The 56,279-nt window shown below is 73.9% G+C and carries 47 protein-coding genes and 1 pseudogene (1 of these 48 running past the window's edge); 17 read left to right on the top strand and 31 right to left on the bottom strand.

From position 1 onward, the window contains the following. Positions 1–224: 224 nt before the first annotated feature. On the bottom strand, positions 225–974 hold the full coding sequence (locus tag ABZ924_RS09900; RefSeq protein WP_361906451.1) for a bifunctional DNA primase/polymerase: 750 nt from the start codon (positions 972–974) through the stop codon (positions 225–227). Positions 975–1,207: 233 nt separating this feature from the next. After that, the gene (locus ABZ924_RS09905) at positions 1,208–1,825 is read right to left on the bottom strand and encodes a TetR/AcrR family transcriptional regulator (RefSeq protein ID WP_361906453.1); all 618 of its coding nucleotides are present in this window, start codon (positions 1,823–1,825) and stop codon (positions 1,208–1,210) included. Positions 1,826–1,935: 110 nt separating this feature from the next. Here ABZ924_RS09905 and ddaH point away from each other — a divergent pair, with 110 nt between their 5' ends. Next, a complete protein-coding gene (gene ddaH, locus ABZ924_RS09910) occupies positions 1,936–2,766 on the top strand; it encodes a dimethylargininase (RefSeq protein ID WP_361906455.1) in 831 nt (276 codons plus the stop codon). A gap of 5 nt (positions 2,767–2,771) precedes the next feature. On the opposite strand, the gene ABZ924_RS09915 is transcribed toward ddaH, so the two are convergent. Beyond that, a complete protein-coding gene (locus ABZ924_RS09915) occupies positions 2,772–3,785 on the bottom strand; it encodes a small ribosomal subunit Rsm22 family protein (RefSeq protein WP_361906457.1) in 1,014 nt (337 codons plus the stop codon). Between the two features lie 76 nt (positions 3,786–3,861). Next, complete coding sequence (locus ABZ924_RS09920; protein ID WP_361906459.1) at positions 3,862–5,184, bottom strand: multidrug effflux MFS transporter; 1,323 nt, start codon at positions 5,182–5,184, stop codon at positions 3,862–3,864. A gap of 108 nt (positions 5,185–5,292) precedes the next feature. Between ABZ924_RS09920 and ABZ924_RS09925 the strand changes: the two genes are divergently transcribed. From ABZ924_RS09925 to ABZ924_RS09935, 3 genes are all read left to right on the top strand, one after another. Next, complete coding sequence (locus ABZ924_RS09925; RefSeq protein ID WP_361906461.1) at positions 5,293–6,054, top strand: SDR family oxidoreductase; 762 nt, start codon at positions 5,293–5,295, stop codon at positions 6,052–6,054. An 80-nt stretch (positions 6,055–6,134) separates the two neighbouring features. After that, positions 6,135–7,007, top strand: coding sequence for a PhzF family phenazine biosynthesis isomerase (locus tag ABZ924_RS09930; protein WP_361906463.1), 873 nt, complete (start codon positions 6,135–6,137; stop codon positions 7,005–7,007). Continuing rightward, positions 7,004–7,564: a GNAT family N-acetyltransferase gene (locus ABZ924_RS09935; RefSeq protein ID WP_361906465.1), complete on the top strand. Its 561-nt coding sequence runs from the start codon at positions 7,004–7,006 to the stop codon at positions 7,562–7,564. Before ABZ924_RS09930 ends, ABZ924_RS09935 begins: the two co-directional genes overlap by 4 nt. A gap of 461 nt (positions 7,565–8,025) precedes the next feature. On the opposite strand, the gene efeU is transcribed toward ABZ924_RS09935, so the two are convergent. The 6 genes from efeU to ABZ924_RS09965 form a co-directional block, all read right to left on the bottom strand. After that, positions 8,026–8,865 (bottom strand): iron uptake transporter permease EfeU, encoded by an 840-nt coding sequence (efeU, locus tag ABZ924_RS09940; protein WP_361906467.1) that lies wholly within the window; start codon positions 8,863–8,865, stop codon positions 8,026–8,028. A 24-nt stretch (positions 8,866–8,889) separates the two neighbouring features. Continuing rightward, positions 8,890–10,212: an iron uptake transporter deferrochelatase/peroxidase subunit gene (gene efeB, locus ABZ924_RS09945; protein ID WP_361906469.1), complete on the bottom strand. Its 1,323-nt coding sequence runs from the start codon at positions 10,210–10,212 to the stop codon at positions 8,890–8,892. A gap of 43 nt (positions 10,213–10,255) precedes the next feature. Beyond that, positions 10,256–11,401: an iron uptake system protein EfeO gene (gene efeO, locus ABZ924_RS09950; protein WP_361906471.1), complete on the bottom strand. Its 1,146-nt coding sequence runs from the start codon at positions 11,399–11,401 to the stop codon at positions 10,256–10,258. 232 nt (positions 11,402–11,633) lie between these two features. Further along, on the bottom strand, positions 11,634–12,464 hold the full coding sequence (locus ABZ924_RS09955; RefSeq protein ID WP_361906473.1) for a heme ABC transporter ATP-binding protein: 831 nt from the start codon (positions 12,462–12,464) through the stop codon (positions 11,634–11,636). Beyond that, on the bottom strand, positions 12,461–13,684 hold the full coding sequence (locus ABZ924_RS09960) for an iron ABC transporter permease (protein WP_361906475.1): 1,224 nt from the start codon (positions 13,682–13,684) through the stop codon (positions 12,461–12,463). The genes ABZ924_RS09955 and ABZ924_RS09960 overlap by 4 nt, the downstream gene beginning before the upstream one ends. Before the next feature lies 1 nt (position 13,685). Next, positions 13,686–14,720 (bottom strand): ABC transporter substrate-binding protein, encoded by a 1,035-nt coding sequence (locus ABZ924_RS09965; RefSeq protein ID WP_361906477.1) that lies wholly within the window; start codon positions 14,718–14,720, stop codon positions 13,686–13,688. Between the two features lie 180 nt (positions 14,721–14,900). Here ABZ924_RS09965 and ABZ924_RS09970 point away from each other — a divergent pair, with 180 nt between their 5' ends. The 3 genes from ABZ924_RS09970 (at position 14,901) to ABZ924_RS09980 (ending at position 18,634) form a co-directional block, all read left to right on the top strand. Then, positions 14,901–16,382, top strand: a complete 1,482-nt coding sequence (locus tag ABZ924_RS09970) for an HtaA domain-containing protein (protein ID WP_361906479.1) — start codon at positions 14,901–14,903, stop codon at positions 16,380–16,382. Between the two features lie 71 nt (positions 16,383–16,453). After that, positions 16,454–17,929 (top strand): HtaA domain-containing protein, encoded by a 1,476-nt coding sequence (locus ABZ924_RS09975; protein ID WP_361906481.1) that lies wholly within the window; start codon positions 16,454–16,456, stop codon positions 17,927–17,929. 27 nt (positions 17,930–17,956) lie between these two features. Further along, positions 17,957–18,634 carry a PhzF family phenazine biosynthesis protein gene (locus tag ABZ924_RS09980; protein ID WP_361906483.1) on the top strand — a complete coding sequence of 226 codons (678 nt, stop codon included), beginning with the start codon at positions 17,957–17,959 and terminating at the stop codon, positions 18,632–18,634. Here the strand turns inward: ABZ924_RS09980 and ABZ924_RS09985 are convergent. Together ABZ924_RS09985 and map are read right to left on the bottom strand one after the other, a co-directional pair. Next, on the bottom strand, positions 18,624–19,271 hold the full coding sequence (locus ABZ924_RS09985) for a biliverdin-producing heme oxygenase (RefSeq protein WP_361906485.1): 648 nt from the start codon (positions 19,269–19,271) through the stop codon (positions 18,624–18,626). The genes ABZ924_RS09980 and ABZ924_RS09985 overlap by 11 nt on opposite strands. Before the next feature lie 135 nt (positions 19,272–19,406). Continuing rightward, positions 19,407–20,264 (bottom strand): type I methionyl aminopeptidase, encoded by an 858-nt coding sequence (map, locus tag ABZ924_RS09990; RefSeq protein ID WP_361906487.1) that lies wholly within the window; start codon positions 20,262–20,264, stop codon positions 19,407–19,409. 103 nt (positions 20,265–20,367) lie between these two features. Between map and ABZ924_RS09995 the strand changes: the two genes are divergently transcribed. Next, on the top strand, positions 20,368–20,634 hold the full coding sequence (locus tag ABZ924_RS09995; protein ID WP_361906488.1) for a hypothetical protein: 267 nt from the start codon (positions 20,368–20,370) through the stop codon (positions 20,632–20,634). Positions 20,635–20,668: 34 nt separating this feature from the next. Here the strand turns inward: ABZ924_RS09995 and ABZ924_RS10000 are convergent, their stop codons facing one another. Continuing rightward, positions 20,669–21,286 carry a hypothetical protein gene (locus ABZ924_RS10000; RefSeq protein WP_361906490.1) on the bottom strand — a complete coding sequence of 206 codons (618 nt, stop codon included), beginning with the start codon at positions 21,284–21,286 and terminating at the stop codon, positions 20,669–20,671. A 94-nt stretch (positions 21,287–21,380) separates the two neighbouring features. Between ABZ924_RS10000 and npdG the strand changes: the two genes are divergently transcribed. Together npdG and ABZ924_RS10010 are read left to right on the top strand one after the other, a co-directional pair. Further along, positions 21,381–22,085 carry an NADPH-dependent F420 reductase gene (gene npdG / locus ABZ924_RS10005; RefSeq protein WP_361906492.1) on the top strand — a complete coding sequence of 235 codons (705 nt, stop codon included), beginning with the start codon at positions 21,381–21,383 and terminating at the stop codon, positions 22,083–22,085. 85 nt (positions 22,086–22,170) lie between these two features. Then, the gene (locus ABZ924_RS10010) at positions 22,171–22,356 is read left to right on the top strand and encodes a hypothetical protein (protein ID WP_361906494.1); all 186 of its coding nucleotides are present in this window, start codon (positions 22,171–22,173) and stop codon (positions 22,354–22,356) included. Here the strand turns inward: ABZ924_RS10010 and ABZ924_RS10015 are convergent. Both ABZ924_RS10015 and ABZ924_RS10020 read right to left on the bottom strand, forming a co-directional pair. After that, positions 22,353–22,889, bottom strand: a complete 537-nt coding sequence (locus ABZ924_RS10015) for a S1 RNA-binding domain-containing protein (RefSeq protein WP_361906496.1) — start codon at positions 22,887–22,889, stop codon at positions 22,353–22,355. The genes ABZ924_RS10010 and ABZ924_RS10015 overlap by 4 nt on opposite strands. Before the next feature lie 13 nt (positions 22,890–22,902). After that, complete coding sequence (locus ABZ924_RS10020; protein WP_361906498.1) at positions 22,903–23,706, bottom strand: site-2 protease family protein; 804 nt, start codon at positions 23,704–23,706, stop codon at positions 22,903–22,905. 61 nt (positions 23,707–23,767) lie between these two features. Here ABZ924_RS10020 and ABZ924_RS10025 point away from each other — a divergent pair, with 61 nt between their 5' ends. Continuing rightward, complete coding sequence (locus ABZ924_RS10025) at positions 23,768–27,658, top strand: BTAD domain-containing putative transcriptional regulator (protein WP_361906500.1); 3,891 nt, start codon at positions 23,768–23,770, stop codon at positions 27,656–27,658. Between the two features lie 61 nt (positions 27,659–27,719). Here the strand turns inward: ABZ924_RS10025 and ABZ924_RS10030 are convergent, their stop codons facing one another. The 3 genes from ABZ924_RS10030 to panB form a co-directional block, all read right to left on the bottom strand. Further along, positions 27,720–28,589, bottom strand: coding sequence for an ABC transporter permease (locus ABZ924_RS10030; protein WP_361906502.1), 870 nt, complete (start codon positions 28,587–28,589; stop codon positions 27,720–27,722). Then, the gene (locus ABZ924_RS10035; protein WP_361906504.1) at positions 28,586–29,629 is read right to left on the bottom strand and encodes an ATP-binding cassette domain-containing protein; all 1,044 of its coding nucleotides are present in this window, start codon (positions 29,627–29,629) and stop codon (positions 28,586–28,588) included. The genes ABZ924_RS10030 and ABZ924_RS10035 overlap by 4 nt, the downstream gene beginning before the upstream one ends. Positions 29,630–29,883: 254 nt before the next feature. Beyond that, complete coding sequence (gene panB, locus ABZ924_RS10040) at positions 29,884–30,744, bottom strand: 3-methyl-2-oxobutanoate hydroxymethyltransferase (protein ID WP_361906506.1); 861 nt, start codon at positions 30,742–30,744, stop codon at positions 29,884–29,886. A gap of 352 nt (positions 30,745–31,096) precedes the next feature. Here panB and ABZ924_RS10045 point away from each other — a divergent pair, with 352 nt between their 5' ends. Beyond that, the gene (locus ABZ924_RS10045; RefSeq protein WP_361906508.1) at positions 31,097–32,125 is read left to right on the top strand and encodes an endonuclease/exonuclease/phosphatase family protein; all 1,029 of its coding nucleotides are present in this window, start codon (positions 31,097–31,099) and stop codon (positions 32,123–32,125) included. Between the two features lie 81 nt (positions 32,126–32,206). Here ABZ924_RS10045 and ABZ924_RS10050 read toward each other — a convergent pair whose 3' ends face one another. The 3 genes from ABZ924_RS10050 to ABZ924_RS10060 all read right to left on the bottom strand — a co-directional run bounded on the left by ABZ924_RS10050 (position 32,207) and on the right by ABZ924_RS10060 (position 36,766). Continuing rightward, positions 32,207–33,961, bottom strand: coding sequence for an NAD+ synthase (locus ABZ924_RS10050; protein WP_361906510.1), 1,755 nt, complete (start codon positions 33,959–33,961; stop codon positions 32,207–32,209). Between the two features lie 122 nt (positions 33,962–34,083). After that, positions 34,084–35,730 carry a DUF4190 domain-containing protein gene (locus ABZ924_RS10055; protein WP_361906512.1) on the bottom strand — a complete coding sequence of 549 codons (1,647 nt, stop codon included), beginning with the start codon at positions 35,728–35,730 and terminating at the stop codon, positions 34,084–34,086. 157 nt (positions 35,731–35,887) lie between these two features. Next, positions 35,888–36,766: an AraC family transcriptional regulator gene (locus ABZ924_RS10060; RefSeq protein WP_361906514.1), complete on the bottom strand. Its 879-nt coding sequence runs from the start codon at positions 36,764–36,766 to the stop codon at positions 35,888–35,890. Between the two features lie 230 nt (positions 36,767–36,996). Between ABZ924_RS10060 and ABZ924_RS10065 the strand changes: the two genes are divergently transcribed. Together ABZ924_RS10065 and ABZ924_RS10070 are read left to right on the top strand one after the other, a co-directional pair. Then, positions 36,997–37,650 (top strand): DUF998 domain-containing protein, encoded by a 654-nt coding sequence (locus tag ABZ924_RS10065; protein ID WP_361906640.1) that lies wholly within the window; start codon positions 36,997–36,999, stop codon positions 37,648–37,650. Continuing rightward, positions 37,647–38,531, top strand: a complete 885-nt coding sequence (locus ABZ924_RS10070; RefSeq protein ID WP_361906516.1) for an alpha/beta hydrolase — start codon at positions 37,647–37,649, stop codon at positions 38,529–38,531. The genes ABZ924_RS10065 and ABZ924_RS10070 overlap by 4 nt, the downstream gene beginning before the upstream one ends. A gap of 94 nt (positions 38,532–38,625) precedes the next feature. Here the strand turns inward: ABZ924_RS10070 and ABZ924_RS10075 are convergent, their stop codons facing one another. The 4 genes from ABZ924_RS10075 to ABZ924_RS10090 form a co-directional block, all read right to left on the bottom strand. Then, positions 38,626–39,045 (bottom strand): CBS domain-containing protein, encoded by a 420-nt coding sequence (locus ABZ924_RS10075; protein WP_361906517.1) that lies wholly within the window; start codon positions 39,043–39,045, stop codon positions 38,626–38,628. Between the two features lie 120 nt (positions 39,046–39,165). Beyond that, entirely contained in the window at positions 39,166–39,933 is a 768-nt protein-coding gene (locus ABZ924_RS10080; RefSeq protein WP_361906519.1) for a DUF305 domain-containing protein, read from the bottom strand. Further along, positions 39,930–40,595 carry a DUF3105 domain-containing protein gene (locus ABZ924_RS10085; RefSeq protein ID WP_361906521.1) on the bottom strand — a complete coding sequence of 222 codons (666 nt, stop codon included), beginning with the start codon at positions 40,593–40,595 and terminating at the stop codon, positions 39,930–39,932. Before ABZ924_RS10085 ends, ABZ924_RS10080 begins: the two co-directional genes overlap by 4 nt. 86 nt (positions 40,596–40,681) lie before the next feature. Next, a complete protein-coding gene (locus tag ABZ924_RS10090; RefSeq protein ID WP_361906523.1) occupies positions 40,682–41,095 on the bottom strand; it encodes a hypothetical protein in 414 nt (137 codons plus the stop codon). Positions 41,096–41,321: 226 nt separating this feature from the next. Here ABZ924_RS10090 and glnA point away from each other — a divergent pair, with 226 nt between their 5' ends. Beyond that, positions 41,322–42,683: a type I glutamate--ammonia ligase gene (glnA, locus tag ABZ924_RS10095; protein ID WP_361906525.1), complete on the top strand. Its 1,362-nt coding sequence runs from the start codon at positions 41,322–41,324 to the stop codon at positions 42,681–42,683. A 77-nt stretch (positions 42,684–42,760) separates the two neighbouring features. Here glnA and ABZ924_RS10100 read toward each other — a convergent pair. The 5 genes and pseudogenes from ABZ924_RS10100 to ABZ924_RS10120 all read right to left on the bottom strand — a co-directional run. Next, positions 42,761–43,166 (bottom strand): annotated as a pseudogene (locus ABZ924_RS10100) (site-specific integrase); the annotation flags it as partial. Between the two features lie 82 nt (positions 43,167–43,248). Beyond that, entirely contained in the window at positions 43,249–43,467 is a 219-nt protein-coding gene (locus ABZ924_RS10105; RefSeq protein WP_361906527.1) for a helix-turn-helix domain-containing protein, read from the bottom strand. 655 nt (positions 43,468–44,122) lie between these two features. Beyond that, on the bottom strand, positions 44,123–44,773 hold the full coding sequence (locus ABZ924_RS10110) for a hypothetical protein (protein WP_361906528.1): 651 nt from the start codon (positions 44,771–44,773) through the stop codon (positions 44,123–44,125). A 450-nt stretch (positions 44,774–45,223) separates the two neighbouring features. Beyond that, entirely contained in the window at positions 45,224–47,320 is a 2,097-nt protein-coding gene (locus tag ABZ924_RS10115; protein ID WP_361906530.1) for a PIG-L family deacetylase, read from the bottom strand. Positions 47,321–47,577: 257 nt separating this feature from the next. Beyond that, positions 47,578–50,862 carry a PIG-L family deacetylase gene (locus ABZ924_RS10120; protein ID WP_361906531.1) on the bottom strand — a complete coding sequence of 1,095 codons (3,285 nt, stop codon included), beginning with the start codon at positions 50,860–50,862 and terminating at the stop codon, positions 47,578–47,580. A 408-nt stretch (positions 50,863–51,270) separates the two neighbouring features. Between ABZ924_RS10120 and ABZ924_RS10125 the strand changes: the two genes are divergently transcribed. Together ABZ924_RS10125 and ABZ924_RS10130 are read left to right on the top strand one after the other, a co-directional pair. Next, the gene (locus ABZ924_RS10125) at positions 51,271–54,258 is read left to right on the top strand and encodes a bifunctional [glutamine synthetase] adenylyltransferase/[glutamine synthetase]-adenylyl-L-tyrosine phosphorylase (RefSeq protein ID WP_361906533.1); all 2,988 of its coding nucleotides are present in this window, start codon (positions 51,271–51,273) and stop codon (positions 54,256–54,258) included. A gap of 175 nt (positions 54,259–54,433) precedes the next feature. Beyond that, on the top strand, positions 54,434–55,072 hold the full coding sequence (locus ABZ924_RS10130) for a flavin reductase family protein (RefSeq protein WP_361906535.1): 639 nt from the start codon (positions 54,434–54,436) through the stop codon (positions 55,070–55,072). 36 nt (positions 55,073–55,108) lie between these two features. Here ABZ924_RS10130 and ABZ924_RS10135 read toward each other — a convergent pair whose 3' ends face one another. Beyond that, positions 55,109–56,279, bottom strand: partial view of a hypothetical protein gene (locus tag ABZ924_RS10135; protein WP_361906537.1) — the 3' portion only. It continues 38 nt past the right edge of the window; only the last 1,171 of its 1,209 coding nucleotides appear in the window; its start codon lies off the right edge, out of view; the stop codon is at positions 55,109–55,111.

The following is a 56,279-nucleotide window of genomic DNA, read 5'->3' on the forward strand; positions in this document are numbered from 1 at the left end:
CCCCGCGCCTCAAACGCCGGCGGGGCTGATTTCAGCCCGCGCGGCGTTTGAGCGCGCCGGGCGCGGAGCGGCCGGTCTTTCAGCCCCGCCCGGTCCATCCCAGCCCCGCCGGCGTTTGAGGCGCGGGGTCCGGGGCGGCAGGACCCGGTTTCGGGAAGGGGCGGGGAGGGGACAGGCTCCGCGCAGCGGCAGTTCGGCCGGGCACCGGGCGGTCGGGTCCGGGGTCAGTGGCCCAGGGGCCAGGCGACCGGGGCCGGGGTCTGGGGGGATGCGTCCGCGTGGGCGGCGCAGGCGTCCGTCAGGGACTCGAGGAGGGTCAGGGGGTCAGGGAGCGGGTGCTCCATGCCCCGGATCCAGGTGACCGCGTGGTCACCGGGGAGGGCCGCCGGCGGCACCAGGACGTAGCTGCCCCGGCAGTGCCACCGCAGCCCCGGATGCTCGTCCATCGTTTCCGGATGGCAGTCCAGCTCGCACGGCCACCACTCGTCCTCGTCCTCGGGCGTACCCCGCGTCGCCGTGAAGAAGAGCATCCGCGCCTGGTCGCCCGCCCCGCCCGACTCGGCGACCGGGCCGACCTCGACGCCGGCCGCCAGCAGCCGCTCCAGGGCGCGGAGCCCGGCCTCCAGCGGGACGTCGAGCACGTCGTGGACCATGCCGGTCGCGGTGACGAAGTTGGCCTGGGGCTGGCTGCGGGCCCAACGCTCGATCTGCGCGCGGTCGGTGGTCGACTGGGTCTGCCAGGCGAAGGAGAGCGGGTGCCGGGCGGGGGTGGGACAGCCGATGCGGTCGCACGAACACCGGTAGCCGGCGGGGTGGGCGGCGGGGGCGAGCGGGAGGCCCGCGGCGGTCACGGACAGCAGCAGGGCCTCGCGTACCCGCCCGGGGTCCTCGGGCGAGGGTTTCGACCGCCGGCGCAGCCACTGTGAAATCCTGCTCTGCTCGCCGCGTTTGACGCGGCCGGACTCAGACCCCATCTATCCCCTCACAACGACCTCGGCCCCGGCAGACCCTCACATCGTCCCACCATCCTGCGGCCCGGGTGACCGCTCACCCCAACCGGGGGGTGGGGGTGACATGCGTGCGAGGGCCGTTCCGGTGCCGGGTAAATCGCCATCAATGGATGCAAACAGGGGCATTGGGCTGGGGGGTTGTCCCTTCCCACGGGTTCGGTGACCTTCGCCACCCCGCCACCACCGCGCGGCCCGCGTCAGCCCCCGGCGCCCGCCAGCACCCGGTCCACCAGCGCGTCCGCGTACGCGTGGGTCAGTGGGGCCGTGCGCATCAGCCAGCGGTACGTGAGCGGCCCGACCAGCATTTCCACGGTCAGCCGCAGGTCCGCGTCGGGCGGGAGCTGCCCGGCCTCGCGGGCCGCGCGCAACCGGGCCTCGTACAGGGCGAGCTGCGGCCCCAGCAGCTTCTCGGTGAAGCGGGCGCCGAGTTCGGGGTCGGTGGCCCCGGCCGCGGTCAGGGCGCGGGCGGGGGCGGCGTACTTCTCGTCGTTGAACTCGTCCACGGTGGCCCGCAGCACCTGCTTGAGGTCGGCGGCGAGGTCCCCGGTGTCGGGGAAGCCGGACCAGCCGCCCTCCGCCTCCGCGTGCCCGGCGAGGGCGAGCGAGGCGTCGAGGAGCACCGCGGCCTTCGACGGCCACCACCGGTAGATCGTCTGCTTGCCGACCCCGGCGCGGGCGGCGATGGCCTCGATGGTCAGCCTGTTGTAGCCGACCTCGCCGACCAGGGCGAGCGCCGCCTCGAGGATGGCCCGGCGCGAGCGGTCGCTGCGGCGGCTGGCGTCGGGGGCCTTCGCGTCAGGGTTCCTCCTGGTCATTCGGACAAATTACCAATCGCTACGTCTCGTCTTTGAGTCATTCCGTAAACCACCCGGTCAGTTCACTGCGCGGTCCCCTTTGAGGAGAGACGATTCTCTCCACATGTCACGTGAGTCGTGAGGAGCCTTCTTTGCGCAGAGACGCCACACCCCGGCGCTACCTGATGTGCCCACCGGCACACTTCAGGGTCACGTACTCCATCAACCCGTGGATGGACCCCACGAAACCGGTGGACCTGCCCCTCGCACACGCCCAGTGGGATGACCTACGGGACCGCTACCGCTCCCTCGGCCACACCGTCGAGACGCTCGTACCGGACCCCGAGCTGCCGGACATGGTCTTCGCGGCCAACGGCGCCCTCGTGATCGACGGCCGGGTGCTCGGCGCCCGGTTCGCCTATCCGGAGCGGGCCGCCGAGGCGGAGATCCACCTCGAGTGGTTCCGGTCCCACGGCTTCCGGGACGTCCACGAGCCGTCCCATGTCAACGAGGGCGAGGGCGACTTCGCCGTCACGGCCAGCTGGATCCTGGCCGGCCGGGGCTTCCGCTCCAGCCCGCTCTCGCACGACGAGGCCCAGGAGTTCTTCGGCCGCCCGGTCATCGGCCTGGACCTGGTGGACCCGCGGTACTACCACCTGGACACCGCGCTGTGCGTCCTCGACGGCGACGAGGTCATGTACTACCCGCCCGCGTTCTCGCCGGGCAGCCAGGCCGTGCTGCGGCGGCTGTTCCCGGACGCGCTGATCGCCGACGGCGAGGACGCCGCGGCCCTCGGCCTGAACGCGGTCTGCGACGGCCGGCACGTCCTGCTCCCGCAGGCCGCGACCGGGCTGCTCGCCCCGCTGCGCGAGCGGGGCTTCGAGCCGATCCCGATGGACCTGGGCGAGCTGCTCAAGGGCGGCGGCAGCGTGAAGTGCTGCACCCAGGAGCTGCGGATGTAGCGCCGTCAGCCGGCGGTGTCCTCGGCCGGGGGCGGCCACTGCTCGCCCCACTCGGCGTCCCGCGCCGCCTTGTACAGGTCGCCGTGGCGCTTGGTCACGGTCGACCGGGTCAGCCCCTCGCCCTCGGGACCGCACAGGTCCAGCAGGACGAGCCCCTTCCGGATCTGCGGCTTGCGCGTGATCCGGGAGGGGACCGGCTCCACCGGGAAGCGGGTCGCGGCGACGTAGCTGAACTTCTCGTCCTCGTACGGGAGCGAGCCGCCCTTGACCTGCCGGTGCAGCGAGGAGCGGCTGACCCGCGCCGCGAAGTGGCACCAGTCCCGCCCGACCTCGATCGGACAGGTGCCGTCGTGCGGGCAGGGGGCGGCGACGTGCAGCCCGGCCTCGATCAGCTGGTCTCGGGCCTCGCGGATGCGCAGGTAGCCCTCGGGCGTGCCCGGCTCGATCAGCACCACCGCCTGCCCGGCGCGGGCCGCCTCGGCGACCACGGCCCGGCGGGCCTCGGGGGTCAGCTCGCCCAGGACGTACGACACCGTCACGAGGTCGGCCTCCGGCAGGGCGATCCCGGAGCCGATGACGGCCCGCCGCCACTCGGCCGAACGCAGCACCGGCGAGGCGGAGGCCCCGGCCAACTCCCGGCCCAGGGCGAGCGCGGGCTCGGCCCAGTCCAGGACGGTGGTCGTGCGCGGCCCGTCCCAGGTGGCGTCCACCGCCCAGGTCGCCGCGCCCGTGCCGCCGCCGACGTCCACGTGCGAGCCCGGCGTCCACTGCGGGGCGGCCTCGGCGAGGCCGGCCAGGGCGGACCGTACGGCCTCGAAGGTGGCCGGCATCCGGTACGCCGCGTACGCCGCGACGTCGGAGCGGTCGCGCAGGACGGGCGCGTCGGTGGGCGTGCGCCCCCGGTAGTTGGCGATCAGCCGCTCGACGGCGGCTGCGGCCTGCTTCGGCGGGAGCCCGTCGAGCAGCCCGGCCAGCGCGGACCGGAGGGCTTCGGCGGTGGTGGGGGCGGAGACGTTCACCTGCGAAGTTTACGGCGCCGGGGCCGCCCCGCTCACGCCTCGGCCGCCTGGTCCTGGTCCCGTGGCCGGGCCCGGCTCACGCCGCAGCCGGCGCCGCCTCCCGGTCGCGCCACGGGCGGCACATGCCGAGGAAGCAGCCCGACGCCAGCAGCGAGCACGCCAGCTGGACCACGGCCATCGGCACCGCCGTGCCCTCGCCCGCGATCCCGACCAGCGGCGAGGCGACCGCCCCCACCAGGAAGGAGGCGGTCCCGAGCAGCGCGGAGGCCGAGCCGGCCGCGTGCGGGGTGCGCATCAGGGCGAGCGCGTTGGTGTTCGGCAGGACGAAGCCCATCGCCGACATCAGCACGAACAGCCCGGCCGCGACCGGCACCAGGCCCACCTGCCCGAACACCCCGGTCGTCATCAGCAACAGCGCCGTCGAGGACCCCGCGAGGACGGTGAGCCCGCCCGCCAGCACCTTGTCCAGGCTGACGCGGCCGACCAGCAGCTTGCCGTTGACCTGCCCGGCGACGATCAGCCCGACGGAGTTCAGGCCGAACAGCAGGCTGAAGGTCTGCGCGGAGGCCCCGTAGATCTCCTGCACCACGAACGGCGAGGCGGATATGTACGAGAACAGCGTCGCGAAGGCGAACCCGCCGGCCAGGGTGTAGCCGGCGAAGACGCGGTCGCCGAGCAGCCCGCGCACCGTCCGCAGCGCCGCGCCGACCCCGCCGGTCTGCCGCTGTGCGGGCGGCAGCGTCTCGCCGAGGCTGCGCCACACCACCAGGGTGAGGGCGAGGCCCACGGCGGCGAGGACCACGAAGACCCCGCGCCAGTCGGCGAAGCGGAGCACCTGGGCGCCGATGAGCGGCGCGACGATGGGGGCCACGCCGGAGATGAGCATCAGCGTGGAGAAGAAGCGGGCCATCTCCACACCGTCGTAGAGGTCGCGCACGACGGCGCGGGCGATGACGATCCCGGCCGACCCGGCGAGGCCCTGGAGCAGGCGGAAGCCGATGAGCAGCTCGGCGCTCGGGGCGAGGGCGCAGACGGCGGTGGCGAGGACGTAGAGGACCATGCCGGCCAGCAGGGGCCTGCGGCGTCCCCATTTGTCGCTCATCGGGCCGACGACGAGCTGGCCCAGCGCCATGCCGGCGAGGCAGGCGGTGAGGGTGAGTTGGACGGTGGCGGCCGGGCTGTGCAGGGCCGTGGTGACCTCCGGCAGGGCCGGCAGGTACATGTCCATCGACAGCGGAGGGAGGGCGCTGAGCCCGCCGAGGACGACGGTGACGAGCAACCCGGTGCGCCGGGCGGCGGTGGTCTTCGGGGCGGAGGCGGGGGCGGGGGGTCGGGCGGAGAGCGTCTCGGGCGACGGCTGCTCGTGCGCAGAGGCCGTCGCGGGGCCTGTCTCCGACATGCGGAACTCCAGTCTTTTCGTCGTCTTTTCACACCCCTGACCGACCCATGCTCTCAGCAAATGGAACGTCCGTGGACGGATGCGACATGTGACGTACCCTGCGGGCCCATGAGCTCTCGTGGGAAGAAGATCGCCGTCGTCACCGGAGCGGGCTCCGGCATCGGCCGCTCCGTCGCCCTCGCCCTGGCCGGCGCCGGCTGGTCGGTCGCGCTCGCAGGCCGCCGGCCCGAACCGCTGGAGGAGACCGCACGGGCCGCCGGCCCCGACGCGGACGTGCTGTGCGTCCGCGCGGACGTCAGCGACCCGGACGACGTGGCCGCCCTGTTCGCGGCGGTCCGCGCACGGTACGGCCGGCTCGACCTGCTGTTCAACAACGCCGGCACCTTCGGCCCCGGCGGCGTCCCGCTGGAGGACATCACCTACGAGGCCTGGCGCTCGGTGGTCGACGTCAACCTCACCGGGGCCTTCCTGTGCGCCCAGGCGGCCTTCCGGCAGATGAAGGAACAGGACCCGCAGGGCGGCCGGATCATCAACAACGGCTCCATCTCCGCGCACGTGCCCCGCCCGAACTCGATCGCCTACACCGCCACCAAGCACGCGATGACGGGCCTGACCAAGTCGCTGTCGCTGGACGGGCGCCCGTACCGGATCGCCTGCGGGCAGATCGACATCGGCAACGCGGCCACCGAGATGACCGAGCGCATGCAGAGCGGGATCCTCCAGGCCAACGGGCAGCTGGCGGTGGAGCCGGTGATGGACGCCGCCGACGTCGCGCGCACCGTACTGCACATGGCGGAGCTGCCGCTGGAGGCGAACGTGCAGTTCGCGACGGTGATGGCGACGGCAATGCCGTACATCGGGCGCGGCTGAACCGGTTGACCCGCGGACCGGCGGACCGGCCGGCGGGCGGGTCGGGGAATGCGCGGCGGCGGGCGGCAGTTGGCCCGATCATGACGACCGATGCGACCGATGTACTGCGCTACACCGCCTTCTCCGCCGACCCCGCCGGCGGCAACCCCGCCGGGGTCGTGCTCGACGCGAGCGGCCTGGACGACGCCGGCATGCTGGAGATCGCCGCCCGGCTCGGCTACAGCGAGACGGCCTTCCTGACCGGCCCGCCGGCCGGCCTCGGCGGCGAGCCCGGCCGGGCCTTCACCCTGCGGTTCTTCAGCCCGAAGGCGGAGGTGTCCTTCTGCGGGCACGCCACCGTGGCCGCCTCCGTGGCGCTGGCCGAGCGGATCGGTCCGGGCGAGCTCGTCTTCGCGACCCCGGCGGGCACGGTGCCCGTCTCGGTCACCGCGTCCGACGAAGGCCTGCGGGCGGTCCTGACCAGCGTCGAGCCGCACGTCGAGGACGTCGAGGCCGCCGACCTCGCCGAGGCGCTGGTCGCGCTGGACTGGCCGGAGGCCGACCTCGACCCGGCGATCCCGCCCCGGATCGCCTACGCCGGGGCCCGCCACCTCGTGCTCGGCGCCGCCACCCGGGCCCGGCTCGCCGAGCTCGACTACGACTTCGCCCGGCTGGAGGCCCTGATGCGGCGCCTGGACCTGACCACGGTCCAGCTGGTGCACCGCTCCGGCCCGGCCGAATTCCACGTGCGCGACCCGTTCCCGGTCGGCGGCGTCGTCGAGGACCCCGCCACGGGCGCCGCCGCCGCGGCCTTCGGGGCGTACGCGCGCGAGCTCGGCCTGGTCCCGGCGGAGGCGGTGCTCACCCTCCACCAGGGCGAGGACATGGGCCGCCCGGGCGTCCTCACCGTGGAGCTGCGGGACGGGGACCCGCGGGTGCGGGTGGGCGGCGAGGGCGTCCGGATCCCCGGATGACCGTCGTCTCGTACGCGGAGGCCGAGCTGCCGGCGGAGCTCGCCGCCCAGGTCGCCGCGCTGGAGGCGGAGGCCTGGCCGGGCGCCGGTGCCGGGCACGATCCGGCCCTCGCGCCCCGGGCGATGCTGCTACTGGACGGGGCCGGGGTGGTCCTGGCCTCGCTGGCGCTGCTGCACAAGCCGGTCCGACACGCGGGGCGCACGTACCGCGCGGCCGGGCTCAGCGCGGTGGTGGTACGGGAGTCGGCGCGGGGCCGGGGGCACGGCGGCCGACTGGTGGCGGCAGCCCGCGCGGCGCTGGCCGCCGACCCGGCCGTCGACGTGGTCCTGTTCAGCTGCGACCGGCCGCTGGCCGCCTTCTACGAGGCGGCCGGCTTCACGCGGCTGCCCGGCGCCGTGCTGGTCGGCGGCACGCCGGAGGAGCCGCTGGCCACGGATGCGGCCGGCTTCGACAAGGAGGTGCTCGGCGACTTCCCCGGCCTCGGTCCCCAGGCCGCCGCGGCCTTCGCGGGGACCCGCATCGCCCTGTACCCCGGCCTGGTCGACCGCCTCTGGTGACCCCGGCCGAGCGGCGGACGCGGGGGAGGATCCGCTGCGCGGAGCCTCTCTCCCCGCCCCGCCCTTTCGCCGTATCCCGGGACTCCGCCCCGGTCCCGTCCGCCTCAAACGCCGGCGGGGCTGAAACGGTCCGCCTCAAGCGCCGGGGTTGAAAGCGTCCGCCTCAAACGCCGGCGGGGCTTGGTTTGCGGGGGACCTTGCCTTTCCCGGCTTCCGCCGCCGCTCGTGCCGGGGGTCCGGCACATTCAGCCTCGCCCGCGTTTGAGTGGGGGTCCCCCCGGACGGAGTCCGGGGGAGGGTCCGGGCGGAGCCCGGGGCCCGGCGGAGCCGGGTTGCTTCGGGTCCCGCCGCAGTCCGCGCCTTACGCGCCGGCGGGGTGGATGTGCCTGGCGGGGCCGGGACGGCAAAGGGGGCCCGGATCGTGGTGATCCGGGCCCCCTTTGCCGTAGGACGGGGTGCGGCTACGCGTCCGCGGTGGCGGCCGGGGCAGGGGCCCGGCGGCCGGAGCTCTGCTGCTTCAGGAAGAGCACCAGCGTGGGGACCAGGTAGAGGACCCACACGCCGACCTGGAGCCAGGTCGGGTCCGGCTGGAAGTTGAACGTGCCCTTGAGCAGGGTCCCGTACCAGCTGTCCGGCGGGATCGCGGCGCTGACGTCGAAGGCCTTGTTCACCAGGCCGGGCAGGAACTCGGCCTCCTGGAGGTCGTGGACGCCGTACGCGAGGACACCCGCGGCGACGACGACCAGCATGCCGCCGGTCCAGGTGAAGAACTTCGACAGGTTGATCTTCAGCGCGCCGCGGTAGAACAGCCAGCCCAGCACGATCGACGAGCCGATGCCGAGCAGGACGCCCACGAGCGGACCGGCGCCGTTGCCGGCCGCGTGGACCGAGCGCCACACGAACAGCGAGGTCTCCAGGCCCTCCCGGCCGACGGCCAGGAACGCCGTGGTCACCAGTGCGCCGGTGCCCATCGCGAGGGCCGCGTCGAGCTTGTCCTGCAGCTCGGACTTCAGGTGCCGGGCGGTCTTCTTCATCCAGAAGACCATCCACGTCACGAGGCCGACCGAGACGATCGACAGGCTGCCGCCGATCGCCTCCTGCGCCTGGAACGTCAGTTCCGAGGTGCCGAACTCCAGGGCCGCGCCGAAGGCCAGGCTCAGCGCGGCCGCGAGGCCGACCCCGAGCCACAGCGGCCCCAGCTTGTCCTTGTTCCCGGTCTTCACCAGGTAGGCGATGAGGATGCAGACGACCAGACTGGCCTCGAGTCCCTCACGCAGGCCGATCAGATAGTTGCTGAACACGCCGGTTCTCCCCTTCCCCGCGGCCTACGCGAACAGCGTCCGGCCCCACCAGTCGTCCTTGTCGCGGACGCCCGGCGGGACGGCGAAGATCGCCGAACCCACGTGCTGGATGTACTCGTTGAGTCCGTCGGACTTGGCCAGGTTGCGCTGGATCGGGATGAAGCCCTTGCGGACGTCGCGCTGGTAGGCGAGGAAGAACAGGCCCGCGTCGAGGCGGCCCAGCCCGTCCGAGCCGTCCGTGAAGGAGTAGCCGCGGCGCAGGATCGTCGCCCCGTTGTTGGAGTCGGGGTGCGCGAGGCGGACGTGCGCCTCGGGCTTCATCGCCTTCAGGAACGGCTCGTCGCGCTCCTTGGACTTGCCGACCGGCGCACCCTCGCCCTTGTTGCGGCCGAAGATGTCCTCCTGCTCCTGCAGGGGGGTGCGGTCCCAGATCTCGATGTTCATCCGGATGCGGCGCGCCACCAGGTACGAGCCGCCGGTCATCCAGGCGCTGCCGTCGTTCTCGCCGACCCACACGTGCTTGTCGAGGCCGGCCTTGTCGTTCCCGGCGATGTTCCGGGTGCCGTCCTTGAAGCCCATCATGTTGCGCGGCGTCTGCTCGTCCGGGGTGGTCGAGGAGGTCTTGCCGAAGCCGAGCTGCGACCAGCGCACCGCGACCTTGCCGAAGCCGATGCGGGCGAGCTGGCGGATGGCGTGCACCGCGACCTGCGGGTCGTCGGCGCAGGCCTGGACGCACAGGTCGCCGCCGGAGCGGGCCGGGTCGAGGTTGTCGCCGGGGAACAGCTCCAGGTCCACCAGGGCCTCGGGGCGCTTGTCCTCGAGGCCGAAGCGGTCCTTGGCGAACAGGCCGGGGCCGAAGCCGATGGTGAGGGTCAGACGGGACGGCTTGAGGCCGAAGGCCTCGCCGGTGTCGGTGGGCGGGGCCTCCGGGGAGCCCTCGTAGACGTCGCCGACGGGCCGGCCGGCCGTCATCAGGCGGGCCGCCTCGGTCCACTCCTTGAGCATCTTGACCAGCTCGGCGCGGTCCTTCGTCTTCACGTCGAAGGCAGCGAAGTGCAGGCGGTCCTGGACGGCGCTGGCGATACCGGCCTGGTGCTCGCCGTGGAAGGGCACGGCCCCGCCGGCGGAGGCCACCGGTGCGATGTCCGAGCCGGAGCCCAGGGCCGCGGCCGCGCCGCCGGCCGCGGCGGCGCCGAGCGCCAGCCCGGCCCCGCCCCAGCCGAGGAGGGAGCGGCGCGAGGGGCCGCCCGCCGCCTGGCCGGCGTCGCCGCCGGCGGCCTGCCCGGCCTGCTCGGCCTCGTCCGCGGACACCGCGCCCGCCTGCGGAGCCGACACAGATTCAGTCATTCCGGATTCTCCCGCCTGCTTCTCTCTCTACCGGTTACCGGAATTACTTCGCGACCGCGGCGGCCAGCTTCGACAGCGGCTCGCCCAGCGCGCTCACGGCGTCCGAGAGCTCCTTGCGCTCCGGGGCGCCGACCTTGTCGTAGGAGGTGAACTCGTAGGTGTTCTTGTCCGCGCGGTACTTGTCCAGCAGCGTGTTCATCGCGGCGAACTGGGTGTCCAGCTGCTTGGCGAGCTCCGGGTCGTTCTTCGCGGCGACCGGCTTGAGCAGCTCGTACGCCTTCTGCGCGCCCTCGACGTTGGCCTTGAAGTCAACCAGGTCGGTGTGGCTGTAGCGCTCTTCCTCGCCGGTGACCTTGCCGGTGGCGACCTCGTCCAGCAGCTCCTTGGCGCCGTTGGCCATGGAGGTCGGGGTGATCTCGGCGCTGCCGATCTTCTTCTGCCACTCGGTGATGTCGGTCGACAGCTGGTCGGCGAGCTTCTTCTCCTCGTCGCCGATCTTGCCGTCGGCCCACAGGGCCTTCTCCAGGCGGTGCCAGCCGGTCCAGTCCTTCGCCGGGTCCTGGCCGGCCTCCAGGCCGTCCTCGCGCACGTCGATCTTCGGGTCTATGTCGCCGAAGGACTCGGCGACCGGCTCGGTGCGCTCCCAGCCGATGCGGGAGGTGGCGTACGCCTTCTTCGCGGCCTCCAGATCGCCGGCCTTGACGGCGTCCACGAACGCCTTGACGGTGGGGGTGGTCTCGTCGGCCTGGGCCTGCACGTACTTGCGGTACTCGGCGACGGCCGCGTCCAGCTCGGGGCTGCGCTTCTCGGCGGCGGCGCCGGTGGCCTTGACCTTCTGGCGGATGCCGTCGCCCTTCATGCCGGGCTTGCAGGCGATCTCGTACTCGCCGGCCTTGACCTCGGCGGTGATGGTCGCCTTGGTGCCGGGGCCGATGTTCTCGCGCTCGGCGACGATGCGGCCGTCCGGGAAGTAGACGTAGACCTCGGTGACCTTCGAGCCCTTGTTCTCGACGTCCAGGGCGAGCTTGCCGGCGGGGAACTCGGTCTTCGAGACCTCGCACGCGCTGTCGGAGGCGGCCACCTTGATCGCCGCGTCGCCCGCGTCGCTCTTCTCGGCGCAGCCGGTGACGGCGGTGAGCGCAGCCACGGCGGCGGCCGTGGTGAGGGCGGTGAGGCGGGCGGGGCGCATGTGGGCTCCTGGGCTGTCTGGCGTCGGCAGACGGCCGCCCCGATCAGGTGGGACGGCCGGTGAGGCGGACCTAACTTAATCGAGGCTTACCTGACCCCTCCCCGGCCGTCCAGTGATTCAGCCCACATCTACGCTCCCCGGACACGACGCCGTCACGGCCCCTCCAAGGAGATCCCATGAGAAGGTCAAGTGGAGGTCAAGCCGGGTGACTGTTCCGTACTGCGGAACGGGCTTACCTGCGGACGGGCAGGACAAGCGGAATCCCGCTGCGCGGGTGCGGGAGCACCTCGACCGGCTGCCGGTAGACCCGGCTCAGCAGCTCTGCGCCGAACACCGCGGCCGGCTCCCCGTCCGCCGCGATCCGCCCGCCGTGCAGCACGGCGACCCGGTCGGCGTACGAGGCGGCCAGGCCCAGGTCGTGCAGGACGACCACCACCGCGTCCCCGGCCGCGGCCCGCTCCCGGCAGATCCGCAGCACCAGCTCCTGGTGGCGCAGGTCGAGGGCGGCGGTGGGCTCGTCGAGCAGCACCAGCGGAGCCCGCTGCGCCAACACCCGGGCCAGCGCGACCCGGGCCCGCTCGCCGCCGGACAGCGCCGAGAACGGCCGGGCGGCGAAGCCGGCCACCTCCGTGGCGGCCAGGGCGGCGGCCACCGCCTCCTCGTCGGCCCCGGCGAGCGGGGTCCCGGCCCAGGGCGCGCGGCCCATCCGGACGACGTCCGCCACCGGGAAGGGGAAGGACATCGCCGCCGACTGCGGGAGGACGGACCGCCGCAGCGCCAGCTCCGCGGCGCTCCACTCCTGCGCCGGCCGCCCGTCGATCCGTACGGTGCCCGCGGCGGCGGGCAGATCGGCGGCCAGGGCGGCGAGCAGCGTGGACTTCCCCGCGCCGTTGGGGCCGACCAGGGCCAGCACCTCGCCCGCCCGGGCCGCCAGGTCGATCCCGGCGAGCACCTCCCGGCCGCCGAGCCGGACGTGCAGGCCCGCGGCCTGCGCCAGCGCGGTGCCGGCGGGGCGGTGCTCGGGGATCCGGCGCCCGCGCCGCCGAAAGAACCGCCCGGTCATGCCCAACCCCCCTGCCGGCGGCGGGTGCGGCGCAGCAGCCAGAAGAAGAACGGGCTGCCGACCAGCGCGGTCAGCACCCCCAGCGGCAGCTCGGCCGGCCGGGCCGCGGTCCGCGCGGCGAGGTCTCCCGCGAGCAGCACCGCCGCACCGGTCAGCGCACTGCCGGGGACCAGGAAGCGGTGGCCGGGCCCGTTCGTCATGCGCAGCAGGTGCGGCACGAGCAGCCCGACGAAGGTGATGACGCCGGCCACGGCGACGGCGGCCGCGGTCAGCAGCGCGACGACCACGATGAGCGAGAGCCGCAGCCGCTCCACGTCCACGCCCAGGTGGCGGGCGGGCCGTTCGCCGAGTGCGAGGAGGTCCAGCTGGCGGGCGTACCAGGGGGCGGCGAGCAGGCCCGCGGCGGCGCAGGGCAGGACGGCGAGCACCTTGGGCCAGGTGGCCTGGGCGAGGGAGCCGAGCTGCCAGAAGGTGATCTGGTTGACCTGGCCGCTGTCGGCGAAGAAGACGAACAGGCCGATGAGGGCGCCGGCGAAGGCGTTGACGGCGATCCCGGTGAGCACGAGCGTGACCACCTCGGTGCGGCCGCCGGTGCGGGAGAGCAGGTAGACGGCGCCCACGGTGACGAGCCCGGCCGTGAACGCGCAGGCGGTGACGGTCCAGTTGCCGAGGAAGCCCAGGCCCAGCGCGATGGCGCCGACCGCGCCCACGGCCGCCCCGGCCGAGATCCCGATGACGCCGGGCTCCGCGAGCGGATTGCCGAACACCCCCTGCATCAGCGCGCCCGCGCACCCCAGGCTCGCGCCGACGAGCAGGGCGAGCACGACCCGGGGGAGGCGTACGTTCCACAGCACGCTCTCGCCGACCCGGTCGAGCGGGGCTCCGCCGAGGCCGATGCGGTGCTGTACCGAGCCGAGGACCTCCCCGGCCGGGATCGTGTACGCCCCCGCGCCGGCGGAGACGAGCGCGAGCAGCAGGAGCACGGCGACGAGCCCGCAGACGAGCCGGATGCCGCGGCGCGGGCGCGCGGCGGGGGTGGGGGTGGGGCCTGTCGCCTCAGCCGTGCCTGTCGCTTCGGCCGTGCCTGTCGCTTCGGCCGGGACTGCCGATTCGGCCGGGCCAGCCGCCTCGGCTGGGCCAGCCGCCTCGGCCGGGCCCGCCGACCCGGTGGATTCCTGCGCCGTGCCCTGCGCGGGCGCCTGCGCGTTGCGGTTGCCCACCTCAGGCGGCCTTGCCGTACAGCTGGGCGATCAGCGAGCTCAACACCTGGTCCGTGCGGGGGCCGTAGCTGAGCAGCACGCCGTCGTCCACGCTGATCACGCGGCGGTCCATGCCCGCCGGGGTCTGGGCGACGCCCGGGATCTTCACCAGGCCCTCCGTACCTCCCACGGACTCCAGCCCCTTGGACATCACCAGGATCGCGTCCGGCGCGGCTGCCGCGAGGGCCTCGCTCGTGATCGGAGTGAAGTCCTTGCCGAGCCCGGACTCCGTGCCGGTGTCGACGGCCCCGGCCGCCTCCAGCAGCGGGGCCGCACCCGACTCGGAGCCGCCCATCAGATAGACCGAGGCCGTACCGCGCAGGTAGAGGAAGGCGACCCGCGGCTTCCTCCCCGTGGCCGCGCCCGCGGGAACGCCCGCACGGGCGGCGGCGATCCGCCCGTCGGTGCGTTCCTTCAGCCGCGCCCCGGCCTCCTTGACGCCCAGCGCGCCGGCCACGGTGTCGATCCGCCGCGGTACGTCGTCCAGGGACTTGGCCGGGGCCACCACCAGCAGCGGGACGCCCGCGTCGCGGATCTGCGCGAGGGCCTCGGCGGGCCCGGAGGTGGTCTCGGCCAGCACCAGCGTCGGGCGCAGCGAGAGCACGCTCTCGGCGGAGACCTCGTGGCCCCGTGTCACCACCGGGAGGTGTGCCGCTTGTTCGAAGGTGGCAGTGATGTCGCGGGCGACGACCTGCGGGCCGAGTCCGAGGGTCTGGACGAGCTCGTTGAGGCTGCCGGTCAGCGGGACGATGCGGTCCGCGGAGGCCACGGTGACCGTGCGGCCGTCCGCCGAGGGCACGGTTGCGGGGAGGGTCGGGACGGGGGCGGGGGAGAGCGGCTCCACCCGGTCCGGCAGGGCGTGCGCCGACGGGCCCGCGGTGCCGGGGTCCTTGCCCGCGCAGCCGATCGCGGGGCCCAGGGCCAGCACGCAGAAGGCGAGCGCGAGGGCAACGGTGCGGCGAGGAGGGCGGGTTGACGCGGCGACGGGCGTGGGCACGGAGGCACCGTCCTGATCACGGGGTTGGGGGCTGGGGCGAGCGGCGAGCGGTAGGCAGCAGGCAGCAGGCGGTATGTGGCCAAGTGCGGACAAAGGGTGGCGGGTTCGAGGGTTTCCCCTACACCCACCAGTAGCTTAGGTTAGCCTAACCTTATCGACCAGGTCCTGGAGGGGGACTTCATGTCCGCACGGCCCGTCCGCCCCTACGCAGTCGTCCTGTTGGCGACCCTGGCGGCCCTCCTGGGTGCACTGCTCCCGGCCCCGGGCGCCCAGGCGGCGGGCCGTACCGTGCAAGGCGGCCGGCTCGACTGGGGGATCAAGTCCTCCTTCCAGAGTTATGTCACCGGGCCCGTGGCGAAAGGCGGTTTCCGGCTGAAGAACGGCGCCGCCACGGTCGGCGGCAGCCTGTTCCGCTTCCACTCCGCCACCGGTTCCTACGATCCCGCCACCGGCGCCTTCGAGGCCGCGTTCAGCGGCGGAGTCGCCTTCCAGGGCCACCGGAAGCCCGACGGCTCGTACGAGCTGGACCTGACCCTCAGCCGCCCCACCGTCAAGATCGAGGGCGGCAGCGGCACCCTCTACGCGGACGTCGTCGGCAAGGCCAAGGACACCGGCGCCGTCACCACCCGCAGCCAGGTCCCCTTCGCCACCCTCGGCCTCGCCGGCATCGACATGAAGGGCGGCGGCAGCCCCCTCGCCCTCACCCGCATCCCGGCCACCCTCACCGAACAGGGCGCCCAGGCCTTCTCCGGCTATTACGCCGCCGGCACCCCGCTCGACCCCCTCACGCTCTCCGTCGACGTCAAGACCGCCCCGGCCGCAGCGCCTTCGCCGTCCCCGAGCGCTGCGGCCGGGGCATCGCAGGACCCGGGCGCCGCCGCGGGCGGCGGCGCGTTCGCCGACGCCGCCGTCGACTGGGGCGTACGGCGCACCTTCCGCGAGTACGTCACCGGGCCGGTCGGCCAGGGGAGCTGGACCCTCGGCGAGGGCGCCCGGGACGGCGGCGCGCTCTTCCGCTTCCCGCAGGGCAAGGGCACGTACGACGCACGGACAGGAACGCTGGAGGCCGCCTTCGCCGGCAGCGTCCGCTTCACCGGAGCCCACCTCGACCTCACGCTCGCCAAGGTGGGGGTCAAGGTGGCCGGCGGCAAGGGCGTCCTGACCGCCGACGTCACCACCGGCGCCGGTGGTGGACCCGGCGCAGGGACCACACCCTCCGTCCCGCTCGTCGAGTTCGACGCCAAGGGGCTGAAGGCCGAAGGCGCCCTCGCCACCCTCACCGAAGCCCCGGCCACCCTCACCGAGGGCGGCGCCCGGGCCTTCAACGCGATGTACAAGGCCGGCACCGAGATGGACCCCGTCTCGCTCGCCGTCGCCCTGGACCCCACCGCGCAGCTGCCCGCCCTGCCGGACCTGGGCTCCGCGCCCGCGCCCGCCGCGCAGGCCCCCTCCCCGGCCGCCGCGGCCACCCCCGCCGCGCAGGCCGCCGCCACCGCCTCGGACACCGGGCTGTACGCCGCCCTCGGCGTGGCCGTCCTCGTCCTCGCCGGCGGCGCCGCCTTCCTCGTCGTGCGCGGACGCCGTACGGCAGCGGCCGCAGCGGCCGCAGCGGCCGCTGCGGCCGCGGACCCCGGGTCCGCCGAGGCGCGCACGCGGTCCTGAGCCCACACCGCCCACCCCCGGACCACCCGCCACCACGCAAGCCACCCCCGTTGCCCCAGGAGACCGCACCCATGTCGTCGCCCCTCCACCGCCGCCGCCCGCTCGCCCTCGCGGCGGCCGTCGCCACGGCCGCCGCGCTCGGCGCCACCGCTCTTGCCCTGCCCGCGACGGCGGCCGGCGGCGGTCCGGCCGCCCCGCCCGCCGCGGGCGCCTCCGCGCCGATACCGATCGTGAACGGCACCCTCGACTGGGGCGTCCTGGCGAGCTACCGCACGTACGTCCTGACCATGGCGCAGGGCACCATCACCCCGGCGGACGGCGCCGCGCTGAACCCGGACGGCACCTTCCGCTTCACCTCGGCGACGGGCTCGTACGACAAGGACGGCAGCCACACGGCGACCGCGGCCTTCAAGGGCAGCGTGACCTTCGCATCGGCCGCCCACGGCTTCACGGTGGTCCTGTCGAACGTCCGCATCGACACCGGCACGAAGAAGCTGACCGCCGACATCGTGAAGAACGGCACCCTCACCCGCGACGTCCCGCTCGCGGACGTGGCCTTCGCCGGCACGGCCATGGAGAAGCTCGGGACCACCCTCACCAAGGAGGCCGCGGACCAGCTCGGATCGCCCAAGTACGCGGGCCTGAAGGGTGACCCGCTCACCGCCGCCCTGGACTACGGCACGTCCCCGGCCCCCTCGCCGTCCGCGCCGAGCCCGTCCGCGCCGTCGCCCTCCGCGCCGAGCCCGTCCGCGCCCGCCTCCTCCGCGTCGGCCCCGGCCGGAGACCGGCGGCTGCTCTCCGGCCGGCTGACCTGGGGCGTGAAGGAGTCGTTCCGTACGTACGTCGCGGCCGGCGGCGGCAGCGTCACCCCGGCGGGCGGATCCGTCGCCGACGGCAGCACCTACTCCTTCTCCTTCGGTACGGGCGAACTCGACGCGGCGAAGAAGAAGCTGACCGCCTCCTTCGCGGGCAGCCTGCGCTTCCAGCGGCCCGACCACGGCATCGACATGACCTTCGGCAACCTGCGCGTCAACGCCGAGGGCGCGAAGGGCACCCTGGTCCTGGACGTGAAGACGCCCTCCTCCACCAAGGCCGACGTCCCCTTCGCCACCCTCGACCTGTCCAAGGCCGACTACCGCACCACCGGCGGGGTGCTCGCCCTGAACGGCGTCCCGGCGGTCTTCACCGCCGAGGGTGCGGCCGCCATCGGGGCCCCGAGCGGGGACTACGCCGAGGGCAGGCCGACCGACCCCGTCACCCTCACGGTGAGCGCCGACAAGGACGCCCCGCTGCCGAGCGCCTCCCCGTCCCCGACGCAGTCCGGCGGTGCCTCGTCGGGCGGCACCGGCAGCAGCGCGGGTGGCGCCGGCACGGTCGGCGGCGGGGCGGGCGGTACGGGCGGTACGGGCAGCAGCGCGGGCGGAAGCCTCGCCTCCACCGGCGCCGACGTCCCGGCCGGGGCCCTGCTCGGCGCCTCCGCCGCGGCGGTCGCGGCCGGCGCGGGCGCGGTGTCCTTCGCCCGCAGGCGGCGCACCGTACGGCTCTGAGCTGCCGGGCCGTGTTTGAATGCCCGCGTGAACGATCTCGATGTCCTCAGGGTCTTCTGCGCGGGCGACGGCAGGTTCGGCAACCTCCTCGGCGTCGTGCGCGACGGCCGTACCTGCCTCGACGACACGGCGCGCCAGGAGCTCGCCGCCGAACTCGGCTACAGCGAGACGGTGTTCGTCGACGATCCGGAGCGCGGGATCGTCGACATCCGCACCCCCGGCACGCGGATGTCCTTCGCGGGGCACCCGCTGGTCGGGGTGGCCTGGCTGCTGGACATCGAGGAGGTCCAGCCGCCGGTCGGGTCCGTATGGGCCCGCGACGACGGGGAGTTCACCTGGATCACGGCCCGGCCCGAGTGGGTCGAGGGCAAGCGCACGCAGCAGTACGCGACCCCGGCCGAGGTCGACGCCCTGCCCGCCCCGCCGCCCGGCGAGGGCTGGCTGTACGCGTGGGCGTGGGAGGACGAGGCGGCGGGCCGGGTCCGCGCCCGCGGTTTCCCGCGCCGGCCCGACGGGATCATCGCCGAGGACGAGGCCACCGGCTCGGCCGCGATCCTGCTGACGGCCGAGCTGGGCCGCGCCCTGAACATCACCCAGGGCGCCGGATCCCAGCTCCTCACCGCGCCCGGCCCCGACGGCACGGTCGAGATCGGCGGACGCGTCCGCTTCGACACACCGCCGCAGGCGCCGACGTTCAGGCGCTGAGCGGGAACTCCGCGCCCAGCTCGCGGAAGACGGCCCCGTTGTAGTCGAAGGCGCGCTTGCACTCGTCGATGATGCGCTGCTTCTCCAGGTCGTCCGCGGCGATGGCGTCCAGCAGCTCGCGGTAGGTGCGCTTGAAGGCCGCGGGGTTGGCGATGTCGGCGAAGACGTAGAAGCGCACGCCGTCGCCCTTGCGCTCGAAGCCCCAGGTCCGCTCCGCCTTGTCGCGGATGATCTGGCCGCCGGAGAGGTCGCCCAGGTAGCGGGTGTAGTGGTGGGCGACGTATCCGCCGGGCCAGGTGGCCGCGCACTCGGCCACCCGGGCGGCGTACGCCCGGGTCGCGGGCAGCGCCACCAGCGTCTCGCGCCAGGAGGGCCCGCGCAGGTGCGCCAGGTCGCGCTCGATCTCGGCGACGCGCATCAGCTCGGGCTGTATGAACGGACCCGCCACCGGGTCGTCCTCCAGGGATGCGGCCGCGTCCTCCAGGGCCCGGTACACGAACCACAGCTGCTCGGTGTAGCGCGCGTACGCATCGACCCCGAGGCGGCCGCCGAGGAGGTCGCTCATGAACGTCGAGGACTCCGCCTCGGTGTGCTGCTCGTGCGACGCGACACGGATGACCGTGGAGAAGGCGTCCAAGGCAAAACCTCCGAAAGACTCCGAAGACCGGGCACGGCGGCACGGCGGCCACCCTGCCCGATCCTCCTGCTTAGGCATACCTAAGTCAATGTCTTCCCGACGTGTTGTCGGTAAAACGCCTCCGGCCGGAAAGCGCTACGGCAGGGTGAGGATCTCGGCCCCTGTGTCCGTCACCACCAGTGTGTGCTCGAACTGCGCGGTCCGCTTCCGGTCCTTCGTCACGACGGTCCAGCCGTCGGCCCACATGTCGTACTCGTGGGTGCCCAGCGTCAGCATCGGCTCGATCGTGAACGTCATCCCGGGCTGCATGACGGTGGTGGCGTGCGGGCTGTCGTAGTGCGGGATGATCAGGCCGGAGTGGAAGGACGAGTTGATGCCGTGCCCGGTGAAATCGCGCACGACCCCGTAGCCGAAGCGCTTCGCGTAGGACTCGATGACCCGGCCGATGACGTTGACCTGGCGGCCCGGCTTGACCGCCTTGATGGCCCGGTTCAGGGCCTCGCGCGTGCGCTCGACCAGCAGGCGGGACTCCTCGTCCACGTCGCCGCACAGGTAGGTCGCGTTGTTGTCGCCGTGCACGCCGCCGATGTACGCGGTGACGTCGAGGTTCACGATGTCGCCGTCGCGCAGCACGGTGGAGTCGGGGATCCCGTGGCAGATGACCTCGTTCACCGAAGAGCACAGGGACTTCGGGAAGCCCCGGTAGCCCAGCGTCGACGGGTAGGCGCCGTGGTCGCACATGTACTCGTGCGCGACCCGGTCCAGCTCGTCGGTGGTCACCCCGGGGGCGATCAGCTTGGCGGCCTCCTCCATCGCCCGGGCGGCGATGCGGCCGGCGATGCGCATCGCCTCGACGGTCTCGGCCGACTGCACCTCCGGTCCGGTGTACGGAGTGGGCCCGGGCTTGCCCACGTACTCGGGCCGGCGGATGTTTCCGGGAACGGAACGGGCGGGAGAGAGCTCGCCTGGAACGAGCAGCGACTGGCCAGACATGCAAGCGAGTGTATCCAGCGGGGATGGGGCAGCATGGCGGCAGAAGGCCGGGAGCGAGCGGCCGCGAGCGGCGGTCGGCGAGGGCGAGAGGAGTCCGGGGACGATGGCCCTGTTCAAGAAGCGGCAGGTGGGCAAACCGGGTGAGTGGTACTACTGCCTGGTGCACAAGAAGGTCGAGGAAGGCCCCGAGTGCCCGGCGAAGGACCGTTTCGGCCCGTACGCCACGCCCGAGGAGGCCTCCCACGCCATGGCGACGGCGCAGGAGCGCAACCTCGAATGGCAGAACGACCCCCGCTGGAACGACGGCTCCGGCGAGGAGGGCGCGGACGGCGGCGACGGCGACGGCGCGACCGGCACGGCCACGCCGTAGCCGCCGCAGACGCCGTGGCGGCCCGACCGCCGGGCTACCAGCGGCCGGGCGGCGGCGCGGTCAGCCGGTCGGCCAGCCGCGCCAGCCGGTCCCGCAGCCGCCGCGGGCCGCGCGGCGCCGGCAGGCCGTTCTCCCCGGCCGCCGCACTGACCAGGTGCTGCACCGTGTCCAGATCCAGCGCGGTGGGGGGCTCCTCGGGCACGTCCCGCACGGAGAGCGCGTCGTGCGCGAGCGCGGCCAGATCCGGATCCCCGCCGTCCAGGGACAGTACGGTCGCCCCCGCGCGCCGGGCGTCGTGGACCCGCTCCAGCAGCCCCTCCCCGGGCCGCTCCGGAGCCACCACCAGCACCGTGTGCCCGCGCCGGGCCGCCGCCAGCCGCCCCAGCCCCACCGACAGGTGCGCGGGCTCCCCGGGCAGCACCCGGTGGCGCACCAGCGTCGGCGCCAGCTCCGGCAGCCCGCACCACGCGGCCTCGTCCACCAGGTGCGCCGCCAGGTGCCAGGGCTCGTAGTCCTCGGTACCCACCAGCAGCAGGTTCCCGCCGGCCGGCACCACGGAGTGCCGCAGGGAACCGGCGAAGCGGCGCGCGGCCGCGGGCCACTGCGTACCGGCGAGCACCTCGCGCAGCAGCGCGACCCTCACGGAATCCATGCGGGCATCCTGCACCACACCGCCGCCCCGCGGGGCCCACTGCGCACCCACGCGCCCGTTCGAGTCTTCCCGCCCCGGCATTACCCTCACCCCCATGACCTCCACTGACAGCACGCAGAAGCCCCCCGCCCAGGACCCCTGGGACCTGCCCGACGTCTCCGGCCTCGTCGTCGGCGTCCTCGGCGGCACCGGCGACCAGGGCCGGGGCCTGGCCTACCGCCTCGCGAAGGCGGGCCAGAAGGTGATCATCGGCTCCCGCGCCGCCGAGCGCGCCGAACAGGCCGCCGCCGAACTGGGCCTGGGCGTGGAGGGCGCCGACAACGCCGAGTGCGCGCGCCGCAGCGACGTCCTGATCATCGCGGTGCCGTGGGAGGGCCACGCCAAGACCCTCGAAGCCCTGCGCGAGGACCTCGCCGGCAAGCTCGTCGTGGACTGCGTCAACCCCCTCGGCTTCGACAAGCAGGGCGCCTACGCCCTCCAGGTCGAGGAGGGCAGCGCCGCGCAGCAGGCCGCCGCCCTGCTCCCCGGCTCCCGCGTCACGGCGGCCTTCCACCACCTCTCGGCCGTCCTCCTCCAGGACGAGTCGATCGAGGAGATCGACACCGACGTGATGGTCCTCGGCGATTCCCGCGCCGACACGGACGTCGTCCAGGCCCTGGCCGGCCGCATTCCGGGGATGCGCGGCGTCTTCGCGGGCCGCCTGCGCAACGCCCACCAGGTCGAGTCCCTGGTCGCCAACCTCATCTCGACGAACCGCCGCTACAAGGCCCACTCGGGCCTGCGCATCACCGACGTCTGACCCCGCCCCTTACGGGAGCACCGCGGGGCATGGGGGACACTGGAGGGGCTTGACCCCCTTCCGTGCCGCCGAGGAGCCGTACCCCATGCCCCGCCTTGCCGTCTTCGCCATCGTCGTCTGCGTCCTGTCCGTGGCGGCGGCCGTGGTCGCCTTCGTGGAGGGCAGCTTCCTGGGGATCGTCTGGGTCCTGCTGGCCGGGCTCACGTCGAACATGGCCTGGTACTACGTGCGCAAGGAGAAGGCCCGCAAGGCCGCCGGCGCCGCCCGCTAGGACCGCCGCAGGGAGAGCGTCAGCCTGCGGCTGCCGAGGTCCAGGGAGAGGACCACGGCCAGGACCTCGTCACCGACGCGGAGCTGCTCGGGTCCGGCCGGGAGCTCCTCCGCGGGGGCCAGTCCCTCGACGCCCTCCGCGACCTCGACGAAGGCGCCGAAGGGGAGCAGCCGGGTCACGCGGCCCGGCAGGGTCTGCCCCGCCACCAGACCGGCCGCCCGCAGCGGATCCGGCTGGAGCGCCCGCAGCGATAGCCGGGCCTCGCCGTTCCAGTCATCGAACCGGAGGAACTCGCAGGAGACGCGCTGCCCGACGCGGACGACGTCCGAGGCCGCGCCGATGCGCCGCCAGGACAGCTCGGGGACCGTGATGAACCCGACCCCGGGGAACACGGGGTGCGCGGGCCCCTCGTCCAACGCGACGAACACCCCGAAGGGCTTCAGCGCAGCGACGGTGCCCTCAAGGATCTGCCCGGGCCGGAGCCCGGCCAGGAACGTCCACAGTTCCGGGTGCTCGGTGGCCTTGACGTACATGCGGGCGGAGCCGTCAGGACTGGGGGACGGCGCAGAAGTAGCCGTCGCCCTCCTGCCAGAAGCGGTAGAGCTGGTGGCCGCAGTAGGCCTCCAGGTCCGAGACGCCGAGCGCGGACAGCAGGCCGTCGACCACGCCGAAGAACCAGGTGTTGACCGCGGGGATCCACAGCAGCGCGAACACGGCGATCAGGCCGAAGGGAGCGAGGGGCGCCACCTCGCGGCGCACCCGGTAGGAGAGCCACGGCTCGATGATCCCGTAGCCGTCCAGGCCCGGCACCGGCAGGAAGTTCAGGATCGCCGCCGAGACCTCGAGCAGCGCGAGGAAGGCCAGCGCGAAGCGGAATGCGAGCGGGACGCCGTCGAGGGCGTTCAGCCAGAACGGGGCGGTGCACACGGCCGCGAACGCCACGTTCGCCAGCGGGCCCGCCGCCGAGATGAGGCTGTGCTTCCAGCGGCCCCGGATCCGGTCCCGCTCGATGTACACCGCGCCGCCGGGCAGGCCCAGCCCGCCCATGATCACGAAGATCACCGGCAGGATGATGCTGAGCAGCGCATGGGTGTACTTCAGGGGGTTGAGGGTCAGGTAGCCCTTGGCCCCGACCGTGAGGTCGCCGCTGTGCAGGGCGGTGCGGGCGTGCGCGTACTCGTGGAGGCAGAGGGAGACGACCCACGCGGACGTGACGAAGAGGAAGACGGCGAGGCCGGGGCTCGCGGCGTAGCCCGTCCACACGGCCCACCCGGTGACCGCCATGATCGCGACTATGCCGAGGAAAACGGAACTGATGCGGCGCTCGCTGCGCGTGCCCTGATGAACCATGCGGCGAAACCTACCCCGGGTACAGGGCCGTTCGGCACCGGGGGCCGGGGAGAATGGGGCGGTGCGCTACGCGATCCTCGGCACCACACAGGCCATCCGCGACGACGGGACACCCGTCGCCGTCGGCGGCGCGCGCCTGCGGGCGCTGCTGACCGCGCTCGCGCTGCGGCCGGGGCGGGCGGTGCCCGTCCACCTGCTGGTGGCCGATGTGTGGGACGGCGACCCGCCGGCCGACGCGCCCGCCGCCCTGCAGGCGCTGGTGGCCCGGCTGCGCCGGGCGCTCGGGCACGGGGCGGTGCGGTCGGCGGAGGGCGGCGGCTACGAGCTGGCCGCCGGGCGCGAGGACGTCGACCTGTACCGCTTCGAGCGGCTGACCCGGGCCGCCGCGGCGGACCCGGACCCGGCGCGGGCGGCCGCCCTGTACGACGAGGCCCTGGCGCTGTGGCGCGGCCCGGCCCTGGCCGACCTCCCCGACCCCGGGGCGGAGGCCGCGCGCTGGGAGGCCGTACGGACCGACGCGCGCCGGGGGCGGCTCGGCGCGGCCCTCGACCTCGGCGAGGCGGAGCGGGCCCTGCCGGAGCTGACCGCGCTGTGCGCGCAGCAGCCGCTGGACGAGCCGCTCCAGGTGCTGCGGCTGCGGGCCCTGCGGGACGCGGGGCGGGCGGCGCAGGCCCTGGCCGCCTACGAGGAGGTGAGGCAGGCCCTTGCCGACCGCCTGGGCGCCGACCCGGGCCCGGCCCTGCGCGCCCTGCACACCGAACTCCTGTCCGGCCCGGAGCACCGCCCCGTCACCCCGCCCGGGGCCCGCCGGGCCCGGCGCCCGGCCGCGCCGCGGCCCGGCACGGGCCCGGCGGGCCCCGGCCGCACCGCCCCCGGCTACGGCGTGCCCGCGGGTCCGGGCCAGGCGGACCCGGCTTCCGGCGGTGCCCGCCCGGAGCCGGGATCTGCTGTGCCCGGGCACGGCGTGCCGGGATCCGGCGCCCCGGGTGGGGCGGGTACGGGGCCTGCCGAGCCCGGCCACGGCGTGCCGGGCCGCGGTTCGCCTGCCGGGCCGGCCTGGACCGGCGCCGCAGACGCACCGGCCGGAACCGCCCCGGTCGGCCCCGTCGCCCCCGCCGGAGGCGGGCGGGCCGAGGCGGCGGCCGGGTACGCCCCGACCGCGTGGGCCCAGCCGGCCGTGTCCCGGTCCGCCTTCGCGCCTGCCGGGCCCACCCCGGCCCCCGGGGACGGGCAGGACGGGGCAGCACAGACCGGAGCTTGGTCCGCCGGCGCGGGCCGGGCCGGGGCCGCCTTCGCACCCGCCCCGGCCACCGGGAGCGGGCAGGACGCGGCTTGGTCCGCCGGCGCGGGCCAGGCCGGGGGGCGGGCCGGTGTGGCCGGACCCGCCGGACCCGCCGGACCCGCCGGGTCGGGCGTGCCCGCGGTTCGGCGGGGGAATTTGCGGGCCCGGTTGACCACCTTCGTCGGGCGCGAGGAGGACATCCGGGCCATCGGGGGTGATTTGGCGCGGGCGCGCCTCGTCACCCTGCTCGGGCCCGGCGGCGCCGGCAAGACGCGGCTGTCGCAGGAGGCCGCCGAGGCGCAGCCCGCCGACGCCGCGCCCGACGGGGTGTGGTTCGTCGAGCTGGCCCCCGTCGACGACCCCGAGGACGTCGCCGAGGCCGCGCTCTCCGCGCTCGGGGCCCGCGAGACCAAGCTGCGCGGCGGCTCCGCCGAGGAGATGCGGGCGCTGACCGACCGGGCCGGCGACAACCCGCTCGACCGGCTCACCGAGCACTGCGCCCGGCTCCGGCTGCTGCTGATCCTGGACAACTGCGAGCACGTGGTCGGGGCGGCCGCCGAGCTGGCCGAGCAGCTCCTCACCCGCTGCCCCGGAGTCCGGATCCTGGCCACCAGCCGCGAACCCCTCGGCGTGCCGGGGGAGTTCCTGCGGCCGGTGGAGCCGCTGCCCGACCCCGTCGCCGTACGGCTGCTCGGCGACCGCGGCGCCGCCGCCCGCCCCGGCTTCACCCCCGACGACGACCCCGAGGCGGCCGCCGAGATCTGCCGCCGCCTGGACGGGCTGCCGCTGGCCATCGAGCTGGCCGCGGCCCGGCTGCGCCTGCTCACCCCGCGCCAGATCGCCGACCGCCTCGACGACCGCTTCCGCCTCCTGACCGGCGGCGCCCGCACCGTGCTGCCCCGCCAGCAGACCCTGCGCGCGGTCGTGGACTGGTCCTGGGACCTGCTCGACGAGCCCGAACGGGCCGTGCTGCGCCGCCTGTCCGTCTTCGCGGGCGGCTGCGACCTCGCCGCCGCCGAAGCCGTCTGCGGGGACAGGGGCCGAGAACGCCTCGACGTCGCCGATGCGCTCGGCGCGCTCGTCGACAAGTCCCTCGTCATCGCCGCCCCCGCCCCCGACGGCATGCGCTACCGGCTCCTGGAGACCGTGGCCGAGTACGCCGGTGAGCGGCTCGACGAGGTCCCCGGCGACCGGGCCGCCGCCGAGCGCCGCCACCTCGTCCACTACCGGGAACTCGCCCGCACCACCGAGCCGTTGCTGCGCGGCCCCCACCAGCGGGCGGCCGGGGAGCGGTTCGCCACCGAGCACGAGAACCTCCGTACCGCCCTGCGCCGCGCGGTCGCCGCCCGCGACACCGACGAGGTGCTGTGCCTGATCCACTCCCTCGGCTGGTACTGGATGATGCACGACCTGCGTGCCGAGTCCCGCCACTGGGCCGACGCGGCCGCCGCGCTCGGCCCCGACCCCTTCCTGGCGCCCGTCGTGCCCGCCGAGCCGGTGTACGCGCGGCTGATCGACACGCCCCCGCCGTACGAGGGGGAGCTGCTGACCGAGGCCTGGCGCGGTATCCGCCTGGTCCAGCTCGCGGCCCGCGACCAGACGAGCGAGAGCTGGACCTCCCCGGACATCCGCCCCCGGATCGAGGGGATCATCGCCGCCTACGCGCCGGGCCTGCCGCAGACCTGCTGGGCCCCCGGCTCCCTGTGGATCTTCGCCGTGATGATCGCCGGGGAGGTGGACCTGCTGCGGCGCGCCATCAACGCCACCGTCGACGCCTGCCGCGAGCTGGAGCAGCGCTGGGAGCTGGCCGCCACCCTGCAGATGCGGGCCAACATCCTGGCGAACCGGGCCGACTGGGCGGGCGACGCCGCGCGCGACGCCGACGAGAGCCTGGCCCTGTTCACCGAGCTCGGCGACGACTGGGGCTGCGCCGAGGCCCTGTCCGCCCGCGCCGAGGCCCGGGAGAAGCGCGGCCAGTACGCGCTCGCCGCGCAGGACTACCTGGCCGCGATCGAGTACGCCGAGCGGCTCGGCGCCCCCTCCCAGGTCACGGTGTTGCGGGTGCGCATGGCCGGGGTCCTCATCGAGAGCGGCCGCGTCGCCGAGGCGGAGGCCCTGCTGACCGAGATCCTGAGCGTCCCGCGCTCGTACGGCAACGAGGCCCTGCCCGCGGCCCGCATGTTCCTGGCCGGCTGCTACGGACGCACCGGCCGCATCTCCGAGGCCCGCGCCCAGCTCCAGCAGTTGCGCGAGGAGTTCGCCTTCGGCGCGTACGCCATCTTCGACGGCTTCCTGCTCGGCACGATGGCCTGGCTGGAGAACCAGGAGGGCAAGCACGCCGAGGCGTTGGAGCTGCTGCGGCAGGCCCTGGTCAGCGCCCGGGACCCGCTCGCCGTGATGGTCGCCCCGCAGTTGCCGGCCGTGTACCTGATGACGGCGGCGCTGTCGCACGTGAGCCTCGGCGGCCGGGAGCAGGCGTACGACGCCGCGCGGCTGCTCGGCGCGTACCGGACGCTGCTGCCGCCCCACCACTTCCCGATCACCACGGAACGCGAGGACGCCGCCCGGGCCGAGGAGCTGGCCCGAGCGGCGCTCGGTGACGCCGCGTACGAGGCGGCGCATGCCGAAGGCGGCGGCCTCACCCTGGAGGAGGCCACCGCCCTCGTCTGACCCGGCCCCCGTGCGGGGCCCGTCCGGGACGCGATCCGGAACGGACCGGCCGCCGTCCGGATCAGGTCTTCTGGCGGAACTTGCGCACCGCGAGCGGCATGGTGACGACCGTGATGGCCAGGGACCAGGCCAGGGTCACCCACACCGGGTGGGCGACGGGACCGCCGTTGATCAGGCCGCGTGCCGCGTCGGCCAGATTGGACAGCGGGTTGTAGTCGGTGAAGGACTGCAGCCAGCCGGGCATGGTCGTCGGCGGGGCGAAGATCGAGCTGCCGAACTGCAGGGGCATCAGGACCAGCATGGCCATGCCCTGGACGGCCTGGGCGGTCTTCATGGTGAGGCCGAGCAGGATGAAGATCCACATCAGCGAGGCTCCGAAGACGGCGGACAGGCCGATGGACAGGAACAGGTCGAGCACGGACGTCTTGATGGACAGGCCGAGCAGGAAGCCCACGCCGAGCAGGATCGCGATCGCGACCATCATGCGGCCGAGTTCGACGACGATCTTGGCGAGGAGCACGGACGACCGGGCGATCGGCATGGACCGGAAGCGGTCCATCACGCCCTTCTTGAAGTCGTCGTTGACGCCGGTGCCGACGCCCATGGCGATGTTCATGCCCATCATGGCCATCAGGCCCGGGACGACGTAGTTGACGTACGCCTCCTGGTTGCCCTTGCCGGAGATCGCGCCGCCGAAGACGAACACGAACAGCAGCGTGAAGATGATCGGCATGAACAGGACGTCGAACATCGACTCGGGGTCCTGCTTGATCTGCAGCGTGTTGCGGCGCACCAGGGCGCCGATGTGCCGCAGGTTGGCCCGCAGGCCGATCCGGCCCTCGGAGGGCGGCAGCGCCTGGCCGTGCGCGCCGCCGCCGGCGGCGGCGGTCGCCGCGGTGCCGTCGGGCTTGTTCGTGGTGACGGTGCTCATGCCGCGACCCCCTCGGTCTTCTCGGTCTTCTCGGTCTGCTCGGTCGCGTCGGCGGTGTCGGTCCGGTGGCCGGTGATGGCGAGGAACACCTCGTCCAGGCTGGGCAGGTACGTGCCGAGGTCGGCGATCGCGTACCCGCGGGCGGCCAACAGGCCGACCACGGCGGTCAGCTGCTCGTCGCTCAGGATCGGCACCAGCAGCACGCCCTCGTCGGGCACGGCCTGCGAGCCGGCCACCCCGTCCAGACCGGCCTCGGCCAGGGCGCGGGCCATGCCCGGCAGGTCGGCGGCGGAGGCGGGGCGGATCCGCAGGGTGCGGCCGCCGACGCGGGCCTTCAGCTCGTCGACCTTGCCCTTGGCGATGACCTTGCCGCGGTCGATGACCGTCAGCTCGCTCGCGAGCTGCTCGGCCTCCTCCATGTACTGGGTGGTGAGCAGGACGGTGGCCCCCTCGGCGACCATCCGCTGCACCTCGTCCCACACCTCGTTGCGGGTACGGGGGTCCAGGCCGGTGGTCGGCTCGTCCAGGTAGAGCACGGCCGGGCGGCCGATCATCGAGGCGGCCAGGTCGAGGCGGCGCCGCATGCCGCCGGAGTACTGCATGGCCGCCTTCTTCGCGGCCTCGGTGAGGGAGAACCGCTCCAGCAGCTCGTCGGCGCGTGCGCGGGCCTCCTTGCGGGACAGGTCCAGCAGCCGGCCGATCATGTACAGGTTCTCCCAGCCGGACAGCTTCTCGTCGACCGAGGCGTACTGGCCGGTGAGGCCTATGGTGCGGCGCAGCTGCCGCGGCTGGCGGACCACGTCGTAGCCTGCGACCCGGGCGGTGCCGGAGTCGGGGACGAGCAGCGTGGACAGGCAGCGCACCAGGGTGGTCTTGCCGGCGCCGTTGGGGCCGAGGACCCCGAGGACGGTGCCCTCGCGGACGTCCAGGTCGACACCGTCCAGGGCCTTGGTCTCGCCGAAGTGCTTGACCAGTCCCCGTACCTCGACGGCGTTCGGGCCGTTCAGGGGATTCTTGTCGTTTCGCGTCATGTCCACCATGGGACCAGCAGCCGCCGACAAACCACCGACAGCCGACCGACAGCCACCGACACGGACCGACAGGCTGCCGACAAACACGCCGACAACACGCCGACGACAAACGCCGACGAAACGCCGACGAGCGCGAACGAACGCCGACAGCCCGTACGCCGTAAGGGCGACGGGCTGCCGGTTCAGTGGTCTTCAGTGCTTCAGTGCTTCAGTGCTTCAGGGGTTCACCGGCTCACCGGCTCAGCGGCTCAGGGCTCACCGGCTCAGTGGAACGCGTGCTGCTCCTGCGGGAACGCTCCGCCGACGACGTCCTCGGCGAACGCCTTCGCCGCGTCCGTCATCGTCGCCCGCAGGTTGGCGTACTGCTTGACGAACTTCGGCATCTTCCCGCCGGTCAGGCCCATCATGTCGGTCCACACCAGCACCTGCGCATCGCATTCCGCGCCCGCGCCGATGCCGACCGTCGGGATGTGCAGCGAACGGGTGACCTCCGCGGCCAGCTCGGCCGGGACCAGCTCCAGCACCACCGCGAAGGCACCCGCGTCCTGCGCCGCCTTGGCGTCGCGCAGCAGCTGGTGCGCGGCCTCGTCCCCGCGGCCCTGGACCCGGTAGCCCATGGCGTTGACGGACTGCGGGGTCAGGCCCAGGTGCGACATGACGGGGATGCCGGACTGGACGATCAGCTCGGTCTGGTGCAGCGAGCGCTCGCCGCCCTCGAGCTTCACCGCTCCGACGCCGGCCTCCTTCACGAGCCGGGTCGCGCTGCGCAGCGCCTGCACGGCGCCTTCCTGGTACGAGCCGAACGGCAGGTCGCCGACGACGAGGGCCCGGCTGGTGCCGCGTACCACCGCGGCGGACAGCAGGGTCATCTCGTCCATCGTCACGGGGACGGTGTTCTCGTAGCCGAGGTGACAGTTGCCCATCGAGTCGCCGACGAGGATGACCGGGATGCCGGCCTCGTCGAAGACGGACGCGGTCATCGCGTCGTAGGCGGTGAGCATGGGCCACTTCTCGCCGCGCTCCTTGGCGAGGGTGAGGTCGCGGACGGTGATCCGCCGGGTGCCCGTGCCTCCGTACAGGGTGGGGGAGGCGGCTTCGCGGGCAGGCGAAACGGCATGCGTCATTGCAACTGCTCCTTGATGTCATCTCGAGGCGCCCTCACGGCGTCCCCGGACTCATCCACCATGGTTGCACCTGTCTCGCTCACTGGGAAAGTGGCGCGGTGACCGGTGCGTCACACTCCCGTCGCGCACGAGCCCTGCTCCGGCCCTCCTCATGGTCGCCCGACGGCCGCCCGATGGCGCGAAGTGCGCGCGTCCGAGCGAATGTGCGCGTTTCGTGACAAGCGGAACCCGGGCCGTATGGCCGTTCGTCCTCCCGGACGTACGGCCGGGAACACCGGCACGGAAGGCTTCGTCGATCGCCTAGGGTCATGGTGCGGGGACGGAGCGCAAGCACGGCAGCGAGGGCAGTGGCATGGCACAGGCGTACATGACGGAGACGGGGAACGGCGGCTCGGGGCCCGAGTCCTCCGGATCCCGATTCCGCCGGCGCCTGGCGGAGCTGCGGCGCGACCCGGGGATCTGGCGGCGCGGCATCGTGACCGCGGCCCTCGCGGTGGCGGTCTCGCTGGTGATGATCCTCCACGCGGAGCTGCCCAACGCCGTCGGCAACCTCGGCAGCCTCACCGAGACCTTCCTGCCCTGGCTGGGGCTGGCCGTCCCGCTGCTGCTCGCCGCCGCGGTGGTCCGCAAGTCGGCCACCGCGCTGATCGCGCTCGTGCTGCCGGCCATCGTCTGGGTGAACCTCTTCGGCGGGCTGGTCATCGACAAGTCCGGCTCCGGGGGCAACCTGATGGTGGCCTCCCACAACGTCGACGCCGACAACCCCGACCCGCGCGGCACCGCCCGCTCGGTCGCCAAGGCCGGGGCGGACGTGCTGGCCCTGACGGAGCTCAAGGGCAGCGCCGTCCCCGTCTACGAGCAGGCGCTGGAGGCCACGTACAAGTACCACGCGGTCGAGGGCACCGTCGGGGTGTGGAGCAAGTACCCGCTCACCTCCAGCCGGGCCGTCGACATCAAGCTGGGCTGGACCCGGGCCATGCGCACCACCGTGGAGACCCCGCAGGGCGCGGTCGCCGTGTACGTCGCGCACCTGCCCTCCGTCCGGGTCAAGCTGAACGCCGGCTTCACCGCCAACCAGCGCGACAACAGCGCCGGCGCGCTGGGCGCCGCGCTCGCGGGCGAGCCGCTGCGCAAGGTCGTCCTGCTGGGCGACCTCAACGGCACGATGAACGACCGCTCCCTGTCGGAGGTCACCTCGCAGATGCGCTCCACGCAGGGCGCCGCCGGCGACGGCTTCGGCTTCAGCTGGCCGGCCCAGTTCCCGATGGCCCGGATCGACCAGATCATGGTCCGCGGGATGAAGCCGGAGGCCTCCTGGACCCTGCCGCGCACCGGCAGCGACCACCTGCCGGTGGCGGCGCGGGTGACCGTGAAGAAGTAGGAGCAGCACGGGCAGACGGCGAAGGGCCCCGGCCGCCGCGAGAAGCGGCCGCGGCCCTTGGCGTGCCTCAGCGGTGCCGTGTCACGCGTGCTCGCGCCAGCCGTTCGTGATGGGCAGGCGGCGGTCCTTGCCGAAGCCCTTCGCGGAGATCTTCGTGCCCGGCGGGTACTGGCGGCGCTTGTACTCGGCCAGGTCCACCATCCGCAGGGTCTTCGCCACCAGCTCCCGGTCGAAGCCGGCCGCGACGACCGCCTCCAGGCCCTGGTCGCGGTCCACGTACAGCTCCAGGATCGCGTCCAGCACCGGGTAGTCGGGCAGCGAGTCCGTGTCCACCTGGCCCGGGCGCAGTTCGGCGCTCGGCGGCTTCACGATGGAGTTCTCCGGGATCGGCGGGGTCTCGCCGCGCTCGACCGCGGCCCGGTTGCGGTAGTGCGCGAGCCGGAAGACGTCCGTCTTGTAGACGTCCTTGATCGGGCCGTATGCGCCGACCGAGTCGCCGTACAGGGTGGAGTAGCCGACGGCCAGCTCGGACTTGTTGCCCGGGGCCAGCACGATGTGGCCCTCCTGGTTGGACACCGCCATCAGCAGGGTGCCGCGCAGCCGGGACTGGAGGTTCTCCTCGGCCAGGCCGGTCAGGCCCAGGGCGTCCATGTACGCGTCGAACATCGGGGCGATGGGGACGGTGCGGAAGTTCAGGCCGGTCCGCTCGGCGAGCTCGGCCGCGTCGCCCCGGGAGTGGTCCGAGGAGTACTTGGAGGGCATGGAGATGCCGTACACGTTCTGCGCGCCGATGGCGTCGCAGGCGATGGCGGCGACGAGCGCGGAGTCGATGCCGCCGGACAGGCCGACCAGGACGGAGCGGAAGCCGTTCTTCTTCACGTACGCGCGCAGCCCCACGACCAGCGCGTCGTAGACCTCCTCGTCGTCGTCGAGGCGGTCGGCGTAGTCGCCGGTGACGACCGGCTCGTACGGCTCCACCGGCTCCTCGGACAGGATGACGCGCTCGATGCGCAGCCCGTCGTCCACGATGCCCTCGGGGGCGTCGGCCCGGGCCGCCGGCAGGTCCAGGTCGACCAGGACGCAGCCCTCGGAGAACTGCGGGGCGCGGGCGATGACCTCGCCGTCCGCGTCGACGACGATCGAGTCGCCGTCGAAGACCAGATCGTCCTGGCCGCCGATCATCGCCAGGTAGGCCAGGGTGCAGCCGGCCTCCTGGGCCCGCTTCTGCACCAGTTCGAGGCGCACGTCGTCCTTGTTGCGCTCGTACGGGGAGGCGTTGATCGACAGCAGCAGGCCGGCCCCGGCGGAGCGGGTGGCGGGCACGCGGCCGCCCTCCTGCCAGAGGTCCTCGCAGATCGCCAGGGCCACGTCGACGCCGTGGACGCGCAGCACCGGCTGGGTGTCGCCGGGGACGAAGTAGCGGAACTCGTCGAAGACGCCGTAGTTGGGAAGGTGGTGCTTGGCGAAGCGGAGCACCACCCTGCCGCGGTGCAGTACGGCGGCCGCGTTCTCGGGGGAGCCGGCGGGCAGCCCCAGGCGCGGGGTGGAGCGCTCGCTGCGGTCGAGGTAGCCGACGACGACCGGGAGCTCGCCCAGGCCTTCTGCCGCCAGGCGCTCCGCCAGGGCGAGCAGGGCGGTGCGAGAGGCCTCGACGAAGGTGGTGCGCAGGGCGAGGTCCTCGACGGGGTACCCGGTCAGCACCATCTCGGGGAACGCCACGAGGTGGGCGCCCTGCTCGGCGGAGTGCCGGGTCCAGTGCAGGATCGAGTCGGCGTTGGCCGCGATGTTGCCGACGTGCGAGTCGATCTGATTCAGAGCGAGGCGTAGTTGAGGCACGGGGCCCAGTGTAATCGTCTTTCTGACGCGATGTCCTGGGCCCCGGCCGGGTCGGTCGTTTCGGGTCGGCCGTTTCGGGTCGGTCGTTTCGGGTCGGCCGTCTCGGCCCCAGCCGTTTCGGCTCAGCCGATCGGGCCGCTGAACTTCGCGCTCGGCATCAGCGTTCCGGGGGAGATGTCGGCGCTGATGGTGGCGGTGCCCTCGGGGACCTCGTAGGCCACGACACCGCTCGCGGACTGGCCCGGGAGGATGTCGCCCGTGATCATCTTGGGTACGTCGCCGTCGAAGACCAGCTTGGCGGTCATGCCCTTGTCGTCGCGGACGTTGGGCATGGCGTAGATGACGTGGTGGGTCTCGGCCGAGTCGTTGGTGATGGTGAGCGTCATCTCCACCGCGTTGCCGACCTTGGCGTACTTGTTCTTCGTCCGGTACTGCTTCGGCGCCGACAGGGTCACCTTGATGCCGCTGGCGTAGGTGTACGTCTGGCCGAAGGGCAGCGGCGAGGTCATGCCGGGCTCTTTGGACGGGGAGGGGGCGGGCTTCGACGGCCGGGTGGGCGGCCTGGTGGGCCACGGGGTGGGGGTGTCGAAGTCGTCGTCGAAGTCATCGTCGAAGTCGTCGCCGAGGCGGCCGCCGGGGCCCGGCCAGTCGCGGTCGATCCGCTCGTGGGTCCGCTCGCGGGCCTTGCCGACGACGACACCGGTGAGGAAGAAGCCGCCGACCGAGGCGCCGAGGGCCAGCACGCCGAGAACCGTTCCGGTGACGGCCATCGCCTTGCGGCCGAACCCGGCCGAGGCGCGGTTGATCCCGCCGATGCCGAGGCCGGTGGCCACCAGGCCGAGGGCGCCGCCGGCCCAGAAGAAGAACGGCATCGGGCCGAAGAGCAGGCCGAAGATACCGGTGATGAGCGCGGCGACGGCCAGGCCGTTGGAGGCGGGGGCGGGCTGGCCCCACAGGTGGCCGGGGCCGGTGCCCCAGCCGGGCTGGGCCCACGGGTTCCCGCCGGGCGGCACGGCCCCGCCGCCGAACCCGCCGGCGAACCCGCCGGCGGCTGCCGGGGCGGGGCCGACGGGGGCGAAGCCGGCGGGCGGGGTGGGCGGCACGGCGGCCGGGTCGGGGGCGGCGAAGGGGTTGGGGGCCGGGGCGGGGGCCGGCTGCGCCGGGGTCTGGGCGGGGTCGGGGGTGGGTGCGGGGGCGGGTGCGGGCACGGGCGCGGCGGACGGGTCGGCCGCGGGCGCGATGGCCTGGGGCTCCGGGGCCTTGTTGAACGACACCGGCCCGTCCGCCGCCGACGAGTCGGCTGCGGCGGCGGCCTCGGCCTCGGCCTCGGGCTGCGTCTCCGGGTCGGCCTCCGGCTCCGGCTCAGGGTCCGGTGCGTCGGCCTGCGGCTCCGGGGTCTTGTCGAACGACACGGGCTGGTCCGCGGGCGCTGCTGCGACGGCGGCCGGGCCGGCCTGCGGCTCCGGCTGCAGCCGGGGCTCCGGGTCCGGCGCGTCGGCCTGCGGCTCTGAGGCCTTCTCGAACGACACCGGCCCGTCCGCCGCCGGCGAGTCGGCTGCGGCGGCGGGCTCGGCCTCGGGCTGTGGCTCCGGCTCGGCCTGCGGCTCCGGTTCCCGCTCCCGCTCCGGGGTCGGCGCGGCGGCCTGCGGCTCCGGGGTCTTGTCGAACGACACCGGCCGGCCCGCCGTCGGGGCCGCCTCCGGCTCGGGTACGGGGATGCCCTCGGGCTCCGTGGGAGTGCCGGACGGGTTCGGCGGCGGCGTGCTCATGCTGGCGGCTGTGTCCTCGTATGCGTGCGGCGGGCAGATGATCGGATGGTCAGCCTGCCATGGGCGCGAGAACCGGCCAAAAGCCTTTTGGGGCCCGGGGGAGCGGATGCCGCGGGGGGTGCGGCGCCGCGTCCGGCACCGCACCCCCCGCGCCCGGTCAGACCGGCATCCGCTCCACCGGGATCCACAGCTGGGCGTCCGCCTCCGTCCAGTCCGCCGACGGCCGGGTGCGCAGGATCTCCGGCCCCGGCCGGGAGGCGTACGGGTTGGACGGGAACCACTGCGTGAAGACGTCCCGCCACAGGGTCTGCAGCGCCTGCGGGAACGGGCCGCTGCTCTCGAACACGGCCCAGGTCCCGGCCGGGACGGCCCTGACGTCCAGGCCCTCCAACTCGCCCTCGGCCCGCTCCGCACCGGTCACCACCCCGTGGTGGTAGTCCACTTCGGTGCCCTCCACCCGCCGGTCGCCGAGGACCTCGGTCACCGAGACAATCCCGTCGGGCTCCCGGTCGGACAGGGCGGTGATCCGCTGCACCGTCTCCGGCGCGAGGCTCTTGATGAACTCCGCTATGGCCGGATTCACCCCCTCGTGGACGAGCGGCACGCGGGCCTTCTTCCCGACGATGCGGAAGGCTTCCTTCTCCACGATCCGGTACTCCAAGGTGGTACTCCCTTCGACGATGAGGCGGAAGGACATCCGGGGCTGCGAGCGCAGGACCGCACCGGTGCGCCGCGCCTCGCCCGGACCGATGCCGTGCACGGCCCGGAACGCACGTCCGAAGGCCTCCGCGGACGTGTAGCCGTGGCGCACCGCGATGTCGAGCAGCGTGTGCTCCCCGGCCAGCACCTCGGCGCCCGCGACGGTCAGCCGCCTGCGCCGCACGTACTCCGACAGCGGGAGCCCGGCCAGCGCCGAGAAGAGCCGCCGGAAGTGGTACTCCGAGGTCATCGCGATACGGGCCAGCTCGGCGGCGTCGACCGTGCCGTCGAGGTGGTCCTCGATGTGGTCCATGGCCCGGTTCAGGTGCTCCAGCAACCCGGCCTCCTTCCCTTTTCGATCACCAACGTAGGAAGGGACCACCCTGCCCGACCCGACATCCTGTGCCCGGTCCGGTCGGGTGTGGCCGGGCAGGCGCAGGGTTGAGGATGATGTGGACCATGGCCGAACCCGCCGAAAAGCGAGCAGCGCAGGCAGAGCGAGCAGCGCAGGCAGAGCGAGCAGCGCAGGCAGAGCGAGCAGAGCGGGCAGAGCGGACGGTCGCGGTCCTGATCGGGCTCGGGGCCGCCGCCTACACGGCGTGGGTCCTCGAAGTCGTCCTCTCCACCGGCCTGAACCCGATCGAGACGTACGTCAGCGAGCTCGCCGCCCGGGACCGCCCGCTCGGCGGCCTCTTCCGGGCCACCGACTTCACCGCCGGCCTGCTCGTCTTCGCGGGCGGGCTGCTCGCCCTGCTCCGGGCGGCCCGGGACCCCGACTCCCGCCGCCCCTGGTCCCTCCTCGGCTGGGCCGCGATCACCCTCTTCGGCGCGGCCACCGCCGCCGACGCCTGGCTGCCGCTGAGCTGCACCCCCACCGTGGACCCGGTCTGCGCCGCCCGGGAGACCGCGGGCCTGGTCCCGGCCACGCACCGGGCCCACGCCGTCAGCAGCAGCCTCGCCATGACCGGCGCCCTCGTCGGGATCGTCGCCCTCACCGTCGCCGCCCGCCGCTACCGCAGGCACGCCCCGCTCGCCCGCTACGGCCCCGCCCTCGTCGCCCTGGAACTGCTCGCCACCGCCTGGACGCTGACCGCCATCGCCCTGTTCACCGCCGGGCGCGGCACCTGGGCCCTGGGCGCCGGGCAGCGGCTCCAGGTGCTGCTCGTGGCCCTGTGGCTCGGCCTGCTGGCGCATGCGGTCCGCACGGAGCGCCGTACGTGAGCGGCCCCGGCTCCTTCGTCCGGGTGGACGGGGTCCCGCTGCACGTGGTCGTCGAGGGCAGCGGCCCGCCCGTCGTGCTGAGTGCCGGGCTGGCCATGGCCTGGTTCGACTGGGACGCGGTCGCCGCCCTGCTGGTGGCCGCGGGCCGCACCGCCATCCGGTTCGACCGGCCCGGGCACGGCCTCAGCGGCCCGGCCGCGGCCCCGCCGACCGCCGCCGGGGAGGCCCGCCGGATCGCCGGGCTGCTGGAGGCGCTGGGCCGCCCGGGGCCGGTCACCGTGGTCGGGCACTCGATCGCCGCGTTCCACGCCGAGGCCTTCGCCCGCCTGTACCCCGAGCGCACCGCCGCCCTGGTCCTGGTCGACGGCAGTGTGGAGGAGGACCCCCGTCCGGTCCTGCCCGCCGCGCTGCGCACCGGCGCCGCCCGCGCGCTCGGCCGGGCCCTGACCGCCGCCGGGCTCCCGGCCGCCCTCGGGCCGGGGGCGCGGCGCGCCGCCGTACGGGCTGCCCGCACCGGCGGCGGCGATCCGGCCCCGCGGGACCTCGTACGCCGCTGCTACCGCACCGGCCGGGTCTGGCGCGGCGCCCTGCTGGAGAACTCCCGCTACCCCGACACCGCCGCCGAGCTCCTCGCCCTGCGCGCCCGCCGGCCGCTGACCGCCCCCACCACGGTCCTGGCGGCCCACGACGGCTCGACCCGCCCGGCCTCCCTGCGCTGGCTGTCCCGCCAGTACGCCCTGGCCACGGCCCTCGCGGCCCGCTTCGACACGGTGGCCCCCGCAGGCCACCTCACCATGCTGGACGCCCCCGCCCACGTGGCCGAAACCATCCTGACGACCCCGGAGAACCCCCCGACCTCATGGCTTTCGTCGGGGGGCTAAGGGGCTAAGGGGCCAAGGGGCCAAGGGGCTGAGGGGCTAAGGGCTGAGGGCGGGGGGCGAAGGGGGCGCAGGCACGCCGGCCGGTGGCGCGGGATCAGTGCTTTGCGTAGACCCTTTCGACGAAGCCCGCCAGTTCCTCCTCCGACAGGTGCTGGGCCAGGTCGGCCTCGCTGATCATGCCGACCAGCTTCTTGTCCTTGATCACCGGGAGCCGCTTGATCCGGTGGCTCTCCATTTCCCCGAGGACCTCGGAGACGTCGGCGCCCGCGTCGATCCACCGCGGGGTGCCCTCGCACAGGTCGCCGCAGGTCATCTGCGACGGGTCCATGCCCTTGGCCACGCACTTGATGACGATGTCGCGGTCGGTGACGATGCCGCACAGCCGTTCGTTGGCGTCACTTACGGGAAGGACGCCCACGTCGAGCCGGCGCATCAGCTCGGCGGCCCGGTCGAGGGTCTCGGTGGCGGGGATCCATTGCGCCCCGGCGTGCATGATGTCCGCCGCTGTGGTCATTGCGTACCTCCTGGCGTGCCGTTGCGGCCGGGCGCGGTCGCGCCCGCTGCGGCGCCCTCGGGAGGCCGATGGGGGAGGGCCGTGAGGACGCCCCTCCCACCACCGTACGGGCGTGCCGCGTCACCCGCGCGGCGCAGCCCCCCGCTGCCGCAGCAGGTCCGCCATCAGCGCGAGCTCCGACTGCTGGGCCTCGACCATGCCCTGGGCGAGCGCCCGCTCGGCCGGGGTCGCGCAGCGGTCCGCACACCCCTGGGCCATCGCGACGCCGCCCTTGTGATGGTCGGTCATCAGCTGGAGGTACAGCACCTCGGCGTCCCGGCCCCCGGCGGCGCCGAGCGCGGTGAGCTCCTCCTTGGTGGCCATGCCGGGCATCAGCGCGCCGGGCTTGGCGGCGACCCCGCCCATGTCGTGCCCCCCGCCCATGTCGTGCTCGGAGTGGTCGCCGTGGCCGCTGTGATCGCCGTGGCCGGCGTGGCCCGTGGTGCCGGCGCCGCCCTCGGGCGCGGCCATCCAGGCCATCGGCTGCCGGTCTGCCACCACCTTCGGCAGCCCCCACAGGTCCAGCCAGCCCAGCAGCATGCCCCGCTGGTTGGCCTGGGTGTTGGCGATGTCGTACGCGAGGGTGCGCACCGCCTCGTCCTGCGTGCGGTCGCGCACGATGAACGACATCTCCACCGCCTGCTGGTGGTGCACCGCCATGTCCCGGGCGAAGCCCGCGTCCGGCGAGTCCTGCGCGGGCGTACGGGCCGGCGCGGCGGAGCCGTCCCCGCCGCTCGCGGCGGCCACCGTGGCCGCCACCGCGAACAGCAGCGCCAGCAGCACCGCCGTTCCGGCCGCCCAGTACGTCGCGCGCCCGGCCGTGCGGCTGTCCGCCTGGCTCCCGCTCACTTGCCGACCAGCCCGTTGGTGCAGGCCGCACCCGGCTCGGGGGTCTGCGGGCCCTGCACGTACTTCGTGAAGAACTGCTTCACCCGCGGGTCGGCGGCGCTGTCGACCGTCACCTGCTTGCCCCACGCGCTGAGCATGATCGTGCCGCTCTGCTCCTTGACCGGGCTCATCAGCGTGTACGGGGTCTTCGCCACCCGGTCGGCCAGCTGGTCTATGTCGGCCTGGGGCGCCTTCTCGTTGTACGTCACCCAGACCGCGCCGTGCTCCAGCGAGTGGACGGCGTTCACCTGGGGGACCGGGTTCTTGTAGACGTCGCCGTTGCAGTTCATCCACCGCGGGTGGTGGTCACCGCCGACGGGCGGGTTCATCGGGTAGCTGACCGGGGTCTCGACGTGGTTGCGGCCCAGCGTCTTGGGGTCCCAGCTCTGTTCCTCGGCCACCGTGGCGGTCCGGGCGGCCGCGACGGCCTTCGCGGCGGCGTCGTCCTTGTTCTTCCGGTCGATCAGCACCCATGCGCCGAAGCCGACGAGGCCCGCGACGACGGCCGCCGAGACCGTGATCGCGACGACCTTGTTGCGCCGCTCGCGGGAGCGTTCGGCCCGGCGCATCTCGGCTATGCGCGCCTGGCGGGAGTTCCTGTCGGTGGGGGTCGTACCGGCCATGTGCCCTGTTCCTTCTGCTGAGGGGGGTGGAGGTGGATCCGGTGGGCGCGGTCGTACGCCGCCGGGGCGGCTGCGCGCCGCAGCCGTCAGCTCCGCAGCACCTGCAGGGCGTGGAGGTCGGGGGCGCGGGCGGGCGCGTCGTGCGCCCGGAGCGGCCCTGCGCCGTCGGCGGGGCGCGCGACGGGGCTCCCGGCGGCGCCCGTCACGGGCACGGCGGGCGGCGGGGCGGGCAGGACACCGGGGGTGACGTGCGAGAACGGGGAGCAGCCCGGCAGCTCGCCAGGGGCGGCGCACACGGCGTGCGGCCCGGCGGGCGTCCGGGAGGCGGCATGATCGACGGCCGGCGCGGCGGCCGCAGGCCCCCGTACGGCAGCCGCCGCCACGGCGTGCGCCTCACCCGGCCGCGCGCACAGCAGCAGCAGCGCGCCGAGCAGGACGGAGAGGGCCGAAAGGGCCGAGAAAGCCGAAAGGGCCGCCGCCGGCGCGGCACGCCGAGGCACGTGATGCCCGATGCGCCCGATGCGCCCGTGCCGCATGTGCTCCCAGCCCCCCCATGGCCGCCGATGGTAGTGCTCATGAGGGGCCCGAGGTCAGTGCGGGGGTGCCGCGATCTTTCGGGGGTGCGTAATGTGGCGGAAACCACGGCTGGCGATACTGGGCACTCCGACCGCGCGCCCTCCCCGTGGGCAGTGGTGCACAGGCCGTCTGAACTGCGAGGATGAAGGCATGGACAAGCAGCAGGAATTCGTCCTCCGGACGCTCGAGGAGCGCGACATCCGCTTCGTGCGCCTGTGGTTCACCGACGTGCTGGGCTTCCTCAAGTCCGTCGCCGTCGCCCCCGCGGAGCTGGAGCAGGCCTTCGACGAGGGCATCGGCTTCGACGGCTCGGCCATCGAGGGCTTCGCGCGGGTCTACGAGTCCGACATGATCGCCAAGCCGGACCCGGGCACCTTCCAGATACTGCCCTGGCGCGCCGAGGCACCGGGGACCGCCCGCATGTTCTGCGACATCCTGATGCCGGACGGCTCCCCTTCCTACGCAGACCCCCGCTTCGTGCTCAAGCGCATCCTCGCGAAGACCTCCGACCTGGGCTTCACCTTCTACACCCACCCGGAGATCGAGTTCTTCCTGCTGAAGGACAAGCCGCTGGACGGCTCCCGTCCCAGCCCGGCGGACAACTCCGGCTACTTCGACCACACCCCGCAGAACGTCGGCATGGACTTCCGCCGCCAGGCGATCACCATGCTCGAATCCATGGGCATCTCGGTCGAGTTCAGCCACCACGAGGGCGCCCCCGGCCAGCAGGAGATCGACCTGCGCTACGCCGACGCGCTCTCCACGGCCGACAACATCATGACCTTCCGCCTGGTCATGAAGCAGGTCGCCCTCGAACAGGGCGTCCAGGCCACCTTCATGCCCAAGCCCTTCTCCGAGTACCCGGGCTCGGGCATGCACACCCACCTCTCCCTCTTCGAGGGCGACCGCAACGCGTTCTACGAGTCCGGCGCCGAATACCAGCTCTCCAAGGTCGGCCGCTCCTTCATCGCGGGCCTCCTGAAGCACGCGGCCGAAACCTCCGCGGTCACCAACCAGTGGGTCAACTCGTACAAGCGCATCTGGGGCGGCTCGGCCCGCACCGCCGGCTCCGGCGGCGAGGCCCCCTCGTACATCTGCTGGGGCCACAACAACCGCTCGGCCCTGATCCGCGTCCCGATGTACAAGCCGGGCAAGATGGGCTCGTCCCGCATCGAGGTCCGCTCGATCGACTCCGGCGCCAACCCCTACCTGACGTACGCCGTCCTCCTCGCGGCCGGCCTGAAGGGCATCGAGGAGGGCTACGAACTCCCGGCGGGCGCCGACGACGACGTGTGGGCCCTGTCCGACTCAGAGCGCCGCGCCATGGGCATCGAACCCCTCCCGCAGAACCTCGGCGAGGCCATCTCCCTGATGGAGCGCAGCGAACTGGTCGCCGAAACCCTCGGCGAGCACGTCTTCGACTTCTTCCTCCGCAACAAGAAGCAGGAGTGGGAGGAATACCGCTCGGAGGTCACGGCCTTCGAACTCCGCAAGAACCTCCCGGTCCTGTAACCGCAGGTCAGAGCGACTGCCAACCCCAAAGGCAACCCGGGCCGGCGGCTGTCAGCCGCCGGCCCGGAGTCGTTCCAGTCCGCGAGCCACTCGCGGATGTGCTCGGGCCGGAATGAATCGATCGGCCGCGTTCCAAGGTACGGGAACGCGTGCAGCCGAAGGTGGACGCCCACCGTCGTGCGGGTCGTCGGGTCCGTGGTCTGGGAGGCCAGCCACTTCTCGCCGTACTGCCGGAACGTGATCCGTCCGGCGGAGGGGTCGATGTACTGCCCCGGGACATGTCGGCCTCGATGGTGGAGAGCCACTTCTCCGCGAGCCGTTTCTGCTTGTCCGGGAAGCTCTTGGACTTCTCGGTGCCGTCGGGGCCGATGTAGCGGGCCCGTAACGCATGCCGATGCCGTAGCGGTCGGTCTTGACCCGGCGTTCCCTGCCGTCGGCGTCGGTCTCGGTCTTGTACCGGCAGTCCTGGACGTGGCCGGCCATGGGTGGCTGCGGTTCTTTTCGACGTACGGGAAAGTTCCGTGCCGCCCTACGAGGGGGACGGCACGGGCCGGTAAGGGACGGGTTAGGCGGCGTCGAGCTCGCTCTGCTGGGCGACCCAGGCCTGGACGGCGACGGGGTCGTAGCGGACGTGGCGGCCCACGCGGAATCCGGGCGGGCCGGTGCGCTGCTTGCGCCAGTGGTAGACGGTCTTCAGGGGGACGCCGAACAGCTCAGCGATGTCATCTGGGGTGCGGTAGCGGTCGGGGAGTCCGGCTCGCAGGGTGGTGGCGGCGGATGCCATGGGCGGCTGTCCTCTCGGGTGTGTCCGAGGTCGGGATTTCTGCGTCATCGCGTCATTCGCGTCACTCGGCCGTCTGACCTGCGGGTTTCAGTGAGCAGGGGTCTTCGGCCTGCGTCACTGGTGACGCGGGTGACGCGGAATGACGCAGACTTTGGCGTCTGCGTCACCGTCGTAGTGGCAGGTCAGGTACCGTTTCCGGCCGCCCGTGACACAGGTGACGCAGCGTTTCTCTCTTAGGGAAAACGGAGGGTGGTGTCTGTTGCTGTGCGCGCCCTTAGAGCGTGAAGAGAGAGCCGCTGCGCGGCACGTCCCTTGCAGCGGCGGCGAGGCCGCCGAAGAACAAGAGGAGCACGCCTCCCCGGGGCGGCGCCGTGCTCCTCTTGTTCGAGAAGTGGCAGGACATGTCGCGCGGTAGTCGGCACGTCGCTGTTCCAGCGGCTGATCGCTGCCACAGCCGCGCGCCGCAGGGACGAATCCTCAAGCAGGAGGGCGCCAACGTAGCCGTCCAGTGCCGCCGCCCCGAAGCCGGCGAACGCCCGCAATAGTCGACCCGGCGGCTCAACGCGCCCGGGTCGCGGCAGGCTGCCCCGCACCACCCGCCGCCGGTTGCATCGACGGGCGCTCCCCGCCGGGGAGCGCCACGGGCAGCCCGGGGTTAGCCGCCACCCGAGCCGGCCGAGGCCGAACCACCCGAGGTCCAGCGGGAGTTGGACTGCGGCCGATCGCGCGTGCTGCGCTCGGTGCGCAGCGCCACCACGACCCCAGCCGGGCCGAGCAGAGCCTTCAACGCGTCGGCGAGCCGCTGCGGGTCGCCGCCGAACGGGAGCTCGATCCGCTCCCGGGCGCCCCGCAGGACGAGTTCCAGCGCGAGCGTGGAGACGGCCGGCTTGTAGTCCCCCTGGTACGGCTCCACCACCTTGTGCGTCAGCCGCACCTCGCGCAGGGTCTCGACGGGCAGCCAGACATCCGGCCCGGTGGCCCGGACCAACCGCAGGGACGCGGGCACCCTGGCCGGCGCGAACTCCACCCGCAGGATGTCCTGGACCCGGGCAAAGACCAGCGCCAGCCAGCCGATCAGGTACTCCAGCCCGGCGATCACCCCCACCACCACGAACACGGTCGACGCCCGCGCCCCGGCCAGCGCCATCCCGAGGGCCACGACCAGGGTCAGCCCGCCCAAGGCGAGCGGAGTGAACAGCGCCGGCCCCATCGAGATCAGCGCGTTCCACACCGGCCCGGTCGGGCCGGCGCGCAGGACCAGATCCGTCGAGTCGGGGCCTTGTCTCAACACGGGATCGGTGGCCATGCCTCCAGCGTAGGACCGGTCCGCAAGAGCGCCTCGACCGTATCGGGCCGATAGAGCACGGCTTCTGACGGCCCGTAGGCATCAGCCGGCGGGCGCGGCGGGCTCCCAGCGCTCGAGCCACGGGTCGGGCCACTGCTCGGCGGCAGCCATCGGCGGCCCGTGCGGCGCGGCCTAGAACATCCCGGCCTGCTCGCTGGGCAACCGGAGCGGCGGGCGGGTCATCTCGATGTAGCGGGCGGTCTTGGTGCGGCCCCAGTCGACGATGCCCGGCCACGTGCGCGGCACCTCGACTTCACACCGTCGGGCTGGGTGTACAGCCCGCTGAGCGTCTACTCGGAGGATTTCGGCCTGGTCGTCGTCTCGGACGCCGAGGTCGGCATGTTCTGGAACTTCTCCGACTGACGTCCGGCCGGTACAACGAGCAACCCGGCGAGCTTCCCTGGCGCAGCGCTAGATGCCCGGGACCACTGCGCGGCGCCAAGTGGTTCGGGGGGGTTGGGTGGGGTCTGGGGTGGATGGGGGGGTGGTGGTTACGTGGAGTTCTGCGTCCAGGCCGAGGACGGCCGTGGTGGTGGCGCCTGCTTGTTCCAGGATGCCGGCCGGGGCGCCTGCGTAGAGCATCTTGGATTCCGTCCAGGCCGGGGGGCCGCCCAAGCCGGTGGTGCTGATCGTGCCCGTGTCCGCGCGGCCCGACAGGAGGCGGCCCGCGACGCCGACCGCGCCGTAGCCGGCCCGGCCGCCCGCCTCGGAGATGCTGGAGAGTTGGGGTTTGCCGCCGGGGCCGGCGGTGACCAGGGCCGTGCGGACCACGCCCGAGTCCGGGCGGCGGAAGTACAGGCGGATGCCCGCGCCCTCCGGGACCGCGGTGAGCGGGACCGTGGTGGCCGGCAGGTTCGTCGGGAAGGGGCCCTCCAGCGGGGCGCCGGACGCGGGCTGGATCCAGGCGACGGCCGTCTTCGTCGTGGTGGCGTATATGTGGCGGCGCCCGGCGGCATCGGTGGCCGTCACCGGGTCGCTCTGGAGGTCCTCGCCGCCCAGCCGCTGCCAGGGGCCGAAGGTGCCGTCGGGCTGCTGGAGGCGGGCGCGCAGGGTGCGGTGGGAGTCGCGTACGTACACGGTCAGGAGCCCGTCGGGTGAGATTGCCGCCGACGGGGTGCTGATTGCCGAGGTGCCGTCCTCGTCGGTCGTTTCCGGGGTGCCGAGCACCTGCCACGGGCCGAACGGGCCGTCGGGGGCGGACTGGACGGCGTACACCACCTCGCGCCGGTAGTCGGCGGGCGCGGGGCCGAGGGTGGTGCGGGTGGCCAGGACCGCGATGCGGCCGTCCGGGAAGCGGGCGGTGCTCGCGCCCGGGTCGATGCCGGTGCCGGGCAGCAGGGCGGGGCCGGTCCAGCGGTCCGGGTGGCCCTGGCGGGTCCAGACGGCCATCTGCCCGTCGAGGGCGGCGAAGGCCCACAGCCTGCCGGGGGTGCCGGAGGTCAGCCAGGAGGCGGTGTCGCCGCGGGCGTAGCGCAGGGACTGGGCCCAGTTGCGGCCGGTGGGGCTGCCGGCCACCTTGCGGTCGCCGCAGCCGGAGGGGCTGCCGCAGTAGTTCTCGTGGTCGAGCCAGGCGTACGTCTTGAGGTAGCCGATCTTCGTCTCGGCGGTCTGCGGGTCCAGGGCGTGGGGGAGGTTGCCGTTGTGGTAGCCGAGGTAGTTCTGCACCGCGAACCGCGGGCGGTCGGCGACCCGCTCGGCGTACGCGGCGGTGGCCGCCTGCACGAAGCGGGCGCCGTACATGTGGTCCTGGTGGTCGGTGTACTTGCCGGTGTCGTGGTAGCGGCCCGGGGTCGGGTCCTGCATGCGTATCGTCGTCGGCCGGTACCGTGCCAGGATCCCGGCTATCGCCTGTATGACCTGGTCCTTGGTGTACGTGGGCGGCTGCTTGACCGGGCTGCCGGAGGAGAGCTGGGCGCCGAGCGCGGGTATCTTCCCGTTCCACAGGCCGCGCAGGCTGTCCGGGTTCTCCGCCGTGGGGTTGCGGGCCTCGCGCAGCTGGAGCCAGACCAGGTGGACCTCGGGCCGGGCGACCAGCACGTCGAGCTCGGCGGACCCGCCGCCCTCCGTGGGTATGACGGAGCGCTTCCACGGGCTGGTGCGGTCGCCGGTGGCCATCTGGGCGTACGCGGAGCGGATGCCGTTCTGCCGGGCCTCCGCGTAGTGGGCGCGGTCGGCGGGCTGCTCGGGGTCGCGGGCGCCGGCGCCGTTGGCCTCGTTGCGGCCGTCGGCCTCGCCGGAGGTGAGGTAGACGGTGGTGAGCGAGGTGCCGGCCGCGAGGGTGCGGCTGAGGTCGGGGTTCATGAAGAACAGGTCGTCGTCGGGGTGGGCGACGACCTGGACGACGGTGCCGGACGTGACGCTCGCCGGGAGGACCGCGGCCGGGTTCCCGTCCTGGGTGGCCTCGGCCGCCGTCTGCTCGCCGGTGGCGACGGCGAGCACGCCGGTGGCTCCGACGGTGAGTACGGGCAGCAGGGCCGCGAGGAGGAAGCGGCGGCGGGCAATCGGCATCAGGTCACGCCTTGGGGTCGTTCCGGGCGGAAAAACCGCTGAGCAGTCAGTGAGAGGCCAAATCGGGGGACTTGGTTCACCGATTTCGTCGATGACTCGTGCTTTCCGAAAGAGACCGGATGTGATTGTGCCGTGTGGGGCTGCGAGCGACGGATGTGGGTCGGCATGTGGACGCCCGGCAGGGAACGATGTCCGGCCTGGCGTCCGGTCTGACGTCCGGTCTGACGTCCGGCCTGGCGTCCGGTCCGGCGTCGCGCCTAGCGTCCCGCGTTGCGCGGGCCCACCGGCTGCCACGGCGCCAGGTACGCGTCCCCCTCGTCCGTCGACGAGGTCACGTACAGCCGCGCGTCGAGCCCCACCACCGCCAGGCTGACCGTGTTCCGGCCGGTCATCGCCGCCGACGGCGCCCCGACGAACATCAGCCCCGACCGCTCCCACGCCCGGCCCTGCCCCAGGTCCGAGCCCAGCTGCCCGCCCGCCGAGCGGCCCGCCAGTACGTGCCCGCTCGCCGCGACCGCGCCGAAGCCCTGGAGGCCGCCCAGGTCGGTCAGGTTGTTCACCTTCGGCCCGCCGTCGCCGCCCGTCACCAGGGCCGTACGGACGTTGCCCGAGCCCGGCTTGCGGAACCACAGCCGCACCCCGCCCTCGCGGCCCTCCGCCGTGATCGGCAGCGTCGTGTCCGGCAGGCCGGTCGGCGCGGCCGGTCCCAGCGGGGCTCCGGGCTTGGGCTGCGCCCAGGCCGTGACCGTCTTCGTCGTCGCCGCGAACACCATGCGCCGCCCGGCCCCGTCGGTGGCGGTCGCCGGGGTGCCGTGCAGGTCGGTGCCGCCGTACCGCTCCCACGGGCCCCAGCCGCCGTCCGCGCCCGTGCCCGTGCCCGCGCCCGTGCCCGCGCCTTGGACCCGCCCGCGCAGGGTGCCCGCGCCGTCGCGCACGTACGCCGCGAGGCGGCCGGTGCCGTCGGCCGAGACGGCGGGGGCGCTGATGTCGGAGGTCCAGGTGTCGTCCGCCGCCTCCGGGGTGCCCAGGGACTGCCAGTCCCCGAACTCCTTCGCGCCCGGCGCCTTCTGGACCGCGTACACGACCTCGCGCCGGTAGTCCGCGGGGCGCGCGCCGAAGGACGTACGGGTGCCGAAGGCGGCGATCCGGCCGTCGGGGAGGGCGACGGTGGAGATACCGGGGTCCATGCCGGTGCCGGGGAGCAGGTCGGGGCCGCTCCACGGGCCGATCGGGCCGGCGCGGTGCCACAGGGCGACCTGGCCGTCGAGCACCTTGAAGGCCCACAGGCCGTGGTCCTTGTCGGAGGCCAGCCAGGAGGTGCCGGTGCCGCGGGCGTAGTTGATGGAGGAGGTCCAGTTGTTGCCGGCGGGGTGGTCGGCGACCTTCAGGTCGCCGCAGCCGGCGCCGCTGCCGCAGTGGTTCTGCTTGTCGCGCCAGGCGTAGATCTCCATGATGTCCAGCTTCCGCTTGGCCTCGTCCGGGTCCAGGGCGCTGGGCAGGGAGCCGTTGAAGTAGCCGACGTAGTTCTGCACGGCGAAGTGCGGGCGGTCCTTGACGTCCTTGGCGTACGCCGCGAGGGCGGCCTGCACGAAGCGGGCGCCGTAGAAGTGGTCCTGGTGGTCGGTGTACCGCTTGGTGTCGGGGAAGCGGCCCGGAGTCGGGTCCTGCGCCCGGACGGTGGTCGGCTTGTACTGCTCCAGGACGCCGACCAGGGTCCGGACGACCTGGTCCTTGGAGTACGAGAACCGCTGCTTGACCGGGCTGCCGGAGGCGAGGGCCGACTCCAGCCGGGCCGTACGCTCGTTCCACAGGCCGCGCAGGCTGTCGGGCACGTCGTCGTAGACGTTGCCCGCCTCGCGCATCTGGAGCCAGACGAGGTTGACCTCGGGCTTGGCGACGAGGACGTCGACCTCGGCCTGGCCGCCGCCCCGGGTGGGGACCGTGGTGCGCTTCCAGGCGCTGGTGCGGTCGCCGGTGGCCATGGCGGCGTAGGCGGCGCGGATGCCGTTCTGGCGGGCCTCGGCGTAGGCGGGCTTGTTGGCCGGGGTGGAGGCCTGCTTGGCCTCGCCCGCGTTGATGCCGTCGGCTTCGCCGGAGGTGAGGTACACGGTGGTGACGGGGTGGCCGGCGGCTATGGAGTACCGCAGGTCCGGGTTCATGAAGTACAGGTCGTCGTCCGGGTGGGCGACGATCTGCAGCACGCGTCCGGGGTCGGGCGCCTCGGCCGGACCGGCGGGCCCGGCCAACGCCGGCTTGGCGGGGGGTTCGGGGCGGGCGGAGAGGCCGCCGAGCGCCTCGTTGCCGCGGAGGACGAGCATGCTGCCGGCGGCCACGGCCGCGACGAACCCCACGGCCTTGACGAGCCGCCGCCCGACCCGGCCGCCGCCCGCCCGGCCGCCGCCGGGGGCCCGGCGCGCGGCGCGCGGGGCTGCCTCGACGCCGTCGCCCTGGCCCCGGCGCGCACCGTCCGGTGCCTCGCCCGCGTCACCACGGGCCCGGCGCGCGGCTCGGCGGCCGACCCGGCGGTCGGCTGCGGACTCCGCTTCGGCCGTACGGGAGTCGGTGCGGGCGCGCCGCCGCGGGGCTGCGGCCTCGGCTGCGCCGGTCAGGTCGGCTGTGGCGGTGTCGGCCGTACCCGTACGGGCGCGGCGGGCCGCGGCGCGGCCGGAGCCGGGCCGGTCGGCCGGGGCGGATGCCGGGTCGGCTGCGCCGGGGTGGCCGGTGTCGGCGTAGCCGGGGTCGTACGGTGCGCCGCCGACGGGGGCGCCGGCCCAGGGCTCCTCGTCGTACGCGGCCGGGGCCGGGCCGGTTGCGGGCATGCCGGGGCCCGGCGGCCAGGCAGCAGCCTCCCGAGGCTGCGCTGCACCGGCAGGTTCGTGGAACTCGGACGGGTGGCCCTGCCATGCGGCTTCGGTGAAGTCGTTGGCGGGCTGCGGGGACTCCGGGTGTGCGCGGCCCGCGAACCGGTCGTCCGGCCACGCGCCGCCTCCCACGGCCTCCCCACCCGCGGACGCGGTCGGCTGCTGCGCATGCGGCGGCATGCCCGCGCCGCCGGGGCCGGAGTGCCCGTACCCCGAGGGGCCGCCCGGAAGGGGCGCGGCAAGGCCGGGCAGCCCACCCGGCCCGGGGTGCCCGGTGGGATCCGGGTGCAAGTCGGGGTAGGGGTCCGGGGCGTGGGGCGGGTACCCCGCGTCGGGGTGGCCGTACACCGACGGGGCCGACTGCTGCGCATGCGGCGGCGCGCCCGGCCCGGGCTGCCCCGTCGCGGGCGGGTACGCGTGCGGGGCCGGGTGCAAGTCGGGGTAGGGGTCCGGGGCGTGGGGCGGGTGCCCCGCGTCGGGGTGGCCGTACACCGACGGGGCCGACTGCTGCGCATGCGGCGGCGCGCCCGGCCCGGGCTGCCCCGGCGCGACCGGAGCCGGAGACTGGTAGGGGCCTTGGTCCGGGCCGGGTTGGGGGTACCCCGCGTCGGGGTGCCCGTGCCACCCCGCGGCCGGCGGATCGGCATGCCAGGGCCCAGTGCCGGGGTGTCCGTCGGGCATGTGGGTCCTCGTGGCCGGGTCGGCAGGGCAGGCGGGTGCAGGCAAGCAGGCAGGGCAGGGCAGGCAGGGCAGGGCAGGCAGGGCAGGCGCAGCCCCCGGTGTCGGAGGCGGCCGAAGGGGTCAGTCTTCGGGAATGCGAGTAGATAATCCGACAATCCGCCTCATGGTACGTGCAGCAACACGCCGTGAGTCGAACGCCTGCTCCGGCTAGGCTCGCCCCAGGTACACGAGGGAACGTGCCGCCGCAGGCGGTGACACCGGCACCCGCCACACGCGGCACCGGCCACCCACGGCACGGCCACGCGCAGTACCGGCCGCACGCAATACCGGCCACACTGGCAACACCGGCAACAGCGGCAGCGCACACGGCAGCGCACACGGCAGACGTACGTACGCAGGAGGCGGCGGGTGACCACCCCGGGACGCAGGAGCAGTACCTTCATCAGGCTGCTGCGCAGCGGCTTCACCGACCCCTCGGCCGCCGCCCGGCTGCTCGACTCCGGCGCGCTGGCCGGCATCCGCACCGATCCCACCCTCCTCGACGCCCTCGGCGCCACCGCCGACCCCGACCTCGCCCTCCGCGGCCTGGTCCGCCTCGCCGAGGCCCAGTCCGCCGAGGAGCGCCCCGTCCTCCTCGACACCCTCGTCAGCGCCAAACCCCTGCGCGACCGCCTCCTCGGCGTGCTCGGCGCCTCCGAGGCCCTCGCCGACCACCTCGCCCGCCATCCCCGCGACTGGCACGCCCTCGTCACCTACGAGGCCGCCGACCTGCACCCCGGCCTCGCCGAGTTCGAGCAGGGCCTCTCCCAGGCCCACGATCCCGTCGCGCTGCGCGTCGCCTACCGCCGCTGCCTGCTCTCCATCGCCGCCCGCGACGTCTGCGGCACCATCGACGTCGCCCAGACCGCCGCCGAGCTCGCCGACCTCGCCACCGCCACCCTGCGCGCCGCCCTGCGCATCGCGAGCGCCGCCGCCCCCGAGGACGCGGCGCAGTGCCGCCTCGCCGTCATCGCCATGGGCAAGTGCGGCGGCAACGAACTGAATTACGTCTCCGACGTCGACGTCATCTTCGTCGGGGACGCGGCAAACGGCGCCGACGAGTCCAAGGCCCTGCAGGCCGCCACCCGCCTCGCCTCCCACCTCATGCGGATCTGCTCCGAGACCACCGTCGAGGGCACCATCTGGCCCGTCGACGCCAACCTCCGCCCCGAGGGCCGCAACGGCCCCCTGGTCCGCACCCTCGCCTCCCATCTCGCGTACTACCAACGCTGGGCGAAGACCTGGGAGTTCCAGGCCCTGCTCAAGGCCCGCGCCGTGGCCGGCGATCCCGAGCTCGGCGCCCAGTACATCGACGCCATAACTCCCCTCGTGTGGCAGGCCGCCGAGCGCGAGAACTTCGTCGCCGACGTCCAGCAGATGCGCCGCCGCGTCGTCGACAACATCCCCGCCTCCCAGGTCGACCGCGAGCTCAAGCTCGGCCCCGGCGGCCTGCGCGACGTCGAGTTCGCCGTGCAGCTGCTCCAGCTCGTCCACGGCCGCAGCGACCCCGCCCTGCACTCCGGCACCACCCTCGACGCCCTGCACGCCCTCGCCGCCGGCGGCTACGTCGGGCGCGCCGACGCCGCCCAGCTCAACGACGCGTACCGCTTCCTGCGCGCCATGGAGCACCGCATCCAGCTCTACCGGCTCCGGCGCACCCACCTCGTCCCCGAGGACGAGGCCGACCTGCGCCGCCTGGGCCGCTCCCTCGGCCTGCGCACCGAGCCCGTCGCCGAGCTCAACAAGGCCTGGCGCCGCCACGCCACCGTGGTCCGCCGCCTCCACGAGAAGCTCTTCTACCGGCCGCTCCTCGACGCCGTCGCCCAGCTCGCCCCCGGCGAGACGCGGCTCTCCCCGCAGGCCGCCGGCCAGCGCCTGGAAGCCCTCGGGTACGCCGACCCGGCCTCCGCCCTGCGCCACCTCGAGGCCCTCGCCTCCGGCGTCACCCGCAAGGCCGCCATCCAGCGCACCCTCCTGCCCGTGATGCTGGGCTGGTTCGCCGACTCCGCCGACCCGGACGCCGGCCTGCTGAACTTCCGCAAGGTCTCCGACGCCCTCGGCAAGACCCCCTGGTACCTGCGGCTCCTGCGCGACGAGGGCGCCGCCGCCGAGAACCTGGCCCGCGTCCTGTCCGCGGGCCGCCTCGCCCCCGACCTGCTGATGCGCGCCCCCGAGGCCGTCGCCCTCCTCGGCGACCCCGAGGGCCTGCAGTCCCGTACGCACGAGGCCCTCGAACAGGAGGTGCTGGCCGCCGTCGGCCGCGCCGACAGCGCCGAGGCCGCGGTCGCCGCCGCCCGAGGGGTCCGTCGGCGCGAGCTCTTCCGCACCGCCGCGGCCGACATCATCGCCTCGTACGGTACGGAGGACAGCCCCGCCGAGGAGGACCGCGGCGCCCTCGTCGACCGCGTCGGCAACGCCGTCTCCGACCTGACCGCCGCCACGATCGCCGGCGCCCTGCGCGCCGCCGTCGGCGCCGAGTGGGGCGAGACCCTGCCCACCCGCTTCGCCGTCATCGGCGTCGGCCGCTTCGGCGGGCACGAGCTCGGCTACGGCTCCGACGCCGACGTCCTGTTCGTCCACGAGCCCCGCGAGGGCGTCGACGAGCAGGAGGCCGCGAAGGCCGCCCAAGCCGTCATCGCCGAGATGCGCCGCCTGCTCCAGCTCCCCACCGCCGACCCGCCGCTGCTCATCGACGCCGACCTGCGCCCCGAGGGCCGCTCCGGCCCCCTGGTGCGCACCCTGCCCTCGTACGCCGCCTACTACCGCCGCTGGTCCCTGACCTGGGAGAGCCAGGCCCTGCTGCGCGCCGAACCCGTCGCCGGCGACCCGGAGCTGGGCCGCCGCTTCATCGAGCTGATCGACCCCCTGCGCTACCCCGCCGAGGGCCTCGGCGACGACGCCGTCCGCGAGATCCGCCGCCTGAAGGCGCGCATGGAGTCGGAGCGCCTCCCGCGGGGCGCCGACCCGACCCTGCACACCAAGCTGGGCCGCGGCGGACTCAGCGACGTCGAGTGGACGGTCCAGCTGATCCAGATGCGCCACGCCTGGGCCGAGCCGGGCCTGCGCACCACCCGTACCCGCGAGGCCCTGGCCGCGGCCCGCGCGGCCGGCCTGATCCCCACCGAGGAGGCCCAGGTCCTCGACGAGGCCTGGGTCCTGGCGACCCGGGTCCGCAACGCGGTCATGCTGGTTCGCGGCCGCGCCGGCGACACCTTCCCCTCGGAGGCCCGCGAACTGGCCGCCGTCGGCCGCTACCTCGGCTACGCGGAGGGCACCGTCGGCGAGCTCCTGGACGACTACCGCCGCACCACCCGCCGGGCCCGGGCCGTCGTCGACGACCTCTTCTACGCCGGCTAGGAGCGTGTCCCGGTCATCGACGCCGGGCCTGCTCCGGACGATCGCTCCACTCGTCCGGAGCGCGACGTCGTATTACCGCCAGCGTCGGCGTCCCGCTCACGAGAGAGTCAGCGGCGGTTCGTGTTCTCCCTGATCGCGGACCTGTCCGTCTGACCCTCCGCGAAAGGCACCTCGCATGCACGTCGTCCCCGGGCTCAAGGTCCTGTACTTCGGAACTCCGGTGGTGCTGATCAGCACACTCAACGACGACGGGACGGCGAACCTCGCGCCGATGTCCTCGGCATGGTGGCTCGGCCGGTCCTGCATGCTCGGTCTCGGCAACAACGCCCAGACCACCGCGAACCTGCTTCGGGAAGGCGAGTGCGTGCTCAACCTGCCCTCGTCCGCGATGGTCGATGCCGTCGACCGGATCGCGCTCACCACCGGAAAGCCGGCCGTGCCGGACTACAAGGCGAAGCAGGGCTACCGGTACGAGCCGGACAAGTTCTCCACCGCGCAGCTGACCGAGCAGGCATCGGACCTGGTCCGGGCCCCCAGGGTTGCGGAATGCCCGGTCCAGCTGGAATGCAGGGTCGTCTCGGCCCGTCCTTTCGGCGGTCCCGAACCGCACGCCACCGCCCTCGAGGTCGAGGTCCTTCGCGCTCATGTCGAGGAAGACCTGGTCATCCCGGGGACGCACCACGTGGACCCGCTCGGCTGGGACCCGCTGATCATGAAGTTCTGCGAGTTCTTCGGCGGCGGGCGCAACGTGCACCCGTCGAGACTCGCCGAGGGCTGGGACATGCCGCACCAGCTCCGGTCGACGACCGTCTGAGCGGGCATCCGGCGGCGGACCGAACCCCGCCGGAAGTCAGCTGCGGGTGACCACGCCGCAGCCTTCGGGGTCCTGGCGGCTGATGTCCTTGCTGCGGTCGTACGGGTCCGTCGGCGGGCCGCTCGGGGCCTCTCCCGCGGGCCGGGCGTCGCTGGGGAAGGACGGGTGCAGGAAGCCGTCGTAGACGCCGCACGCCGAGTTGCCTATGTCGTTCGGGTAGTCGACCACCGCCAGGGTGCCCGCGGTCACCGTGTACCGCTGCGGGTCGTCCAGGGCCACGGTGAGCTGGCGGCGGACCACGGTGCGGGCGACCTCGTCCGACCCCGCCTTCGCCCGCACCAGCGGGTACACGAAGGTGTAGTCGGCCTTGACCAGCACCTCACCTGGCCGCTGCCCGGCCTCGAAGGTCATCCGCCCGCGCGTCTTGACGACGCTGCCCACCAGCCGGACCTCCGCCGGGTTGAAGCGGCTGAACATCCATACGGGGTCCTGGTCCTTGCCGGGCGCGTCCAGGCCCTTCACCAGCAACCCGTGCACGCTCTCCTGCCGCGGTTCCAGCAGCTTCACCGCCGCGTCGGGCCGGCCGCCGCCCACCGTGGCGGGGTCCAGGTTGGACAGCACCAGCAGCTGCTTGGTCCGCTTCAGCCCCTCCGCGACCTGCTCGGCCGTGAGCCCGCCGACGGCCTTCGCCTCGGGCAGCTCGATCGCGGCCTCCCCCTCGGCCCACTGGACGGCGGGGGAGCCCCGGAACGGCTCCTTCAGCGTGGGGCGGTCGGGGTACTGCCCGGTCGGCGGCGCCGTCGGGCGTGCCGACTCCGCCGCCAGCGGCTGCCGGCTCTTCGCGTCCTGGTCGGCCTTGCCCGTCAGCCGGTCGATGAGCAGCGACGGCTTCAGCACCACGAGGGCCAGCCCGGCGATCAGCAGGATCGCGAGCGCCGGCTTGAGGCGACCACGGCCACGCCTGCTCTCCTGCCAGGCCGGCCCCGTCCGCCAGCCGGGCGGCTCGTTGCGCACGGGCTCGGCCTTCCGCCGGAACCACTTCCCGCGGCGCCCGGCGGCCGCGGCCCGCTCGGCATCCTCCTGCCGCAGCCGCTCGGTCACCATCCGCGCCCGCGCGGACGGCTCCTTGGGCCCCTGCCCGGGCTCCTCCGCGGCCCGCCGCACGAACTCGGCCCACTCCTCGTCACTGACGGACGGCCGCTCGCCA

Source organism: Streptomyces sp. NPDC046876 (assembly GCF_040645035.1).
In the GTDB taxonomy this organism is placed as follows: Bacteria; Actinomycetota; Actinomycetes; order Streptomycetales; family Streptomycetaceae; genus Streptomyces.

Bases quoted from the DNA above. Each gene is read 5' to 3' on its own strand.
- ABZ924_RS09905 (WP_361906453.1), bottom strand. From the start codon at position 1,825: ATGACCAGGAGGAACCCTGACGCGAAGGCCCCCGACGCCAGCCGCCGC.
- ABZ924_RS09900 (WP_361906451.1), bottom strand. From the start codon at position 974: ATGGGGTCTGAGTCCGGCCGCGTCAAACGCGGCGAGCAGAGCAGGATT.
- ABZ924_RS10110 (WP_361906528.1), bottom strand. From the start codon at position 44,773: ATGGCCACCGATCCCGTGTTGAGACAAGGCCCCGACTCGACGGATCTG.
- ABZ924_RS10030 (WP_361906502.1), bottom strand. From the start codon at position 28,589: ATGAGCACCGTCACCACGAACAAGCCCGACGGCACCGCGGCGACCGCC.
- ABZ924_RS10035 (WP_361906504.1), bottom strand. From the start codon at position 29,629: ATGGTGGACATGACGCGAAACGACAAGAATCCCCTGAACGGCCCGAAC.
- ABZ924_RS10045 (WP_361906508.1), top strand. From the start codon at position 31,097: ATGGCACAGGCGTACATGACGGAGACGGGGAACGGCGGCTCGGGGCCC.
- glnA (WP_361906525.1), top strand. From the start codon at position 41,322: ATGGACAAGCAGCAGGAATTCGTCCTCCGGACGCTCGAGGAGCGCGAC.
- ABZ924_RS10075 (WP_361906517.1), bottom strand. From the start codon at position 39,045: ATGACCACAGCGGCGGACATCATGCACGCCGGGGCGCAATGGATCCCC.
- ABZ924_RS09995 (WP_361906488.1), top strand. From the start codon at position 20,368: ATGGCCCTGTTCAAGAAGCGGCAGGTGGGCAAACCGGGTGAGTGGTAC.
- ABZ924_RS10105 (WP_361906527.1), bottom strand. From the start codon at position 43,467: ATGGCATCCGCCGCCACCACCCTGCGAGCCGGACTCCCCGACCGCTAC.
- ABZ924_RS09930 (WP_361906463.1), top strand. From the start codon at position 6,135: ATGACGACCGATGCGACCGATGTACTGCGCTACACCGCCTTCTCCGCC.
- npdG (WP_361906492.1), top strand. From the start codon at position 21,381: ATGACCTCCACTGACAGCACGCAGAAGCCCCCCGCCCAGGACCCCTGG.
- ABZ924_RS09935 (WP_361906465.1), top strand. From the start codon at position 7,004: ATGACCGTCGTCTCGTACGCGGAGGCCGAGCTGCCGGCGGAGCTCGCC.
- ABZ924_RS10120 (WP_361906531.1), bottom strand. From the start codon at position 50,862: ATGCCCGACGGACACCCCGGCACTGGGCCCTGGCATGCCGATCCGCCG.
- ABZ924_RS10020 (WP_361906498.1), bottom strand. From the start codon at position 23,706: ATGGTTCATCAGGGCACGCGCAGCGAGCGCCGCATCAGTTCCGTTTTC.
- efeB (WP_361906469.1), bottom strand. From the start codon at position 10,212: ATGACTGAATCTGTGTCGGCTCCGCAGGCGGGCGCGGTGTCCGCGGAC.
- ABZ924_RS09955 (WP_361906473.1), bottom strand. From the start codon at position 12,464: ATGACCGGGCGGTTCTTTCGGCGGCGCGGGCGCCGGATCCCCGAGCAC.
- ABZ924_RS09920 (WP_361906459.1), bottom strand. From the start codon at position 5,184: ATGTCGGAGACAGGCCCCGCGACGGCCTCTGCGCACGAGCAGCCGTCG.
- ABZ924_RS10055 (WP_361906512.1), bottom strand. From the start codon at position 35,730: ATGAGCACGCCGCCGCCGAACCCGTCCGGCACTCCCACGGAGCCCGAG.
- ABZ924_RS10115 (WP_361906530.1), bottom strand. From the start codon at position 47,320: ATGCCGATTGCCCGCCGCCGCTTCCTCCTCGCGGCCCTGCTGCCCGTA.
- ABZ924_RS09970 (WP_361906479.1), top strand. From the start codon at position 14,901: ATGTCCGCACGGCCCGTCCGCCCCTACGCAGTCGTCCTGTTGGCGACC.
- ABZ924_RS10015 (WP_361906496.1), bottom strand. From the start codon at position 22,889: ATGTACGTCAAGGCCACCGAGCACCCGGAACTGTGGACGTTCCTGGCC.
- ABZ924_RS10000 (WP_361906490.1), bottom strand. From the start codon at position 21,286: ATGGATTCCGTGAGGGTCGCGCTGCTGCGCGAGGTGCTCGCCGGTACG.
- ABZ924_RS10130 (WP_361906535.1), top strand. From the start codon at position 54,434: ATGCACGTCGTCCCCGGGCTCAAGGTCCTGTACTTCGGAACTCCGGTG.
- efeO (WP_361906471.1), bottom strand. From the start codon at position 11,401: ATGCGCCCCGCCCGCCTCACCGCCCTCACCACGGCCGCCGCCGTGGCT.
- map (WP_361906487.1), bottom strand. From the start codon at position 20,264: ATGTCTGGCCAGTCGCTGCTCGTTCCAGGCGAGCTCTCTCCCGCCCGT.
- ABZ924_RS10010 (WP_361906494.1), top strand. From the start codon at position 22,171: ATGCCCCGCCTTGCCGTCTTCGCCATCGTCGTCTGCGTCCTGTCCGTG.
- ABZ924_RS09925 (WP_361906461.1), top strand. From the start codon at position 5,293: ATGAGCTCTCGTGGGAAGAAGATCGCCGTCGTCACCGGAGCGGGCTCC.
- panB (WP_361906506.1), bottom strand. From the start codon at position 30,744: ATGACGCATGCCGTTTCGCCTGCCCGCGAAGCCGCCTCCCCCACCCTG.
- ABZ924_RS09975 (WP_361906481.1), top strand. From the start codon at position 16,454: ATGTCGTCGCCCCTCCACCGCCGCCGCCCGCTCGCCCTCGCGGCGGCC.
- ABZ924_RS10085 (WP_361906521.1), bottom strand. From the start codon at position 40,595: ATGGCCGGTACGACCCCCACCGACAGGAACTCCCGCCAGGCGCGCATA.